The sequence below is a fragment of the Microbacterium paraoxydans genome, from assembly GCF_019056515.1.
In the GTDB taxonomy this organism is placed as follows: Bacteria; Actinomycetota; Actinomycetes; order Actinomycetales; family Microbacteriaceae; genus Microbacterium.
On the sequence record NZ_CP064873.1, the window covers coordinates 565293 to 620192 of the forward strand.

55 protein-coding genes and 5 tRNA genes (2 of these 60 running past the window's edge) are annotated in these 54900 nt (G+C 70.5%); 34 read left to right on the forward strand and 26 right to left on the reverse strand.

Annotated elements, in window-relative coordinates; all coding sequences use genetic code 11:
* Positions 1-176: the start of a sugar transferase gene (locus IZR02_RS02595; RefSeq protein ID WP_025104608.1), read on the reverse strand. Its footprint begins 1351 nt before the window's first position; only the first 176 of its 1527 coding nucleotides appear in the window; it begins with the start codon at positions 174-176; its stop codon lies beyond the left edge, outside the window.
* Positions 177-530: 354 nt separating this feature from the next.
* Here IZR02_RS02595 and IZR02_RS02600 point away from each other — a divergent pair, with 354 nt between their 5' ends.
* Positions 531-1676 carry a low temperature requirement protein A gene (locus IZR02_RS02600; protein ID WP_025104607.1) on the forward strand — a complete coding sequence of 382 codons (1146 nt, stop codon included), beginning with the start codon at positions 531-533 and terminating at the stop codon, positions 1674-1676.
* Between the two features lie 9 nt (positions 1677-1685).
* On the opposite strand, the gene IZR02_RS02605 is transcribed toward IZR02_RS02600, so the two are convergent.
* Positions 1686-2264 carry a TetR/AcrR family transcriptional regulator gene (locus tag IZR02_RS02605; protein ID WP_197426445.1) on the reverse strand — a complete coding sequence of 193 codons (579 nt, stop codon included), beginning with the start codon at positions 2262-2264 and terminating at the stop codon, positions 1686-1688.
* A 403-nt stretch (positions 2265-2667) separates the two neighbouring features.
* On the opposite strand from IZR02_RS02605, the gene IZR02_RS02610 reads away from it, so the two are divergent.
* From IZR02_RS02610 to IZR02_RS02620, 3 genes are all read left to right on the forward strand, one after another.
* Positions 2668-3618, forward strand: a complete 951-nt coding sequence (locus IZR02_RS02610) for an intradiol ring-cleavage dioxygenase (RefSeq protein ID WP_025104605.1) — start codon at positions 2668-2670, stop codon at positions 3616-3618.
* A gap of 194 nt (positions 3619-3812) precedes the next feature.
* Positions 3813-4091 carry a hypothetical protein gene (locus tag IZR02_RS02615; RefSeq protein WP_126893555.1) on the forward strand — a complete coding sequence of 93 codons (279 nt, stop codon included), beginning with the start codon at positions 3813-3815 and terminating at the stop codon, positions 4089-4091.
* 151 nt (positions 4092-4242) lie between these two features.
* Positions 4243-5310 carry a fatty acid desaturase gene (locus IZR02_RS02620; protein WP_025104603.1) on the forward strand — a complete coding sequence of 356 codons (1068 nt, stop codon included), beginning with the start codon at positions 4243-4245 and terminating at the stop codon, positions 5308-5310.
* Between the two features lie 63 nt (positions 5311-5373).
* Here the strand turns inward: IZR02_RS02620 and IZR02_RS02625 are convergent, their stop codons facing one another.
* The 3 genes from IZR02_RS02625 to IZR02_RS02635 all read right to left on the reverse strand — a co-directional run bounded on the left by IZR02_RS02625 (position 5374) and on the right by IZR02_RS02635 (position 7832).
* Positions 5374-6777, reverse strand: a complete 1404-nt coding sequence (locus IZR02_RS02625; RefSeq protein WP_025104602.1) for a hypothetical protein — start codon at positions 6775-6777, stop codon at positions 5374-5376.
* Positions 6778-6978: 201 nt separating this feature from the next.
* Positions 6979-7503 (reverse strand): hypothetical protein, encoded by a 525-nt coding sequence (locus IZR02_RS02630; RefSeq protein WP_025104601.1) that lies wholly within the window; start codon positions 7501-7503, stop codon positions 6979-6981.
* A gap of 23 nt (positions 7504-7526) precedes the next feature.
* Entirely contained in the window at positions 7527-7832 is a 306-nt protein-coding gene (locus tag IZR02_RS02635; protein WP_025104600.1) for a DUF7882 family protein, read from the reverse strand.
* A 178-nt stretch (positions 7833-8010) separates the two neighbouring features.
* Between IZR02_RS02635 and IZR02_RS02640 the strand changes: the two genes are divergently transcribed.
* Both IZR02_RS02640 and IZR02_RS02645 read left to right on the forward strand, forming a co-directional pair.
* Positions 8011-9336, forward strand: a complete 1326-nt coding sequence (locus tag IZR02_RS02640) for a VCBS repeat domain-containing M23 family metallopeptidase (protein WP_025104599.1) — start codon at positions 8011-8013, stop codon at positions 9334-9336.
* A gap of 41 nt (positions 9337-9377) precedes the next feature.
* The gene (locus IZR02_RS02645; RefSeq protein ID WP_025104598.1) at positions 9378-10223 is read left to right on the forward strand and encodes a hypothetical protein; all 846 of its coding nucleotides are present in this window, start codon (positions 9378-9380) and stop codon (positions 10221-10223) included.
* Positions 10224-10230: 7 nt separating this feature from the next.
* On the opposite strand, the gene IZR02_RS02650 is transcribed toward IZR02_RS02645, so the two are convergent.
* The gene (locus IZR02_RS02650) at positions 10231-10668 is read right to left on the reverse strand and encodes a hypothetical protein (RefSeq protein ID WP_025104597.1); all 438 of its coding nucleotides are present in this window, start codon (positions 10666-10668) and stop codon (positions 10231-10233) included.
* 107 nt (positions 10669-10775) lie between these two features.
* On the opposite strand from IZR02_RS02650, the gene IZR02_RS02655 reads away from it, so the two are divergent.
* Positions 10776-11519: a phosphotransferase gene (locus IZR02_RS02655; protein ID WP_025104596.1), complete on the forward strand. Its 744-nt coding sequence runs from the start codon at positions 10776-10778 to the stop codon at positions 11517-11519.
* Between the two features lie 35 nt (positions 11520-11554).
* On the forward strand, positions 11555-12589 hold the full coding sequence (locus tag IZR02_RS02660; RefSeq protein ID WP_157544429.1) for an alpha/beta fold hydrolase: 1035 nt from the start codon (positions 11555-11557) through the stop codon (positions 12587-12589).
* A gap of 44 nt (positions 12590-12633) precedes the next feature.
* Here the strand turns inward: IZR02_RS02660 and IZR02_RS02665 are convergent.
* The 3 genes from IZR02_RS02665 to IZR02_RS02675 form a co-directional block, all read right to left on the reverse strand.
* Positions 12634-12706: transfer RNA gene (locus IZR02_RS02665), tRNA-Phe, on the reverse strand.
* A gap of 68 nt (positions 12707-12774) precedes the next feature.
* Positions 12775-12848: transfer RNA gene (locus tag IZR02_RS02670), tRNA-Asp, on the reverse strand.
* Between the two features lie 31 nt (positions 12849-12879).
* Positions 12880-12952, reverse strand: a tRNA-Glu gene (locus IZR02_RS02675).
* Positions 12953-13163: 211 nt separating this feature from the next.
* Here IZR02_RS02675 and IZR02_RS02680 point away from each other — a divergent pair.
* On the forward strand, positions 13164-14513 hold the full coding sequence (locus tag IZR02_RS02680; protein ID WP_025104594.1) for a M23 family metallopeptidase: 1350 nt from the start codon (positions 13164-13166) through the stop codon (positions 14511-14513).
* Positions 14514-14618: 105 nt separating this feature from the next.
* Here the strand turns inward: IZR02_RS02680 and ppa are convergent, their stop codons facing one another.
* Together ppa and IZR02_RS02690 are read right to left on the reverse strand one after the other, a co-directional pair.
* Positions 14619-15110 carry an inorganic diphosphatase gene (gene ppa / locus IZR02_RS02685; RefSeq protein WP_025104593.1) on the reverse strand — a complete coding sequence of 164 codons (492 nt, stop codon included), beginning with the start codon at positions 15108-15110 and terminating at the stop codon, positions 14619-14621.
* A gap of 44 nt (positions 15111-15154) precedes the next feature.
* Complete coding sequence (locus IZR02_RS02690; protein ID WP_025104592.1) at positions 15155-15811, reverse strand: TMEM175 family protein; 657 nt, start codon at positions 15809-15811, stop codon at positions 15155-15157.
* Between the two features lie 67 nt (positions 15812-15878).
* Between IZR02_RS02690 and tilS the strand changes: the two genes are divergently transcribed.
* Positions 15879-16871 (forward strand): tRNA lysidine(34) synthetase TilS, encoded by a 993-nt coding sequence (tilS, locus tag IZR02_RS02695; protein ID WP_025104591.1) that lies wholly within the window; start codon positions 15879-15881, stop codon positions 16869-16871.
* A gap of 26 nt (positions 16872-16897) precedes the next feature.
* Here the strand turns inward: tilS and IZR02_RS02700 are convergent, their stop codons facing one another.
* On the reverse strand, positions 16898-17488 hold the full coding sequence (locus IZR02_RS02700) for a DUF937 domain-containing protein (RefSeq protein ID WP_025104590.1): 591 nt from the start codon (positions 17486-17488) through the stop codon (positions 16898-16900).
* Positions 17489-17609: 121 nt separating this feature from the next.
* Here IZR02_RS02700 and hpt point away from each other — a divergent pair, with 121 nt between their 5' ends.
* The 10 genes from hpt (at position 17610) to IZR02_RS02750 (ending at position 26458) form a co-directional block, all read left to right on the forward strand.
* Positions 17610-18161 carry a hypoxanthine phosphoribosyltransferase gene (gene hpt, locus IZR02_RS02705; protein ID WP_017204674.1) on the forward strand — a complete coding sequence of 184 codons (552 nt, stop codon included), beginning with the start codon at positions 17610-17612 and terminating at the stop codon, positions 18159-18161.
* Positions 18162-18309: 148 nt separating this feature from the next.
* On the forward strand, positions 18310-20310 hold the full coding sequence (gene ftsH / locus IZR02_RS02710; protein ID WP_025104589.1) for an ATP-dependent zinc metalloprotease FtsH: 2001 nt from the start codon (positions 18310-18312) through the stop codon (positions 20308-20310).
* A 1-nt stretch (position 20311) separates the two neighbouring features.
* The gene (folE, locus tag IZR02_RS02715; RefSeq protein WP_025104588.1) at positions 20312-20923 is read left to right on the forward strand and encodes a GTP cyclohydrolase I; all 612 of its coding nucleotides are present in this window, start codon (positions 20312-20314) and stop codon (positions 20921-20923) included.
* A complete protein-coding gene (gene folP / locus IZR02_RS02720; RefSeq protein ID WP_025104587.1) occupies positions 20920-21729 on the forward strand; it encodes a dihydropteroate synthase in 810 nt (269 codons plus the stop codon). The genes folE and folP overlap by 4 nt, the downstream gene beginning before the upstream one ends.
* Positions 21730-21763: 34 nt before the next feature.
* Positions 21764-22159 carry a dihydroneopterin aldolase gene (folB, locus tag IZR02_RS02725; protein ID WP_025104586.1) on the forward strand — a complete coding sequence of 132 codons (396 nt, stop codon included), beginning with the start codon at positions 21764-21766 and terminating at the stop codon, positions 22157-22159.
* On the forward strand, positions 22156-22695 hold the full coding sequence (gene folK, locus IZR02_RS02730) for a 2-amino-4-hydroxy-6-hydroxymethyldihydropteridine diphosphokinase (RefSeq protein WP_025104585.1): 540 nt from the start codon (positions 22156-22158) through the stop codon (positions 22693-22695). The genes folB and folK overlap by 4 nt, the downstream gene beginning before the upstream one ends.
* Positions 22692-23174, forward strand: a complete 483-nt coding sequence (locus IZR02_RS02735; RefSeq protein ID WP_025104584.1) for a DUF3180 domain-containing protein — start codon at positions 22692-22694, stop codon at positions 23172-23174. Before folK ends, IZR02_RS02735 begins: the two co-directional genes overlap by 4 nt.
* Positions 23125-23706, forward strand: coding sequence for a PH domain-containing protein (locus IZR02_RS02740; protein WP_025104583.1), 582 nt, complete (start codon positions 23125-23127; stop codon positions 23704-23706). The genes IZR02_RS02735 and IZR02_RS02740 overlap by 50 nt, the downstream gene beginning before the upstream one ends.
* Positions 23703-25763 (forward strand): PH domain-containing protein, encoded by a 2061-nt coding sequence (locus IZR02_RS02745; RefSeq protein WP_025104582.1) that lies wholly within the window; start codon positions 23703-23705, stop codon positions 25761-25763. The genes IZR02_RS02740 and IZR02_RS02745 overlap by 4 nt, the downstream gene beginning before the upstream one ends.
* 2 nt (positions 25764-25765) lie before the next feature.
* Positions 25766-26458: a DUF2520 domain-containing protein gene (locus IZR02_RS02750; RefSeq protein WP_025104581.1), complete on the forward strand. Its 693-nt coding sequence runs from the start codon at positions 25766-25768 to the stop codon at positions 26456-26458.
* A gap of 27 nt (positions 26459-26485) precedes the next feature.
* On the opposite strand, the gene IZR02_RS02755 is transcribed toward IZR02_RS02750, so the two are convergent.
* On the reverse strand, positions 26486-28339 hold the full coding sequence (locus tag IZR02_RS02755; RefSeq protein WP_025104580.1) for a DUF2207 domain-containing protein: 1854 nt from the start codon (positions 28337-28339) through the stop codon (positions 26486-26488).
* A gap of 86 nt (positions 28340-28425) precedes the next feature.
* Between IZR02_RS02755 and lysS the strand changes: the two genes are divergently transcribed.
* Entirely contained in the window at positions 28426-29958 is a 1533-nt protein-coding gene (gene lysS / locus IZR02_RS02760; protein ID WP_025104579.1) for a lysine--tRNA ligase, read from the forward strand.
* Between the two features lie 11 nt (positions 29959-29969).
* Here lysS and IZR02_RS02765 read toward each other — a convergent pair whose 3' ends face one another.
* Positions 29970-31079 carry a DUF4192 domain-containing protein gene (locus IZR02_RS02765; RefSeq protein ID WP_025104578.1) on the reverse strand — a complete coding sequence of 370 codons (1110 nt, stop codon included), beginning with the start codon at positions 31077-31079 and terminating at the stop codon, positions 29970-29972.
* A gap of 112 nt (positions 31080-31191) precedes the next feature.
* On the opposite strand from IZR02_RS02765, the gene IZR02_RS02770 reads away from it, so the two are divergent.
* From IZR02_RS02770 to IZR02_RS02780, 3 genes are all read left to right on the forward strand, one after another.
* Positions 31192-31365, forward strand: a complete 174-nt coding sequence (locus IZR02_RS02770) for a hypothetical protein (protein WP_164498164.1) — start codon at positions 31192-31194, stop codon at positions 31363-31365.
* Positions 31366-31451: 86 nt separating this feature from the next.
* Entirely contained in the window at positions 31452-32912 is a 1461-nt protein-coding gene (gene cls, locus IZR02_RS02775) for a cardiolipin synthase (RefSeq protein WP_025104577.1), read from the forward strand.
* 57 nt (positions 32913-32969) lie between these two features.
* Positions 32970-33716 (forward strand): hypothetical protein, encoded by a 747-nt coding sequence (locus IZR02_RS02780; protein WP_025104576.1) that lies wholly within the window; start codon positions 32970-32972, stop codon positions 33714-33716.
* A 14-nt stretch (positions 33717-33730) separates the two neighbouring features.
* Here IZR02_RS02780 and IZR02_RS02785 read toward each other — a convergent pair whose 3' ends face one another.
* On the reverse strand, positions 33731-34729 hold the full coding sequence (locus IZR02_RS02785; RefSeq protein WP_025104575.1) for a diacylglycerol/lipid kinase family protein: 999 nt from the start codon (positions 34727-34729) through the stop codon (positions 33731-33733).
* A gap of 98 nt (positions 34730-34827) precedes the next feature.
* On the opposite strand from IZR02_RS02785, the gene serS reads away from it, so the two are divergent.
* The 4 genes from serS (at position 34828) to IZR02_RS02805 (ending at position 38385) form a co-directional block, all read left to right on the forward strand.
* Complete coding sequence (serS, locus tag IZR02_RS02790) at positions 34828-36132, forward strand: serine--tRNA ligase (protein WP_025104574.1); 1305 nt, start codon at positions 34828-34830, stop codon at positions 36130-36132.
* The gene (locus IZR02_RS02795) at positions 36129-36950 is read left to right on the forward strand and encodes an HAD family hydrolase (protein WP_025104573.1); all 822 of its coding nucleotides are present in this window, start codon (positions 36129-36131) and stop codon (positions 36948-36950) included. Before serS ends, IZR02_RS02795 begins: the two co-directional genes overlap by 4 nt.
* Positions 36951-36992: 42 nt before the next feature.
* Positions 36993-37077 (forward strand) — tRNA-Ser (locus IZR02_RS02800).
* A 48-nt stretch (positions 37078-37125) separates the two neighbouring features.
* The gene (locus tag IZR02_RS02805) at positions 37126-38385 is read left to right on the forward strand and encodes an LCP family protein (protein ID WP_025104572.1); all 1260 of its coding nucleotides are present in this window, start codon (positions 37126-37128) and stop codon (positions 38383-38385) included.
* 7 nt (positions 38386-38392) lie between these two features.
* Here the strand turns inward: IZR02_RS02805 and IZR02_RS02810 are convergent, their stop codons facing one another.
* Genes IZR02_RS02810 through IZR02_RS02850 form a run of 9 tightly spaced genes read right to left on the reverse strand, consistent with a single transcriptional unit; the run spans position 38393 to position 49029 of the window.
* Complete coding sequence (locus IZR02_RS02810) at positions 38393-39835, reverse strand: rhamnulokinase (RefSeq protein WP_025104571.1); 1443 nt, start codon at positions 39833-39835, stop codon at positions 38393-38395.
* A complete protein-coding gene (locus tag IZR02_RS02815; RefSeq protein ID WP_025104570.1) occupies positions 39832-41868 on the reverse strand; it encodes a bifunctional rhamnulose-1-phosphate aldolase/short-chain dehydrogenase in 2037 nt (678 codons plus the stop codon). Before IZR02_RS02815 ends, IZR02_RS02810 begins: the two co-directional genes overlap by 4 nt.
* Positions 41869-41914: 46 nt before the next feature.
* Positions 41915-42763: an alpha/beta hydrolase fold domain-containing protein gene (locus IZR02_RS02820; RefSeq protein WP_025104569.1), complete on the reverse strand. Its 849-nt coding sequence runs from the start codon at positions 42761-42763 to the stop codon at positions 41915-41917.
* Positions 42764-42767: 4 nt separating this feature from the next.
* A complete protein-coding gene (gene rhaI, locus IZR02_RS02825; protein WP_025104568.1) occupies positions 42768-43934 on the reverse strand; it encodes an L-rhamnose isomerase in 1167 nt (388 codons plus the stop codon).
* Entirely contained in the window at positions 43931-44311 is a 381-nt protein-coding gene (locus IZR02_RS02830; RefSeq protein ID WP_025104567.1) for an L-rhamnose mutarotase, read from the reverse strand. The genes rhaI and IZR02_RS02830 overlap by 4 nt, the downstream gene beginning before the upstream one ends.
* A 56-nt stretch (positions 44312-44367) precedes the next feature.
* On the reverse strand, positions 44368-45399 hold the full coding sequence (gene rhaS / locus IZR02_RS02835; protein ID WP_025104566.1) for a rhamnose ABC transporter substrate-binding protein: 1032 nt from the start codon (positions 45397-45399) through the stop codon (positions 44368-44370).
* The gene (locus IZR02_RS02840; protein ID WP_025104565.1) at positions 45396-46499 is read right to left on the reverse strand and encodes an ABC transporter permease; all 1104 of its coding nucleotides are present in this window, start codon (positions 46497-46499) and stop codon (positions 45396-45398) included. Before IZR02_RS02840 ends, rhaS begins: the two co-directional genes overlap by 4 nt.
* Positions 46496-47515, reverse strand: a complete 1020-nt coding sequence (locus IZR02_RS02845; RefSeq protein ID WP_025104564.1) for an ABC transporter permease — start codon at positions 47513-47515, stop codon at positions 46496-46498. The genes IZR02_RS02840 and IZR02_RS02845 overlap by 4 nt, the downstream gene beginning before the upstream one ends.
* Complete coding sequence (locus tag IZR02_RS02850; RefSeq protein WP_025104563.1) at positions 47512-49029, reverse strand: sugar ABC transporter ATP-binding protein; 1518 nt, start codon at positions 49027-49029, stop codon at positions 47512-47514. Before IZR02_RS02850 ends, IZR02_RS02845 begins: the two co-directional genes overlap by 4 nt.
* 148 nt (positions 49030-49177) lie before the next feature.
* Between IZR02_RS02850 and IZR02_RS02855 the strand changes: the two genes are divergently transcribed.
* The gene (locus IZR02_RS02855) at positions 49178-50182 is read left to right on the forward strand and encodes a LacI family DNA-binding transcriptional regulator (protein ID WP_025104562.1); all 1005 of its coding nucleotides are present in this window, start codon (positions 49178-49180) and stop codon (positions 50180-50182) included.
* Positions 50183-50185: 3 nt separating this feature from the next.
* Here IZR02_RS02855 and IZR02_RS02860 read toward each other — a convergent pair whose 3' ends face one another.
* Positions 50186-50776 carry a potassium channel family protein gene (locus tag IZR02_RS02860; protein WP_254385417.1) on the reverse strand — a complete coding sequence of 197 codons (591 nt, stop codon included), beginning with the start codon at positions 50774-50776 and terminating at the stop codon, positions 50186-50188.
* Between the two features lie 279 nt (positions 50777-51055).
* Between IZR02_RS02860 and IZR02_RS02865 the strand changes: the two genes are divergently transcribed.
* Positions 51056-51144 (forward strand) — tRNA-Ser (locus tag IZR02_RS02865).
* 66 nt (positions 51145-51210) lie between these two features.
* Here the strand turns inward: IZR02_RS02865 and IZR02_RS02870 are convergent.
* Positions 51211-51702, reverse strand: a complete 492-nt coding sequence (locus IZR02_RS02870; RefSeq protein ID WP_025104560.1) for a MarR family winged helix-turn-helix transcriptional regulator — start codon at positions 51700-51702, stop codon at positions 51211-51213.
* A gap of 116 nt (positions 51703-51818) precedes the next feature.
* Here IZR02_RS02870 and IZR02_RS02875 point away from each other — a divergent pair, with 116 nt between their 5' ends.
* The 4 genes from IZR02_RS02875 to IZR02_RS02890 all read left to right on the forward strand — a co-directional run.
* On the forward strand, positions 51819-52610 hold the full coding sequence (locus IZR02_RS02875; RefSeq protein WP_025104559.1) for an SDR family NAD(P)-dependent oxidoreductase: 792 nt from the start codon (positions 51819-51821) through the stop codon (positions 52608-52610).
* A gap of 51 nt (positions 52611-52661) precedes the next feature.
* Positions 52662-54281: a sodium-dependent transporter gene (locus tag IZR02_RS02880; RefSeq protein WP_025104558.1), complete on the forward strand. Its 1620-nt coding sequence runs from the start codon at positions 52662-52664 to the stop codon at positions 54279-54281.
* A complete protein-coding gene (locus IZR02_RS02885; RefSeq protein WP_081811605.1) occupies positions 54278-54412 on the forward strand; it encodes a methionine/alanine import family NSS transporter small subunit in 135 nt (44 codons plus the stop codon). The genes IZR02_RS02880 and IZR02_RS02885 overlap by 4 nt, the downstream gene beginning before the upstream one ends.
* An 84-nt stretch (positions 54413-54496) precedes the next feature.
* Positions 54497-54900, forward strand: the beginning of a protein-coding gene (locus IZR02_RS02890; RefSeq protein ID WP_025104557.1) for an AraC family transcriptional regulator. 460 nt of this gene lie beyond the right edge of the window; only the first 404 of its 864 coding nucleotides appear in the window; the start codon lies at positions 54497-54499; its stop codon lies beyond the right edge, outside the window.

The following is a 54900-nucleotide window of genomic DNA, read 5'->3' on the forward strand; positions in this document are numbered from 1 at the left end:
GCATCCGTGATCCGCAGCCGCATCCGATAGCGACGCTCCCACTGGCGGCGTCGTTCGAGCGTCGCCGACACGCGCGGCGTGCTCGCCGCAGGCGTCACCGACGCGGTCGCTCGCGGTGCCGTGATCGGCGTGAAACCCGTACGAGCGATGCTCAGAGCATCCTCGACGGAAGTCATGCCGAGGCCCCTTGAGCCGTGAATGTACGCAGATAACCCCAGTGCGCCATCGTTTCCCCAGTTTTCCCCAGACCGTGAACCCCACGTTCACGGACACGTCTGCGTCCCGACCCCTCGGGTCCTGCTGATGCTTCGCGATCCCACATCGTGAAGGTCCTCGTCGTCCCAACCGACGAGGCGTGCAGCAGGCACTGCAGACGTCCAACACTGTAGCGGATCCGCTCGTCGGAGGGAAGCCGTTCCGCCGACTCGGTGAAATCCGTTCCGGAATACCGCACAGCGCCGGGCGGGCGGGGCTACTCTTTCGCGGTGACCACGCACCAGACACCGAGCACGCGCTTCCACCTGCGTCCCATGGCACCGCGGGACCCGGGGCAGCCCCACCGCACGGCGAGCCCGTTGGAGCTCTTCTTCGACCTCGTCTTCGTCGTGGCCGTGAGCATCGCCTCGGCCCAGCTGCACCACGCGCTGAGCCACGGGGACTTCCTCCACGGCATCACCTCCTACGCCATGCTCTTCTTCGCGATCTGGTGGGCATGGATGAACTTCACGTGGTTCGCGACGTCGTTCGACACCGACGACTGGCCGTACCGGATCGCCACGTTCGTCCAGATGGCGGGCGTCCTCATCCTCGCCGCCGGAGTCCCGCATGCGTTCGACGAGGGGAACTTCACGCTCCCCGTCGTCGGCTACGTGGTGATGCGCGTCGCGATGGTGGCCCAATGGCTGCGCGCCTCGCGGACCGAGGAACCGCTCCGGGGCGTCGCGCTCCGCTACGCGCTCGGGATCGCGGTCGTGCAGGTGCTGTGGATCCTGTTCCTGCTCATCCCGTCCGGTCCGGTCCAGCTCGTCGCGTTCGTCGTGTTCGCGCTCATCGAGGTCAGCGTCCCGGTGTTCGCGGAGCGCCGAGGACAGACGCCGTGGCACCCGCACCACATCACCGAGCGCTACGGTCTCTTCACCCTCATCGTGCTGGGCGAGAGCCTCCTCGCCTCCGCGAATGCGATCATCGACGCGCTCGACGAGGTGGAGGCGCTCGGTCCGCTCCTCGCCATCTCGGCGCTGGCCTTCATCGTCACGGCCGCGCTGTGGTGGATCTACTTCTGGCCGCCCCACCACCGGGCCATCACGACCCTGGGGCGTTCCCTGCGCTACGGCTACACGCACTACTTCGTGTTCGCCGCGGCGGCGGCGTTCTCGGCCGGTGTCGAGGTCGAGCTGGATGTGATGACGGGGGAGAGCCACCTCGCCCCGGTGATCGCCACGTTCACCGTCTCGGTGCCGATCGCCGTCTTCCTCCTGGGGATCTGGTGGATCGCGATCCGCGACAACGCCGACCGCGTCGTCAACGCGGTCATCCCCGTCGGCGCGCTGCTCGTCCTGCTCGATCCGTTCGTGCCGATGCCCGTGGCGCTGACGGCGACGGTCATGGTGGCGATCGTGATCGTGCTGGTGATCCGTCCGCCCGTTGCTCGGGGAACCGTCGTCACGGACGAGTGATCCGCGGCGTCACACGCTGGCGGCGAAGAGCTCCCGGCACTCGCGGCGCAGGCGCGCGATCGCCTCGCCGTCGCCGCGCAGGTGGCGGATGAGGGCGTGCTGGAGCATGCCGTCCGTGAGCGCGTACGCGAAGAGCGGCGTGAAGCGGCACGGGCGTCCGCAGAGCTCGGAGTAGCGCTCGACCACGCGCCAGATGGCATCCTGCAGGTCGGCCTCGACTTCGGCGATCGTGTCGCCGAAGCCCGACTCGAACAGGGACTGGTTGCGGAGGTCGTACCAGAGCCGGTGCAGGCGGGCGTCGTCGTGCACGCTCCTGGCGAGCTCCTCGGCGGCCCCGGCCGCCAGCTCCTCCGCGGTCTCGGCCCTCTCCAGCACGGCGAGGTAGCGGTCGCCGAGCCCGCCCTTGGATATCCGCACGGCTTCCGCGATGAGGTCGTTCTTGTCGGTGAAGTAGTAGTGCAGCGACCCGTGGGAGAGCTCCGAGTGCTGCGCGATCTCGCGGAGTCCCGTCCGCGCGAACCCCCGCTCGGCGATCGCCTCCAAGGCCGCTTCGGCCAGCGCCCGCCGGCGCAGTGCGAACTTGTCCACCCCAGCGCGTTCCGCGCGCTTGTCCGCTGTCGTCATGCTGTCCCCCGGTCTCGTCCCCTTCGGGATCGGTGCGGGCAATGCTATGGCATCTCGCCCGATCTGGACAGGTGTCCGGGAAAAACTTGACAGGTGCCAAGTGTCATGTTCCACTGGATGCGCCACGGCCGCGCATGTCCCCTGCATGACGGCCGTCTTCGTGGCCGCGCGCGCGATTCCCCCATCGCCCCGGCCCTGCGTTGTCCGCCGAGTTCTTCGAGCGCCAGCGCTGCAGAGCGGAGCGATGTCCCCGCATCCTCCGCTCTGCACCTGACTCCACAGGAGCCCCAGGGATCACGCATAGCTTCTTGATTGTTCACCCGTCGAGCATGGGGGCAACGCCGCCGACGCTCGAGAGGAGCACATCATGAGCCGCATCCCCGAACCGACCCCCACGCCGCAGGGACCCATGTACGAAGGACGACTGCTGGACCGCGCGGACGAAGAGGTCGTCGACCAGGGCGTCGCCTTCGACCTCCGGACGCTGATGAGCCGTCGCGGGCTGCTGATCGGCGGCGGCCTCGGCCTCGGTGCCGTCGTCCTCGCCGCCTGCGCTCCCGGCGCCACCGGATCGTCGTCGACGACCGCCACCCCCACGCCCAGCGCCACCGGCACGGCGTCGGACACGGTCACGGAGATCCCCGACGAGACCGCCGGCCCCTATCCGGGCGACGGCTCGAACGGTCCGGACGTCCTCGACGAGGCCGGGATCATCCGCCAGGACATCCGCTCGTCCATCGACGGCGGGGCCACGGCCGACGGCGTCCCGCTCTCCTTCGAGCTCCAGATCCTCGACCTCGCGAACGGCGGGGTGCCCTTCGCCGGCGTCGCGGTCTACGCATGGCACTGCAACGCGCAGGGGGAGTACTCGCTGTACTCGTCCGGGCTCGAGGACGTCTCCTATCTGCGCGGGGTGCAGGTCGCCGACGACAACGGCAAGGTGTCCTTCACCTGCGTCTTCCCCGGGTGCTACTCCGGGCGCTGGCCGCACATCCACTTCGAGGTCTATCCGGATGCGACCGCGATCACCGACGCATCGAACGCGATCGCCACGTCCCAGCTCGCGTTGCCCGAGGACGCCTGCAGTGCGGTCTATGCGGAGACGGCGTACTCCGGATCGGCGGACAATCTCGCCCGGATCTCCCTGACCTCCGACAACGTCTTCGGCGACGACGGCGGGGTGTCGCAGCTCGCCACGACGACGGGGAGCGTCACCGGCGGATACACCGCGACCCTCGTGGTCGGCGTCGACACGACGACCACGCCGAGCGCCGGCGCCGCGCCGACGGGTGGCGGTGGTCGTCCCCCCGGAAGCTGAGGTTCTCGGCGCGTGGTTCGTGGATCTGCTAAGCTGATCGTGCAACGTGTGCGTTTCGCCCCCTCTCGGCCGCCTCGTCGCCACTGATCAGGGCCATCCACGGACCACGCACATCGACGCGCGCGGAATCCGCCCTCGGTCTCTTCACGCGCGGAGCGCCACAGCGCGCCCGCCCCACAGCAATGAGCATGAGCATGAGTACCACCACCGTCCCTTCCTCCATCCCTCTCACCTGGAAACAGGCCGACGTCGACGTGCACGTCGCCACCCGCAACGGTGAGTTCGCCGGATTCGTCGAGTTCGACGGATCCGCGCACCGGCTGCGCGACGAGCGCGGCACCGACCTCGGGTCGTTCCCGTCGCTCGACGACGCCTTCCGTGCGCTCGCCGCCGCGCAGCAGCCCGCGCGACCGGCGGCATCGCCGGCCCTCCCTCGGACGCGCGGTCGGCGGCCGCGTCGAGCACGGGCCTGAGTCGTATGCCGCCTCGCGTATGCGAGCGCGGTTAGTGTGGCCACAGCGATCGGCAACCGCCCTTGGCTTCTTCAGCTCAAGGGCTCCCGATCGACAGGAGAGCATCATCTCCCGCACATCCTCCCCGTCCGTCACCGCCACCCTCGGCCCGGTGCGTCAGACCTACGCCGGGAACGCCGAGTTCCCGCCTCTCACCCGGGCGTACCGGGACGTGCAGCAGGTCGTGAAGGAAACCGGGCTCCTGCAGCGCACGCCCGTGTTCTACACGCTGGTCGGCGCGGCGCTGGTCGTCGCGTTCGCCGGCTGCGTCGCGGGCTTCCTCCTCCTCGGGGACAGCTGGTTCCAGCTCCTCATCGCCGCCGCCCTCGGGATCGTCTTCACGCAGGTCGCCTTCCTCGCCCATGAGGCGGCGCACCGTCAGATCCTCTCCACGGGACCGGCGAACTTCCGCCTGGCCCGCGTGCTCGCCGGCATCATCGGCATGAGCTACCACTGGTGGGACTCCAAGCACACCCGGCACCACGGCAACCCGAACCAGGTCGGCAAGGACCCCGACATCCAGGTCGACACCATCTCCTTCCTGGAGGAGGATGCGGCGCAGTCGCGTGGCATCGTCCGGCTCATCACGCGCAAGCAGGGGTGGCTCTTCTTCCCCCTCCTGACGCTCGAGGGGCTCAACCTGCACTACCTCGGCCTGAAGCACCTGATGACGCGGAAGAACGTGAAGGGACGCTGGACCGAACTCGGTCTCATCGTCCTCCGGTTCGCCGTCCTCCTCGTGCCGCTGTTCCTCCTGCTCCCCGTCGGCATGGCGTTCGCGTTCCTGGGCGTGCAGCTCGCGGTCTTCGGCGTCTACATGGGCGCGTCCTTCGCCCCCAACCACAAGGGCATGCCGGTCATCGCCCCCGACGCCAAGCTCGACTTCTTCTCGAAGCAGGTGCGCACGTCGCGCAACATCCGCGGCGGATGGTGGGTGACGGGGCTGATGGGCGGCCTCAACCACCAGGTCGAGCACCACCTGTTCCCGAACATGTCGCGGCTGCACCTGTCGAAGGCACGCGGCATCGTGCGCGACTACTGCGCCGCCAACGGCATCCCGTACACGGAGACGAGCCTCGGGCAGTCTTACGCGATCGTCATCGCCTACCTCAACCGCGTGGGCCTGGCGGCGCGCGACCCGTTCGACTGCCCGGCGGCGGCACAGCTCCGCCGCGCCTGAGCACACGGATACGACGAAGGGGCGAGCAGACGCCTGCTCGCCCCTTCGTGTCTCTGCGCGGGATCAGCGCTTCGAGTCGTCCGTCTCGATCACGTCGATCGTGATCTTCTCCAGGGGGCGGTCGTCGTCGAACTCGTCGTCGAGCACCTCATCGCCGCGGAAGGTCTCGACCGACGCCTCGACGACGTCGTCCTCGATGTCGTCGTCGTCCTCGTCGATCGTGGCCTCGGTCACCGCGATCTCGGTGGGAAGGCTGTCGTCGCTGAAGATTCCGTCCGGGCGGATGAGCTCGCGCACCTCGGCCATGAAGCTCGTGAGCTGCTGCTGCTGCCACCGCAGCTGACGGGCGCGGTCCTCGGCGTCGCGGAGGACGGTGGAGGTGTGTCCGGTGACCGCGTCGACGATCTTCTGCGACTTCACGCGGGCACGCTCGAGGATCTCCCTGGCGCGCACCTGGGCGTCGGCCTCGATCGCCTGAGCCTGCGAGCGCATGAGCTTCTCGTAGCCGTCCGCCTTCGCGGAGATGCGCTGCGCGTGCTCCAGCGAGGCCGTGACCTGCTCGTTCGCATCGGTCGTGATGCGCTCGGCGTGGGCGACGGCCTGGTTGTGCAGCACGAGGAACTCCTGCTGCGCGTCGTCCTGACGACGGGTGAGGGTCTCCTCGAACTCCAGCACGCGGGCGTTCATCTCACGGACCTCGCGCTCGGCGTCCGCACGCAGCTGCGTGGTCTCGCGCGTGACCAGCGAGCGGAGCGCGGCGGCGCCCTTCTCGGCCTCGGTGCGGATGGCGGTGGCCTCCTGGGAGGCCTGGCTGACCTTCTCCGCGGCGTGCGCCGCCTCGCGCTCGATGCGCGCCTCGTGGGCCGTGTACTCGGTCTCCATCTTCAGCCGCACCTGATCGGCGTCGCGCTGCGCCTGCGAGATGATGCGCTCGGCGTCGGCCTCCGCTTCGGCACGCTGCGCGGCCACTTCCTCGCGGGCAGAGGTCATCAGGCGGTCGGCCTGCACGGCGGCGTTCTGGATGAGCACGTTCGCCTGCTCCTCGGCCACGCGCAGGATCGCCTCGAACTGCTGACGCGACGGTGCCTCCTCGCCATCGGCCTGCGGCATGTCGACGAGCTCGGAGGTCAGGGTCGCCACCTGCTGCTCGGCGTCGGAGGCCTTGGCGTTCGCGGCCGCGAGCTCCGCCTCCAGGGCTTCGCGGGCTTCGCGCTCTTCGGCCTTGATGGCCTCGACGGACTCGGCCTCGCGCGCCTTCGCCTCGGCCAGCTCGTCGGCCGCCTGCTGGAGCTGCGTGCGCATCGACGCCAGCGCGGCGTCGACCTCGTTCTTGTCGTAGCCCCGGAAGCCGATCGTGAACGCCGAGGTGGACGAGGAGGACGACTCGCGAGGAGTGGTCTCGATCAGCTGATCGAAGAAGTCCGGCGACCGGTCGTCGTCGCGGGGGGTGCCCGAGGAATCGCTCATGGGTTCAAGCCTTTCTGGCGTGTCCGCGACACGAAGCGGTCTTCGTTTCCGTGGACGGGTTCGCAAGCACGGGGAAGGAGGCCCCGGCGTGCACCGCGTCCGGGTCCTCATCGGAGTCCCTGCGGGGCGCGGCGCGCGTCTAGCCTAATTGCGGCGCCTGTGAATCGTGACCCCCATTTGCACGGGCAGGCAGCGGCACGATCAGGCGCGGCGGAACCAGCGGGCGTTGCGGTCGTCGAGCAGGTCTCCGCGCTCGAACACGGAGACGGGTCCGTCGCTCACCTCGATCCGGCGCGCTGCCGCCTCTGCGGTCACCCTTTCCCGCAGCTCCCGCCACAGCGGCGCGGTCTGCGGGAAGCCGAGGTAGTCGCGGAACGTCTCCACGCGCAGGAGAGTCCCCTCGGCGTCGGGACCGAGCCGCACGACGGTGTCGTCCGGTTCGACGAAGCGGATGCCGACGGTGCCGTCGTCGAGGACGGCGTAGGCCCTCTCATGCCCGGCGACCGCCGCGTGCAGGAGCGCGGCCGCGACCTCCGGCGGCGCCTGGATCCGGAGCGTCGTGCCGAGCTCGGTGAGGAGCTCCGTCATCCGCTCGGCGGTGAATCGCGCGCCCGCGCGGGCGCCGGCCGCGGTAGAGCTGCGTCGCACCCATCGAGGGAGGAAGGCCGCGCCGACGAGGAGAGCGATGATGACGACGACGAGAACGACGGTGAGGACGGAGTCCATGGAGGCGACCTCCCGGCCGCGCGTCAGCGCGGGCCGGACAGGTGATCGAGGACCAGCTCGCCGGAGGCGTTGAGGGCCTGCATGATCTCCTGGATGCGGTGCGGGTCCACCGTCGGCGGCTCGGCGTCGTCGAACCCGAACTGCAGCGGGATGGCGGGATGGATCCACACGCTCGCGCGCCGGTCGACGCCCCCCTCGACGGGCCGCCAGGTCATCATGAAGCTCTCCTGCCGGCGGAGCTTCGTGCCGATGACGATCTTCAGATGCGCGAGCGTCTCGTCCTCGATGAGGATCGGATCCGAGTGCCCGTCGTACCGGAGTCTTCCCATGATGCTGACGGTACACCCGAGCGCGGGGGCGTACGGATCCTGTGCGCCCGCGCCGGTCGCGGAGGGCATCCCGGCCGACCGGGGGAGTGGCGTTCGCGTCGCGGAGGGCCCGCTCTTGGTACGGTGACCGCGGGAGACAACCTGTCCTGGGGCCCGCAGACCAAGAGAGAGCTTCGAGATGACGCGCACGTCCCGCTGGCGCCGGGGCCGGATCGGGATCGTCGCCGTGCTCGCGATCGTGCTCGGCGCGCTCGTCCCCGCCGTCTCCACGGCTGGCACCGCGACCGCCGCGTCCGACGGCTACATGGTCTACCCGGCGTCCGGGAACATCCAGTCGAAGGTCGGCGACGGCTGCCGGAACAACTACCGCGCGCACGACGGCATCGACATCTCCCGCAACGGCGGCACGCCCATCCTCGCCGCGTACGACGGGGTGATCAAGAGTCGTACGTCGAACGGCGGCTACGGCAACTACGTGGACGTGCAGCACGCGGGCGGATACGTGACCCGCTATGCGCACATGGCGGCTCCGGGGTGGTTCGCACCGGGAACCAAGGTCCTCCGCGGGCAGCAGATCGGCGTCGTCGGCAATACGGGCAACTCGGCCGCGTACCACCTGCACTTCGAGGTGTGGCTGAACGGCAAGGTCTACTCGCAGATCAACCAGGGCTTCACGTGTCTCTCCGACGTCACACGAGGGGGGACCATCCCGCTGTTCTTCCCCGGTCTCGGTGCCGGATCGCCCGCCGGCGTCAGCGCCGGAGACTTCACCGGCGATGACAAGGTCGACCTCCTCGTGGTCGCGGGGAACGGCGACCTGCGGCTGCGCGCCGGCAACGGGCGCGCCGGCCTCGCCGGCCCGACCACGGTGTTCGGGAGCGGGTGGGCGAACTCGCGGCGACACATCACGCACACCGATCTCAACGGCGACGGCAATGCCGACCTCCTCGTGGCACGCTCCGACGGGGTCCTGGAGTTCTACGCCGGCAACGGACGCGGGGGCTTCCGCGGGGCGGTCGGGCTGGGCTCGGGGTGGTACAGCATGCGGCACATCGCCTCGGGTGCGGATTTCACGGGTGACGGACGTCAGGACATCCTCGGGGTCTCCGGGTCCGGCAACCTGAGGGTCTACCACGGCAACGGCAGCGGCGGCCTGACCTCCTCGCAGACGATGATCGGCGGCGGCTGGGAGAGCGTCCACTACCTCATCGCGGGAGACTTCGACGGGGACGGACGCGGCGACATCGTCGCAGTCGCGGCCGACGGTCAGCTCCTCCTATACACCGGGGCGTCGGGCCTGCGCACGGTGCGACAGGTGGGCGTGGGCTGGCAGGAGTTCACCGAGGTCACCGGAGGCGTGGACTACAACGGCGACGGGCGCGCCGACCTGCTCGCGCGCACCCCGGCCGGACAGCTCTACCTCTATCCGGGGAACGGGAACGGCGCCTTCGGCGCGCGAGTGCTCGTCGCCTCCGACGCCGCGGACTACCTCGCGATCGAGTGACCGGCCGGAGTCGAGCACTCCGGGGCGCGTATCGTGGGCGCATGGCCGCAGGGACGTTCGACGACATCGCGGCAGCGCTGTACGCGGGGCCGCCGGAAGCGTTCACCGCCAGCCGGAACGCCGCGGCGAAGGATATCGAGGACGCTGCGCTCGCCGCGGAGGTGAAGGCGTTGCGGAAGCCGTCGGTCGCGGCCTGGGTGGTCAACGTGTTCGCGCAGGAGCGGGCCGCCCAGCTCGGGGAGGCCCTGGCGCTGGCCGCGGAGCTGCGCGAGGCGCAGGAAGACCTGGATGCCGCCGCGCTGTCCACGCTCAGCAGGCAGCGCCGTGCCCTGACCCGGCGGCTCGCCGAGAGTGCGGCGGACCTCGCGGGGTCCCGGGGCGAACGCGTCACGGCAGCCACGCGGGACGCCGTCGAGCAGACGATCTCCGCGGCGTTCTTCGATCAGGATGCCGCCGCGGCCGTCGCGTCCGGACGACTCGTGAGGGCTCTGGAGCCGTCGGGGACCGCGGACGACGTCCGCGACGCCGTGGCCGGCACCCTCCCCACCCTGCAGCCGCAACCCCCGCGCCCGCGGGACGAACTGCAGGAGCGGCGGAAGCGGCGGGACGCGGAGCGGCAGGTGGCCGCGGCGGAGAAGGCCCTGGCCACGGCGGAGCGGGCTCTCACGAAGGAGGACGAGGCGGTGCGGGCACTGAGTGACCGCGCCGAGGAGCTCGCGGACGGCATCGCCGAGGTGGAGGCGCAGCTGGAGAAGCTGCGTCAGGAGGCCGATCGCGTCGAGCGCGACCGTCCCGCCGCGGAGCAGAGGCGCACGGCGGCCGCGGAGAAGAAGGACGCCGCTGCCGAGGCCGTGGAGTCGGCGCGCGAGGCCCTCGACGACCTCTGAGCGGACCTCAGCTCCGGGCGGAGGCCTTCTCCTCGTCGGAGTTCGGCGTCCATCCGAACCAGCCGTCGTCGGACGGGATGACGCTCCAGTCGCCGCAGACGAAGACGGTCTTCGCCTCGTACGCGGACGGGCCGTCGTCCAGAGTCCACGTCGGGGCGGAGGTCCGCTCCGTCTCCACACAGTCGTCCGGCAGCGCCGTCGTGCTCGTCAGCAGGAGCACAGCGTCGTCGGCGTCCTCGATGGTCGACGTCCGGAGCGTGAGAGCGGTCGCGTCGTCCGGAACCCAGTCCGCGTCGACCGGCGTGTCCGCCCGGAAGGCGTCGGCGTCGTCGAAGGTCGTGGTCGACTGCTTGTGCACGAGACCCTCCACGGCAGCGCATCCGCCGAGCAGCAGGGTGCCGCCGAGGAGCAGGGCGGCAGCGGGGAGGAGGTGTCGTCGTGTCATACCTCCACTCTGCGGGCGCGGCTCGCGGGCGGCGTCCGTCGCGGGAGGTATCCCTCGTCACCCGGAGGAGTGATCTCTGCCGGAGGCGTCTCCGATAGCCTCGGGGGATGCGGGAGGAAGTCCTCGAGGGTGGCAACGCGAGCGGACCCGTCGTGCGGGTCAGGGACACAGTCCGCAAGGCGTGGACACCCGCGACCCCGCACGTCATCGCCTATGTGCGGGCGCTGCGTGACGGCGGCGTTGACGCGCCCGAGCCGCTCGGTAGAGACGCGCAGGGGCGGCAGATCATCGAGTTCCTCCCCGGCACGCTCGCCATGGACGCCGCACCGCTCTCCGCCGCCGAGCTCGGTCGCGTGGGCGGGATGGTCCGTCGGATCCATGACGTCTCGGCGCGGTACGTCCCTGCAGCCGGGGCGATCTGGGAACCACCTCTCTCGGCGCCCGCGCAGGAGCTCATCTGCCACAACGACCTGGCGCCGTGGAATCTGATGCTCGGCGACCGCTGGGTCTTCATCGACTGGGACGGCGCCTCCCCGAGCACCCGCTCGTGGGACCTCGCCTTCTCCGCGCAGACGTTCGCGCTTTCGGATCCGACCCGAGACCCGGAGCGCTCCGCCGAAGACCTCGCGGCCTTCGTCGACGGATACGGTGCCGACGAGGAGCTGCGCGCGGTGCTCCCGGACATGATGCGCCGACGCACGCAGGCGATGCTCGACCTGCTGCGCTCGTCCGCGGCGGTGGGGCGCGAGCCGTGGGGGACCATGTACCGCACGGGTCACGGGGCGCACTGGGCGGCGGTGCTCGACTACGTCACCGCGCATCGGGGTGTGTGGCAGCGCGCGCTGGGGTGAGGTTCCGCCGGTCCGCTTCTCCTAGGGTGATCGACATGAGTGACGACGTCGGCCGCGCAGTGATCGCGGATCTGTGCCGGATCCCGAACCCGGAGTCGATCGACAGGACGGCGTACGTAGACCTCGGCGGTGTCTCCCAGTTCGTCTCCATCCGCGGTCGCAGCACACGGAACCCCGTGCTCGTCGTCTGTCACGGCGGTCCTGCCCTCCCGTCGCTGCCCTCGTCGTGGGTCTGGCAACGCGGCGTGGAGGAATACTTCACGGTCGTCAACTACGACCAGCGTGCAAGCGGCAAGTCCGCGGGTTCCGTGTCCGAGGGCATGGACCTCAGCGTCGACCGGTACGTCGACGATCTCGTGGACCTGATCGCGTGGCTCCAGGGCGAGCTGGGCGTGCAGAAGGTCGGGGTGCTCGGGCACAGCTGGGGGACGGTCCTCGGGCTCACCCTCGCGCGGCGGCGTCCCGACCTGCTGTGGGCGTACGTCGGCGTCGGCCAGGTCATCTCCGGTCCCGAGAACGAGGAGGAGAGCTTCCGCCACGCGATGCGGAGTGCCGTCGCGGACCGGAACGAGCAGGCGATCTCCGAGTTGCAGGCGCTCGGGGAGTACCCCGGTGAAGAGCCGTTGACCGTCGAACGCATCGTGACCTGCCGGAGATGGGCGCAGTACTACGGTGGGCTCTCGGCGTATCGCTCCGACTTCGCGTACTTCACCGAGTCGCAGGAGCTGTCCCCGTATTACACGGATGCCGACGTGGGCCTCATCGGTGTCGGGCAGCGGGCGACCATGCCCGCGGTGCTGCCCGCCCTGCTCGGCTTTGACGCCCGCGATCAGACGGCGTTCGAGGTGCCGATGCTCCAGTTCCTCGGACGGCACGACTGGACGACCCCCACCGGGCCGGTCGCCCGCTGGCTGGAGACCGTGACGGCGCCGTCGACGCACGTCGTGTGGTTCGAGAACTCCGCGCACCTCTGCATGTTCGAGGAACCGGGGAAGTTCCTGGTGAGCCTCGTGACCCACGCGCTGCCGCATGCGGTCGCCGCAGGGCAAAGCAAAACCCCCGCCATGTAGAAGCTAGGCGAGGGTTTCTGGGCTGATTGTAATGATCAGCCTTGTGGCTCCGACCGGCATCGATCCGGTGACCTTTCGATTTTCAGTCGAACGCTCTACCAACTGAGCTACAGAGCCGCGCGGCGATGATGCTGCCGCGTCCTAGACGAAGAGCCCTCTCCGAAGAAAGAGCTCGTCGCACGGAGCGACCCTGACGGGACTTGAACCCGCGACCTCCGCCGTGACAGGGCGGCACGCTAACCAACTGCGCTACAGGGCCATACTGGTGTTTTCAATTGTATCGGATGGAGTGACCCCAACGGGATTCGAACCCGTGCTACCGCCGTGAAAGGGCGGCGTCCTAGGCCGCTAAACGATGGGGCCGAGTCAGTCCCGGGGGACTTCCTTGCCGACGCTCAAGCATAAGGGATCATCCGGGCAAATCGCGAATCGAGGCCGGAACCCGCTTCCCCCGGGCGTGTTCGAGCGGGACCATGGAGGGGCCGGGGATGCCGTTCACGCCGCTCCAGGAGTCTGGTGCTGGTGTGAAGGTTGTTGTTACTGTGGCATCTGTGAAACCGGCGGAAGGGGCCGTGTGAACGACAAGACCACGCAGGATGCGGCACTCGCGGCATCCGCGGACTGCGGGTGTGCGCCCACCCCGACGGAGCGACGTACCCTCTTCGGCGACGGCATCAGCCGCCGCGGCGCTCTCGGACTCGGCGCGCTCAGCGTCGTCGCCCTCAGCGCGTTCGGCATCACGTCCGGCGTCACGGCCGCCCACGCCGCGTCGTACCCGAGCTGGGACGACGTGCAGAAGGCCAAGCAGAACGAGGCCTCCAAGGCCGCCGAAGTGAAGCGCATCGAGGGGCTGATCCAGTCGCTCACGCAGAAGGTCTCCGAGACGCAGGCCGCCGCCGAGGTCGCCTCGACCGAGTTCTACAACGCGCAGCAGGCCTACTTCGCCGCGATCGCGGAGGCCGACTCGCTGCAGGAGAAGGCGGACGCGCAGGCCGCCGTCGCCGACGAGTCCGCCCGCAAGGCCGGCCAGGTCGCCGCGCAGCTCTACCGCAACGGCGGTGACGACACCTCGCTGGAGCTGTTCTTCGCGGGCTCCGCAGGCAACGCCGACGAGCTCCTCGCCCGCCTCGGCTCGATGGACAAGCTCCTCGAGTACAACCAGACCGTCTACAACGACGCGGTCGCCGCGCGGAACTCCGCGCAGTCCCTCAGCGACCAGGCGGTCGTCGCCCGGGACGAGCGCGACCGGCTTCAGAAGATCGCCGAAGAGAAGATGGTCGCAGCGCAGCAGGCCGCCGACGCCGCCCAGGCCGCTCTCGACGAGCAGTCGGCGAACCTCGCCACGATGCAGGCGCAGCTCGCCGCGCTGAAGGACACCACCGCGACCACCGTCGCCGGGTACCAGAAGGGCGTCGAGGAGCGCGAGAAGGAGCGCAAGCGCCGCGAGGCCGCCGAGGCCGCCGCGAACGCCGGGGGGAACAGCGGCGGAGGCGGCACCCCGGGAAGCGGTGGCTGGGTGCGTCCGCACGGTGGCTACCGCAGCTCCGGCTACGGCCCCCGCTCGCAGCAGTGCAACGCCAACGGTTGCTCTTCGAGCTGGCACTACGGCGTCGACCTCGCCAACGGCTGCGGCGCGGCGATCTACGCGGCCCATTCCGGCACGGTCGACGCGGCCTTCTACAACGGCGGCTACGGCAACTACGTCCGCATCCAGCACGGCGGCGGCATCGCCACCGGCTACGCGCACATCAAGCCCGGCGGGTTCGCCGTGCGCAGCGGCCAGTGGGTCGAGGCCGGACAGGTCATCGCCTACGCGGGCAACACCGGCGGCTCCTTCGGCTGCCACCTGCACTTCGAGGTCTACATCAACGGCCGCTACACGAACCCCATCGACTTCATGGCGGGCAAGGGCATCTCCGTCTGACGGACGGCTGGACAGCAGAAGACCCCCGGACGCCTGGCGTCCGGGGGTCTTCGCTTCGACAGGCTCAGCGACCCAGATAAGGTCAGCGACCCAGAGAGGGTCGGGTCAGTGGCCCTGCTCGCCGAAGCGGACGATGGCCTCGTCGAGGATGCGCTGCGCCTCGGCGGCGTTGCCCCACTCGTCGACCTTGACCCACTTGTTGGGCTCGAGGTCCTTGTAGTGCTCGAAGAAGTGCGCGATCTCCTTTTTCGTGTACTCCGGCACGTCGTCGATGTCCTGGATGTGCGCCCAGCGCGGGTCCTTGGAGAGCACGGCGACGAGCTTGTCGTCTCCGCCGGCCTCGTCGCTCATCTTCAGCACGGCGACGGGGCGGACCTCGACGACGACGCCGGGGTAGATCTGGTGGTCGAGGAGCACCAGCACGTCGAGCGGGTCGCCGTCCTCGCCGAGCGTGTTGTCGAAGTAGCCGTAGTCGGCGGGGTAGCCGAAGGTCGTGTAGAGCACGCGGTCGAGGTGCACTCGCCCGGTCTCGTGGTCGACCTCGTACTTCACGCGGCTGCCGCGCGGGATCTCGATGACGGCGTCGTGTGCGCCCATGCGTGTGCTCCTCAGGAAGATCGGTTGGGATGCCGCGGACCAGCCTACTCGGGGGTCGCGGGATGGCTGTCCCGGTGCCGCCGCTGGACGATCCGGTTCAGGAGGCGTGAGAGAGGACTGCTCAACAGGAGGACCAGCAACCCCAGGTATCCGTTCGGCGACGCGGCGACGGCGATGACCAGGGCGATCGCGAAAAGGACGATCGCCGCGAGATCACCGGCGATTCCGCCGCGGATCACCGCCGGGGGTGCCGTGATGAGCTCCCCGTGCCGCTGCAGATAGAGCCAGCCGGCGAGCGTCGTGACCTGCGTCAGAAGGAGCGTGCCGATGTAGAGGACCGCCTGCAGAGGGTCGGGCTCCATCTGACCGATCATCGCCGTCGGCACCGGCAGCCACACGATGGTCGCCATCCACGCCACGTTGATCCACAGCAGCGCCGGCGTGACCGCCTGGACGTCCCGGTACTGACTGTGGTGCCCCATCCAGAACACCGCGATGAGGAGGAAGCTCAATCCGAAGCTCAGAAGCTGGCCCGCGTGTGCGGCGAGGAACTCTGCCGTATCCAGGTGATCGGCGGCCGCCTCGGCGACCGAGTCCGTGAGCGGCAGGATCAGCAACGTCATCGCGATCGCCACGACCGCATCGACGAACGCCTTGAAGCGCTCAGGGCGGAACGACGGAGCAGGGGAGCGACCGGTCACGGCGCCAGGATAGCCCTGCGCGGTTTCGGGCGACACGGCAGCCGAGACGGTGCCCTAGCGTGGAGGGATGCCATCCCTCGACCCCGCCGTCGCCGAGATCCGCCTCGCCGTGCGCACCGCGCTCGCCGACCTGCCCGAGGGCTCGACCGTCGTCGTCGCGGTGTCCGGCGGTGCCGACTCGCTCGCACTGGCGGCGGCCACCGCGTTCGAGGCCGCGAAACGCGGGGTGCGTGCGACCGAGGTGACGGTCGACCACGGTCTGCAGGACGGGTCCGCCGACGTCGCGGCGGAGACGGCGCGCATCGCCGGACGGCTCGGGCTCGAGGCGCTCGTCGTCCGCGTCGAGGTCGACGGCGAGGGCGGTCCGGAGGCGGCCGCGCGGGACGCGCGCTACCGCGTGCTCCGGGACGCGGCGGGCGACATCGGCGCGCGGGCGGTCCTGCTCGGACACACCCTCGACGACCAGGCCGAGACCGTCCTGCTCGGGCTCGCGCGCGGCTCCGGGGCGACGAGCCTGCAGGGCATGGCGCCGGATCGGGAGGACGAGGACGGCCTCCGGTGGCTGCGCCCGCTGCTCGGCGTGCGCCGCGAGACCACCCGTGCGTTCTGCGCCGCGGCGGAGCTGCAGCCCTGGGACGACCCGCACAACACCGACGACCGCTACACGCGGGTGCGGGTGCGTCGCCACGTGCTCCCGGTGCTGGAGACGCAGCTCGGCCCGGGCATCGCCGAGGCGCTGGCCCGCACCGCCGAGCAGCTCCGGGAGGACGCGGAGGCGTTCGACGAGATGATCCACGAGACGATCGAGGACATCGTCGAGCACGCCGAGGCCGGGATCTCGGTGAGCGTCGCCGCGCTCGCCGCCAACCCGGCCGCGCTGCGCAACCGCATCATCCGTCTCGTGGTCGACAGCGAGTTCGGGGCGAGCCTGAGCCGCGCGCAGACGATCGAGGTCGCCCGCCTCGTGACGGACTGGTCGGGTCAGGGCCCGATCGACCTGCCGGGGTGCGCCGCCGTGCGCCAGGGCGGCCGGATCGTGTTCACCGCCGCGACCCGCTGAATCGCGGGCCGCGGCGGCGTCGCGTCCTACTTCTTGCCGCCGAAGAGGCCGCCGAGGATGCCGCCGAGGTCGATGCCGCCGCCGGAGCCGCTCTTGCCGCCGCCGAGGAGGCCACCCAGCACGTCACCCAACCCGCCGCCGGAGCCGGAGTCGCCGCCGCCGATGACGTCGCCGATGACGTCGCCGATCCCGCCGGAGCCCCCCGTGCCCGCGTCCGCCTTCGCCGTCTTGTCCTTGGTCGCGTTGGCGATCAGACCCATCACGATCGGCGCGAGGATGGGGAGGAGCTTTCCGAAGTCGATGCCCGGGGTCGCCTTCGACTCCGTCAGCTCCTTCGTGACCTCCTTCTCCTTCCCGCCGAGGATGTGGGAGACGATCTTCTCGCCGTCCTCCTGATCGATGTCGTCGATCGTCGCCGGGCTCGACGCACCGCGGTGCTTGCCCAGGGCCTTCTCGATGGCCGCCGACCCCTCGGAGCTCTCCGCGTTCTTGGCCAGCCCGCCGAGGAGCACGGCGCCGCCCTGCTCGACCGCGACCTTGGCCTCGTCGCGCGACACTCCGAGCTTCTGCGCGATGTCGTCGAGGGGGACCTGGCTGAGGATGTCTTGGGTCGCCATGGGGATCTCCTTCCGTCGGGGCGTGCGCCCGCGTCACCGTCAGAGTAGTGCGGTGTCGACCTGCGGGGGAGGGTACGCGCCCACGACCGGAGCACACCGCCGCGTCGCCTAAAATCGATCCATGCGCGCCGCGGAGATCCAGGACGACCTTGCACAGATCCTCGTCACCGAGGAGGAGATCCACGCCAAGCTCGACGAGCTCGCGGCGCAGGTCGCGAAGGACTACGAGGGCAAGGACCTCATCCTCGTGGGCGTGCTGAAGGGCGCGGTCATGGTCATGGCCGACTTCGCACGCGCGCTGCCCTTCCACGCGCCGATGGACTGGATGGCGGTGTCGAGCTACGGCGCCAGCACGAAGTCGAGCGGTGTCGTGCAGATCCGCAAGGACCTCGACACCGACCTGCACGGCAAGCACGTGCTCATCGTCGAGGACATCATCGACTCCGGCCTCACCCTGAGCTGGCTCCTGGAGAACTTCGAGTCCCGCGGTGCGGAGTCGATCGAGGTCCTCGCGCTGCTGCGCAAGCCGGAGGCCGCGAAGGTCGAGATCGACTGCAAGTACGTCGGCTTCGACATCCCCGTGGAATTCGTCGTCGGTTACGGACTCGACTACGCGGAGCGCTACCGCAACCTCCGCGACGTCGCCGTGCTGGCACCGCACGTCTACAGCTGACGCTTCGACAGGCTCAGCGACCCAGGCGGGCTCAGCGACCCAGGCGGGCTCAGAACCCGGGCGGGCTCAGCGACCCAGCGCAGGGGCGTTGCGCCGTGGGTGAACGCACAGCGGCCCCCTAGCACGGAGGCGATACGCTGATCCGACCATGGATGTGAAGAAGCTCACCCGCAATCCGCTGATCTACGTCGCTCTGATCGGCGTGCTGCTCTTCGGCGGATTCCTGCTGATCTCGAACCTCGGTGCGCCGAAGCAGATCACGACGCAGGAGGGGCTCGAGCTGCTCTCCGGCAAGACCGTGACCGAGGTCGTCACCACCGACGGCGATCAGCGCGTGGACATGACGCTGTCCAAGCCGTTCGAGGGCTCCGAGAACGTCCAGTTCTACTACGTCGAGGCCCGCGCCGACGAGGTGGTCTCCGCGATCGATGCGGCCGCTCCGAAGGACGGCTTCAACGACGCCGTGCCGCGCGCGACCTGGTTCGACGGCTTCCTCTCCCTGCTGCTTCCCCTCGTGCTGCTCGGCCTCCTGTTCTGGTGGCTCCTGTCGTCCATGCAGGGCGGCGGCGGCAAGGTCATGCAGTTCGGCAAGTCCAAGGCCAAGCTCGTCAACAAGGAGACCCCGACGGTCACCTTCGCCGACGTCGCCGGTGCCGACGAGGCCATCGAGGAGCTCCACGAGATCAAGGAGTTCCTGCAGGACCCGGCGAAGTTCCAGGCCATCGGCGCCCGCATCCCGAAGGGCGTGCTGCTGTACGGCCCTCCCGGGACCGGAAAGACCCTCCTCGCCCGCGCCGTCGCCGGCGAGGCCGGAGCCCCGTTCTACTCGATCTCCGGTTCCGACTTCGTCGAGATGTTCGTCGGCGTCGGTGCCTCCCGCGTGCGCGACCTGTTCAGCCAGGCCAAGGAGAACGCTCCCGCCATCATCTTCATCGATGAGATCGACGCCGTCGGCCGTCACCGCGGCGCCGGCATGGGCGGCGGCAACGACGAGCGCGAGCAGACGCTGAACCAGATGCTCGTCGAGATGGACGGCTTCGACCCGAACGCGAACGTCATCGTGATCGCGGCCACCAACCGTCCCGACATCCTCGACCCCGCGCTGCTGCGCCCCGGCCGCTTCGACCGTCAGATCGGTGTCGACGCCCCCGACCTCAAGGGCCGCCAGAAGATCCTCGAGGTGCACAGCAAGGGCAAGCCGCTGTCGAAGAACGTCGACCTCGAGGTCGTCGCTCGCAAGACGCCCGGCTTCACCGGTGCCGACCTGGCGAACGTGCTCAACGAGGCCGCGCTGCTCACGGCCCGCTCGAACGCGCAGCTCATCGACAACCGCGCCCTCGACGAGGCGATCGACCGCGTGATCGCCGGTCCGCAGCGTCGCACCCGCGTGATGAAGGACAAGGAGAAGCTCATCACGGCGTACCACGAGGGCGGACACGCGCTCGCGGCGGCGGCGATGAACTACACCGACCCCGTGACGAAGATCACGATCCTGCCCCGCGGCAAGGCGCTGGGCTACACGATGGTGCTGCCGCTCGACGACAAGTACTCCGTGACCCGCAACGAGCTGCAGGATCAGCTCACCTACGCCATGGGCGGTCGCGTCGCCGAGGAGCTCGTCTTCCACGACCCCACCACCGGCGCCTCCAACGACATCGAGAAGGCGACCTCGATCGCCCGCAAGATGGTCATCGAGTACGGCATGACGACGCAGGTCGGTCCGGTCAAGCTCGGCACCGAGGGCGGCGACATGTTCGTCGCGCGCGACATGGGCCGTGGCCGCGAGTACTCCGAGAAGGTCGCGGAGCGCGTCGATGCCGAGGTGCGGGCGCTCATCGAGCAGGCGCACAACGAGGCGTACGCGGTGCTCAGCGAGAACCGGGACATCCTCGACCGTCTCGCCCTCGCGCTCCTCGAGGAGGAGACCCTCGACCACAACCGCATCGCCGAGATCTTCACCGAGGTGAAGAAGCTACCCGAGCGTCCGCTGTGGCTGTCCAGCGAAGACCGCCCGGTCTCGGAGCGGCCGCCGATCGAGGTCCCGAAGAAGGACGTCTCGCTCGCCGCCTCCGTCGAGGCGCCGACGGCCCCGCCGCGTCCGCAGCAGGGCTCCGCCGGAGCGGGCAACCCTCGTCCCGCGACGGCGTGACGTGACCGTCGACAAGGGACGCGTCGAGCGGCTCACCAGGGAACTCCTGGAGGCGATCGGCGAGGACCCCGATCGTCCGGGGATCAAGCAGACGCCCTCGAGGATGGCCGAGCTCTACGCGGAGTTCTTCGCCGGTGTGGGCGAGGATCCCGCCGAGCCACTCGCCCACACGATCAGCGTGACCCGCGGGCCGGCGCCGGACACCCTGCCGTCCGGCGCGGTGCTGCTGCGCGACATCCGCTTCCGCTCGGTGTGCGAGCACCACCTCCTACCTTTCGCAGGGCACGCGCACATCGCCTACCTTCCAGGCGAGCAGGTCGTCGGCCTCGGTGCGCTCGTGCGCGTCGTGGAGATCCTCGCCGCGCGGCCGCAGGTGCAGGAGCGGCTGGGGGAGCAGATCGCCGACACGATCGCCGAGAACCTCGACGCGCGCGGCGTGCTCGTCGTTCTCGATGCCAGCCACGGCTGCGTGACGATGCGGGGCGGGCGGCAGACCGAGGCCTCGACGCTGACCATCGCGGCGCGCGGGGTCTACACGGATCCCGTGGCACGCGCGGAGCTGGTGACCCTGATCGGCATGACCGTGCCGGGGGCCGGGACGTCGCGCGCATGACCGGCATCTGGGGCATCGTCAACGTCACCCCCGACTCGTTCAGCGACGGCGGGCGGTATCTCGACGCAGACCGCGCGGTCGCCCACGGCCTTCGCCTGCGCGCGGAAGGGGCGTCCGTCCTCGACGTCGGGGGCGAGTCGACCCGACCGGGCGCGGAACGCGTCGGGGTGGACGAGGAGCAGCGCCGCGTCCTTCCGGTCGTCGAACAGCTCACGGCGGCCGGCGCCGTCGTCAGCATCGACACCCTCAACGCGTCGACCGCCGCGGCCGCCGTGCGCGCGGGAGCGCGCATCGTCAACGACGTCTCCGGCGGACTGGCCGACCCCGACATGCGCGCCGCGGTGGCGGAGTCGGGTGCCGACTTCGCGATCGGGCACTGGCGGGGCTTCTCCGCCGACATGTACGCGAACGCCGATTACCGCCGCGTCGCCCGAGAGGTGGCCGGCGAACTGCGCGAGCGCATCGGGGAGGCGGCCGCCGCCGGGATCGCGCCCTCCCGCCTGATCGTCGACCCCGGTATCGGGTTCGCCAAGGCCGGTGCTCAGAACTGGGACGTGCTGCGGGGCCTCGACGAGATCGTGGGTCTCGGCTTCCGCGTGCTGGTCGGGACGTCGCGCAAGCGCTTCCTCGCCGACGTGCTGCAGGAGGCTGCCCCGGGCGGTGACGGCGTGTCCGAGGAGCGCCGGGACCTGGCCACCGCGGTGACGAGTGCGCTCGCGATGCGCGCCGGCGCCTGGGCGGTGCGCGTGCACGACGTCGCGGCCACCCGCGACGCCCTCGCGATCACCCGCGCCTGGGAAGGCTGAGTGCGAGGTCGGAGCGTCGCCGTACCCTAGAGGCATGGACTTCCTCGACGAGATCGTGCTGACAGGGCTGACCGTGTTCGGCCACCACGGCGTCTACCCGCACGAGCGGGAGAACGGACAGGAGTTCACGGTCGACCTCCGGCTGCGGCTCTCCCTCGAACAGGCCGCCGCGTCCGACGATGTGGCCGACACCGTGCACTACGGCGAGCTCGCGGAGCGGGTGGCCGCCGTCGTCGCGGGGGAGCCGGTGAACCTCATCGAGACCCTGGCCGAGCGGATCGCGGACGTCGCCCTCGGTGACCGCCGCGTGCAGCAGGTGACCGTCACAGTGCACAAGCCGCAGGCGCCGATCGCCCTCACCTTCAGCGACGTGGCTGTGACGGTCCATCGGACGCGGGCTCCGGAGTCGCTGGAGGACATCACCACATGAGCCGCAACCTCACCCGCCCGCCGGAGGTGCCGGGCCCCCGAGCTCCGCGCCCCGAGACGGTGGCGGTCGTCGCGCTCGGCGCCAATCTCGGAGACCGCGAGGAGACGATCCGCGCCGCGGCCGCGCGCATCGCTCGGCTGCCGCTCGTCTCGGACGTGGGCCTGTCGCGCCTGTTCGAGACGGTGGCGCTGCGCGTGGACGGCCCCGACCCGGACGCCCCCGGGTACGTGAACGCGGTGGCTCTGGTGACCACACGGCTCGCTCCCGAGATCCTCCTCGGCATGCTGCACGCCATCGAGGACGAGAACGGCCGCGTGCGCGGCGAGCGGTGGGGCGACCGCACCCTCGACCTCGACCTCATCGCCTATGGCGACGTCGTCTCGGACGACCCCCGCATCCAGCTGCCCCATCCGCGGGCGGCGGAGCGGCTGTTCGTCCTGGAGCCGTGGCTCGACGTCGACCCCGACGCCGAGCTCGTGGGGCGCGGCCGGGTCGCCGATCTGGCGGCGGACCTTCGCGCGCGAGGCGAGGGATGAAGCGCACCTCCGCCGGACTTCTCGCCGTCCTCGCGCTCGTCGGCGCCGGGGCCGGCTTCATCCTCGACCAGATGCTCACGGCGACGGGGCGGGCCACGTTCACGCCGTCCCTCTTCCTCCCGGTGCTGCTCGTCCTCATCGCGGGCGCATCGCTCGGGGTGGCCTGGCCGGTGCGGCGCAGCGTCCGCTCCGGGGTGCGCATCGACCCGTTCCGTGCCCTCCGGGCCGCGACCCTCGCGCGGGCGTCGAGTCTGCTGGGGGCGATCCTGGCGGGCTTCGGGGCGGGCCTGCTGGCCTTCCTCCTCACGCGCCCCATCGATCCCCCGATAGGGTCGACTGTGGCCATGGTGGCGCTGATCGCGAGTGCGGTCGTGCTCGTCATCGCCGCTCTCGTCGCCGAACAGTTCTGCACCCTGCCGAAGGATCCTGATGACTCAGAACCCAGAGACCGCGCCCCTGAACCCGGCGGAGGGCACTGACCTCGGCGCCCTCGACCAGGGCACCTACACGGGCCTGCGCACGGTGCGCAACGAGGCCCGCCTCGAGCTCGACGGCACCTGGCACCAGATCTCGCCGCGCTACGTGGTGTCGCAGATCGTGCAGAACGTCATCTTCCTGGCGATCGTCGTGGCGGCGGCCGTCGTGCTGAACATCGTGCTCGAACAGGACTGGGTGTGGATTCCGGCCGGGGTCATCATCCTCATCACCCTCGTGACGCTGGTCATCCTCCCGCGTCAGGCGCGGGCGATCGGCTACATGCTGCGGGCGGACGACATCGTGTTCCGCAAGGGCATCCTCTGGCAGCGCATGATCGCCGTGCCGTACGGTCGCATGCAGCTCGTCGACATCACCCAGGGGCCTCTCGACCGGGCGTTCGGCATCTCCCAGCTCAAGATGGTCACCGCGGCGGCGACCACCGGCGTGCAGATCCCCGGCCTCACCCAGGCGGCGGCCGAGGCGCTGCGCGACACGCTCATCCAGGTCGCCGAGACCCGCCGGACCGGACTGTGAGCGAGTCGCAGCTCCCCACCGCCGCGCCGGGGCAGACCTCCGCGGGCGCACCGTCGACGCACCTCGCGGACGGCGAATGGCATCGGATGCATCCGCTGACGCCGCTCTTCAAGGGCGGCCTGGCGCTCATCATCGTCGGCGGCATCGTGATCGCGAACATGCGCGACCGCGTCATCGCCTGGCTCGTCGGGCAGTTCGCGCCGGAGGAGGCGCACTACGACGACTACACCGGCGGCGATCCGGTCGACTGGGTGCTCGCCAACAACTTCGCCCTGATCGCGCTGCTGGGTGTCCTGGCGCTCGTCGTGGTGCTCGTGGCCATCTTCTGGTTCGTCTGGCGCTTCCAGCAGTTCCGGATCACCGGGGAGCACGTCGAGGTGCGCAAGGGCATCATCTTCCGGTCGCACCGTCGCGCCCCGCTCGACCGTGTGCAGGGCGTGAACCTCACGCGGCCGTTCCCCGCACGCATCATCGGCCTCGCGAAGCTCGAGGTCGTCGGCGCGGGCACCGACGCGAACGTCGCGCTGGAATACCTGGCGACGCCGCGCGCCGAAGGCGTGCGCGCCGAGATCCTGCGCCTGGCCTCCGGTGCGCGAGCCGCTCGGCACGCGGCGTTGGATCCGCAGAACGGCGCGACGTCCGGCGGCACCGCTCCGGTTACCGCGCGTGCACAGCTCGTCGGCTCGATGAACGAGGGCGTCAACGGCCTGCTCGCCGGCGTGGACCTGCAGGACGTCGTCCCCGAGAGCGTCGTCAAGATCCCGGCCGGCCGGCTGATCGGCTCGCAGCTCATCTCCGGGTTGCTGTGGCTGGTCTTCTTCGGCGTGATCTTCGCGATCGCGATCGGCAGCACCCTCATCGGCATCCTCGTCGACGGCGATCCCGACGGCGGGGTGGTGCTGCTGGGCATCGGGCTCGGCATGGGCGTCCCCATGGTCATCGCCGTGGTCGGTATCACGTGGGCGCAGATCTCCAAGTCGCTGCGCTACTCCATCGCGCCCACCCCCGACGGCGTGCGCATCACCTACGGCCTGCTCACCACGGTCACCGAGACCCTTCCGCCGGGCCGCATCTTCGCGGTCGAGGTGTCGCAGTCCCTGCTGTGGCGGCCGTTCGGCTGGTGGACCATCAAGATCAACCGCATGAGTGGCAAGAGCGCCGCGCAGCAGTCGTCGAGCAGCGGTCAGCAGTTCAACGTCGTGCTCCCGGTCGGCAAGCGCGCGGACGTGGAGCGGGTGTTGTCGCTCGTGCTGCCCGACGTGCCGGCCGAGAGCATCCCCGCGCTGTGGGACCAGGGTGTCGTCGGTCCGACCGACGCCGACCCCTATCGGACGATGCCGCGCCGGGCCTGGTGGCGGCGACCGTTCTCCTGGAAGCGTCACGGATACACGGTGACCTCGGACGGCCTGCTCCTGCGCCGCGGAATCGTGTGGCGCAAGCTCGCGGTCTTCCCGCTCGCGCGTCTCCAGGGCGTGTCGCTGAGCCAGGGGCCCATCGACCGGGCCCAGGGGGTCTCCGGCGCGCAGGTGCACACCGTGCCCGGCCCGATCACCGGCCTCCTCTCCGGGCTCGAGCGCGCGGACGCCCTCGCACTGCTCAACGAGGTCAGCGTCGCCGCGGCCGAGGCGGCGTCCCGAGACCACACGCACCGCTGGAGCGAGCACGCTGCGGCGGGAACTCCGGTCGCACCGCCCGCTCCGCCGGTGTTCGGTGGTCCTGCGACGCCGGCGTCTCCCGCGTTCGGAGGGGCGGCATCCGCTCCGCCTGCTCCGCCCGCTCCGCCGGCCCCGTTCGCGACGCCGGCTCCGTTCGCGCCGCCTGCTCCGCCGACCGGTGTTCCGGGGTCGGCGACTCCGCTGGTCCCGCCCGTCCGGACTCCTCCGGTGACGCCGCCGCCTGCTCCGCCGGTCACGGCGCCTCCGGTCGCGCCGCCGCCTGCTCCGCCGGTCGCGCCGCCACCGCCGCAGACGGCTGCCCCCTCGACCTCTCCCTCGCCGACCGGCCCGACCCCGCCACCCACCCCGCCGGCGCGACCGGACACGTCGCGCGAGGAGTGAGCGTGGTGCGCGACGGGCGCCTGGGCGTCGGCATCGTCGGGGCCGGGCGCGTCGGTCCGGTGATCGGCGCGGCACTGGCCGGAGCCGGGCACGCGATCATCGGGATCACGAGCGGATCGGACGACGAGCGTGCGTCCGCGGTGCTCCCTGGCGTCCCGGTGCTGGACACGCAGGAGGTCGTGCGGCGCGCCGAACTGGTGATCCTCGCGGTCCCCTCCGCCGAGCTTCCGTCCCTCGTCTCGGGCATCGCGGAGGTCGGCGGGTGGCAGATCGGCCAGCTCGTCCTGCACACCGATCCGGCGCAGGGCATCGAGGTCCTGCGCCCGGCGGCGGAGCGCGGTGCCATCCCGTTGGCGGTGCACCCGGCGATCACGTTCACGGGGACCTCGATCGACCTCCGACAGCTGCAGGCGGGCTTCGCGGCGGTCACCGCTCCCGCCGCCGTGCTCCCGATCGCCCAGGCGCTGGCCGTGGAGATGGGGTGCGAACCGGTGGTCATCGCGGAAGCCGACCGTGCCGTCTACGCCGACGCGATCGCCACGGCCACGGAGTTCTCCCGCTCGATCATCGGACAGTCGACCTCGCGGCTCCGTGACATCGGGGTCGAGAACCCGGGTGGCTTCCTGTCGGCTCTGGTGCAGTCGACGGTCGAGCGGGCGCTGCGCGACGCCTCGGACCCGCCCCCGCTGGTCTGATCGCCGTCCCGGCGCGGCGTCTCGGGCTCAGCGTCCGCCGGAGAAGCCGCCTCCGCCTCCGCCCCCGGAGAACCCGCCGCCGAACGAGCCGCCGGTAGCGGACGAGGTGCCGGTGGACGGGGCCGAGTAGGTCGCGGCCGCGGTCGAGGAGCTCATGAACGCCACGAGCGACGTGCGGAGAGCGAAGGACGTGGGGTCGCCGATCCAGGTCGGGCCGTGCGCCTCCCGGCTGTACGCACTCTCCAGCACCCGGCCCCACTCGTCCTCCATGCCGAACAGCATCGCGTAGGGGAGGAGGCGCTCGTAGACATGGATGACGTCCGCCCCCTCCTCGGTGCGCCGTTCCGCGCCGGTGTAGGACTGCAGCATCCGCAACCGATCCTCCTCCGCGACCCGGATGAACTCGCGCACCCCCTGCAGATGCTCGTACGCCTGCGCACCTTCCGGCGTCAGCACCGTGTGCCGCGAGAAGGTGAAGAAACTCGAGGCCGCGACGAGCAGCGTCCCGACGGAGATGGCGAGAAGCGCGGGGCCGGCGGACAGGCGTCCGGATGCCACGGCCACGATGGCGACGACGAGACCGGCCACGGCGAGGGCGATGGCCACGGACTGCAGGATGACGGCAGCGCGGCTGCGCGCCGTGGTCGTCAGACCGCGGCGGGAGGCCTCCTCCTGGCCCTTCGTCGTCAGCGCGGTCATCCGCGTCGCGAAGGCCTCGCTCTCGGTCGGCAGGTCCACGACGCCGTCCGCATCCGCGTGGAGGAAGAGCGCGTCGAGCGCAGCCTGATCGAGGGGGCTCGGCGCCCTGCCGTGGGGCTGTCGTCGCAGCCGGGGCGCTTCGGCTGACGTGCCTTCCTCGATGCGCAGGGCGCCGCGGACGGCGAGGTGCACGATCTCGACGGGCACCACGTTCTCGGCACCAGGGAGGAGCGCGGCCGCGAGGAGGGGAGGCTGGTCGTCGGGGACCTCGTACTGCGCCACGATGATCCCGCTGGCGCGGCGCCGACGTCGTCCCGAGCCCACCGTGGCCGCCCACCCGGCCGCGGACAGGCCGACGGCGCCGACCGCAGCGAGCACGGGCCCGAGGTCGGCGACGGGATCGGGCTGGCGGGCGGCCGGCTGGGTCACGGTCCCCGGTGCGAAGCCGACGGCCACCGTCACCCCGTCCCCGGCGGGAAGCGACCGGGTCTCGACATGGAACGTCGCGCCCTCCCCGCCCGCGATCGGCCCCGCGAGCTCGCAGGGAGCCGTGGATCCGGCAGGGCCGATGTAGCATCTCGTCGCGCCGGTGAGGTGGGTGGCCAGTGCCGCGTCGAAGCGGATGTCGGCCCGGAACGCCTCGATCGGCTGCGTGCTGTCGAGGGGGAGGAGATCCCAGTAGAACTCGTCCGCGGTGCGGGAACCCGACGCGTCCGGAGCGCTGCCGACGATGATGTCGCGCATCTCGTATTCGATGACATAGGTGGTCAGGCCGTGGACGAAGTCGTCGTCGCCGGTGAGGACGAAGAGCGTCCCGTCGTCCTCGTCGGTCTCGTACGGGACCGCGGCTCCGTCCTCGTCGGTGACCGCGAGCACCCGGGTGTCGAGGGCGGCGTCCTTGTACGTCGTCGCCAGCCCCCGCACGATGCCGCGGTTCTGGTCGGCGTCGGGGAATCGCGCGACGACGGTCTCCGTCACCTGCATGCGCGCCCGCCCGTCCTCGTCGAGCCCGACGTCGTACACCGCGTCCCAGGAGGCGTAGGAGAAGTCGTCCACGTCGGCGGCGGAGACGACGGTGGTGGCGGTCGCCGGGGCCGCCGCGACGGCGATCTCCGGCGCGAGGAGGGGGACGGTGGCGAGAGCGACGACGGCGCTCGCGCGGAGGATCCGAGTGGGGGCCATGCCTCGAGGCTACCCAGCACGCCGCGCGGCGAGGACGTCCCGCGCCATCTCGGTAAACTGGGGAGGACTTTCAAGGAGCCCCGCACATGACTGACGCGCCCGCCGCGCCCGAAACGGCCTCGGCCGCCCCTTCCGCCGAAGAGGACATCCACGAGCAGAAGGCCGTCCGCCTCGCCAAGCGCGAGCGTCTGATCGAGAAGCGCACGGACGCCGGCGGCGGTGCGTTCCCGGTCGCGGTGCCCGTGACGCACAGCATTCCCGCGCTGCGCGCGGAGTACGGAGGCCTCGAGCCCGGCGCCGAGACCGGCGTCGTCGTCGGTGTCGCCGGCCGCGTGGTGTTCAGCCGCAACACCGGCAAGCTCTGCTTCGCGACGCTCCAGGCCGGCGACGGCTCCCGGATCCAGGCGATGGTCTCCCTCGCCAACGTCGGCGAGGAGTCGCTCGCGGACTGGAAGGAGTACGTCGACCTCGGCGACCATGTCTTCGTGCACGGTGAGGTCATCTCCAGCCGTCGAGGCGAGCTGTCGATCATGGCGGACGACTGGGCCATCGCGTCGAAGGCGATCCTCCCGCTGCCCAACGCCTACGCCGAGCTGAGCGAAGAAGGACGCGTCCGCAGTCGCTACCTCGACCTCATCGTCCGGGAGCAGGCGCGGACGACCGTGCGTGCGCGTGCGGCGGTGAACGCGAGCCTGCGGGCGACGTTCGCCTCCCACGACTACCTCGAGGTGGAGACGCCCATGCTGCAGGTGCAGCACGGCGGCGCGTCCGCTCGCCCGTTCGTCACCCACTCCAATGCGTTCGACACGGAGCTCTACCTCCGCATCGCCCCGGAGCTGTACCTCAAGCGCGCGGTCGTCGGCGGCATCGAGCGGGTCTTCGAGATCAACCGGAACTTCCGCAACGAGGGCGCCGACTCCACGCACAGCCCGGAGTTCGCGATGCTCGAGGCCTACCAGGCCTACGGCGACTACAACCAGATGGCGGCACTGACGCAGGAACTCGTGCAGCAGGCGGCGATCGCGGTGGCCGGGTCGACCACGGTGACGTGGGCGGACGGCACCGAATACGACCTGGGTGGCGAGTGGGACCGCATCTCGATGTACGAGTCGCTGTCGGCCGCGTCCGGGCGGACCGTCACGCCGACGGACGCCGTCGCGGACCTGATCGCCTTCGCCGAGGCGAACGGCGTCGACGTGCCGCCTCAGGCCACGCACGGCAAGCTCGTCGAGGAGCTCTGGGAGCACTTCGTGAAGGGCGACCTCGTCCGGCCGACGTTCGTCATGGACTTCCCCGTCGACACCTCCCCGCTCGTGCGGGAGCACCGCTCCGTCGAGGGCGTCGTGGAGAAGTGGGACCTCTACATCCGTGGATTCGAGCTGGCGACCGGGTACTCCGAGCTCGTGGACCCGGTCATCCAGCGTGAGCGGTTCGAGGAGCAGGCGAAGCTCGCCGCCCGCGGCGACGTCGAGGCCATGCCGATCGACCAGGAGTTCCTCCGGGCTCTGGAGCACGGCATGCCGCCGTCCGGAGGGATGGGCATGGGCATCGACCGTCTCCTGATGGCGATCACCGGCCTGGGGATCCGCGAGACCATCCTCTTCCCGCTCGTCAAGTAGCAGCGGGGCGCTCATTCTCCTCGCCGCCCACGGAAGGCCCACTCCGGCAGGACCGCACCGCCGATCATGGCGTCGAGCAGTAGCGCGAGACTGTACGTCGGGTCGATCTCCCGCGCCATCTCGAGGTAGCGGCCCGCGTGCGTGGCGCGTCCGAGCGCCCAGGACAACCAGGCCGCGACGGTGAGCGGGCCGGGGCGTGCCTCCCGCGGGGCTCGTGCCGTGGCCTCGCGTACGGCACGAAGCGCGGTGCGGAGTCGCTCGCCGTCCGGCGCCGTGCCGCGGCCGAGGAACACACGCCCGATGTCGTCGGGCACGGGTGCCCCGGCGGCGGTGAAGGCGAGCTGCGCCTCCATGGTGCGGATGCCCTGACGGTGATCGGTCGCCCACTGCGCGATCGCCGTGTCGCGGATCGGTGGTCGCCCCAGGCACCACACGAGCGCGGCGGCGGTGAGGGGCGGGAGCGGATCCGAGGCCTCGAGAACCGATTCGAGGAACGCGGGGATGTCGTCGAGCAGAGCGGCGGCGGCGATCACCTGCGGCTCGCCGGCGCGCGTCGTGCGCTCCGGACCGAGCGCACGGTCGAGGCCGTGCAGGATGCGGGCGACCTGGCGGGCCTCCGCCGCAGGGGCGGATGGCAACGCCGCTCCGGAGAACTGGTCTCCCGAGACATCGCCGAGCGCGGCGGCCCCGGGCGGCGGAACGATGTCGGTCAGCGGATGCAGCACCGGATCGGTGTCCTCGTACCGGCTCCAGCCCTCCGGCGTCACGCACAGGGCCTCGACCACTCGGAGCCCCGCGCCCTCGGCGCAACCCAGAAGCGTGTCGACCGCCACCGCGTGCGGAAGCACGAGGCCGTCCGGCGTCTGCTCCGCCGGGGTGTCGGTGTAGACGACGACGGCCAGGGCGTCGGTCCCCGGCACCCGGACGACCAGGTCGACCGCCGCCGTGGCGTAGTGGAGGACGGGGATGACGTGATCGGGGAGGTCGAGGCGCATCGCCCCGTCGCTGCGGGAGCCCCGGAACGGGAGGAGGACGATGCTCTCGCGTGGCGTGAAGCCGGCGAGGGCGGGCACGATGGCCAGGAACTGGGCGGAGTCGGAGGCGCGGAGCACGGTTGTCATGAGGAGAGGGTGACGTTTCTGCGCACGTGACGGGGCACCGGAGGGGCGCTGTGGATGAGAATCCTGGGAAGCGCCACCTGTGCACGAGTAGTCGCTCGCGTACGATGGACGCATGGACAACTTCTGGCTCGCCGCGGCATGGTCGCTCCTGCCGACGGTCGGCGTCAGCATCGTCTTCTTCGTCGTGCTTCGCGGCATCCTCCGGTTCGATCGCACGGAGCGCAAGGTGCACGCGCAGATCGAGGCCGAGGAACGCGCCGCGCGCGGGCTGCCGCCGCGCCCCTGAGTCCGACCCATCCGCTACTGTGAAGCGAGCGCGCCCGGTCCGGCGCGCCCCGGGGTGACCATCCTCGGTGTGGGTGAGGGGGCGAGATGACCGCGGAGTCCTGGGGATGGTGGGTCGCCGCCTTCGTCCTGGTGCTCGACATCATCATCCGCGTCACCGCGATCATCGTCATCCCGCGCAACCGCCGTCCCACCGCGGCGATGGCCTGGCTCCTCGCCGTGTTCTTCATCCCGGTGGTCGGCGTCTTCCTGTTCCTGCTGATCGGGAACCCCCGCCTGCCGCGCGCACGCCGGCGCAAGCAGGAGCAGATCAACCAGTACATCGCGGAGACCAGCGAGCACCTCCACTTCGGGACGCTCCGGCCGAACGCCCCCGCCTGGTTCGGGCCGATCGTGCAGATGAACCAGCGTCTCGGCGCCCTGCCGCTCTCCGGCGACAACGGCGCCCACCTCATCTCCGACTACCAGGAGTCGCTCGACGAGATGGCGGAGGCCATCCGCACGGCGCAGGAGTACGTGCACGTCGAGTTCTACATCCTGCAGTCCGACGACTCGACGGACAACTTCTTCCGCGCCCTCGAAGAGGTGGCTGCGCGGGGTGTGGCCGTGCGCGTGCTCCTCGACCACTGGGCGAACCGGGGCAAGCCGCGCTACCGCCAGACCATCGCCCGCCTGAACGACATGGGTGCGGAGTGGCACCTGATGCTTCCCGTGCAGCCGCTCAAGGGCAAGATGCAGCGCCCGGATCTTCGCAATCACCGCAAGCTCCTCGTCGTGGACGGCAACATCGCCTTCCTGGGGTCGCAGAACATCACGGACTCCACCTACAACCTGCCGAAGAACATCCGGCGGGGCCTGCACTGGGTCGACCTGATGGTCCGCCTGGATGGGCCGGTGGTGCTGAGCGTCAACGCGATCTTCCTCAGCGACTGGTACAGCGAGACGGACGTCGTGCTCGAGGAGATCGACATCTCGCACGCCAACATCGGCTCCGGCGACCTGGACTGTCAGGTGGTGCCGTCCGGCCCGGGCTTCGAGGTGGAGAACAACCTGCGGCTCTTCCTCGCCCTCCTGTACGCGGCGAAGAAGCAGATCATGATCGTCAGTCCCTACTTCGTCCCGGACGAGGCCCTGCTGCTCGCGGTCACCGCGGCCGTCGACCGCGGTGTCGAGGTGCAGCTGTTCGTCTCGGAGGAGGGCGACCAGGCGATGGTCTACCACGCCCAGCGCAGCTACTACGAGGCGCTGCTCCGGGCGGGCGTGCGGATCTGGATGTACCGGAAGCCCTACATCCTCCACACCAAGAGCCTGACGATCGACGACGAGGTGGCCGTCATCGGCTCCAGCAACATGGACATGCGCTCCTTCGGTCTGAACCTCGAGGTCTCGATGCTCGTGCGCGGCGAGGAGTTCGTCGCCGAGATGCGCGAGGTCGAGGACAAGTACCGGTCGCTGAGCCGGGAGCTGACGCTCGAGGAGTGGCTGCAGCAGCCGCTGCGCTCCACCGTGCTCGACAATCTCGCGCGGCTCACCTCCGCTCTGCAGTGATCGCGCGATCCGTCAACCCCGGTTTCGAGGAGCGGAACCCGCCGCTACCCTGAGGGCATGACTCCCCGCAGGCTCGTGCTCGCCGTGTCCTCCGCGCTCGCCGCGGCCCTCGTCCTCGCCGGCTGCACGGTCGGTCCCGGCGGAGCCGCACCGCATTCGACGTCCGACCCCTCCAGCGGCCCGGGAAGCGCCGGGAGCGCGGACGACCAGGACGACATGGACGGAGCGCTCCTCGACGACGGGCGGATGTTCGCTGTCGTCAGCTGGGGGTCGTCGACCTGCCTCCCCCAGGTGGACGAGGTCTCTGCCGAGGGGCAGCGGGTCTCCGTCACGCTCGTCGAGCCGGAAGGTGACGGCGCCACGGAGCAGGCCTGCACGGCGGACCTCGCGCCCCGGGCCAGCCTCGGAGCGCTGCCGGACGGCGTCGACCCGACCAAGGACGTGACGCTGGTGGTGACGTACGGCGACCTGATCGACGAGATCGACGTCGACGGCGACCCCGCCGCCACGGCCACTCCCGGTTCGTCGACCGAGTACCAGCCGTCCGCGGCCTGGTTCGACGACGGCGGTCTGGTGCTGCTGACCTGGGGCTCCTCCAGCTGTGCTCCGGTCGTCGACTCCGTCGAAGCGGACGGCTCGACGGGAACCGTGACCTTCGTCACGGACGAGGATCAGGTGTGCACCATGGACATGGCGCCGCGGGCCACGGTGGTCGAGTTCGCCGAGGACGAGGTCGACGACGACGCCCCGTTTAAACTGACGCTCGTCGGCGGCGGTCTCGACGGCACGGTCGAGGTCCGCTGAGTCGGACGCCCTCGTCAGAGGATGTGCACCGGGTGACCGGTGGGCAGCGCGAGCAGAAGCGCGCCGGGGTCGGCTCGACACGTGAGGTGCACGGCCTCGCCGAACTCGTCGCCGTCGAGCTCGACGGGTGTGGGGGCGGAGGCGGCGGCCTCGGCGCGGGCACCGCGGAAGTAGTGCACCGAGGCATCCGTGCCGCGGCGCTCGAGCACGAACCGACCGGCACGTGAGCGGCGCAGCACGGAGTTGTCCCACCAGATCTTGCGCCAGACCCCGAGCCAGCCGAGCACGCCGGTCGGCTGGATGACCGCCACGTCGAGGGTCGCATCGGTGATGGAGGCGTCCGGGATGAGGGAGATGCCGGCCGGAAGCGTGCCGCAGTTCGCGAACAGGATGCTGTGCACCTTGGTGGAATGCAGGCGCCCCGTGCCGATCTGGTACACCGCCCGGAAGGGCTTGGCGCGGGGGAGGGATCGGGCGGCGCCGTCGACGTAGGCGATCCAGCCGACGGACTTCTTCAGGTCGGCACGGGTGTTCGCGATCATGTCGGCGTCGAGGCCGATGCCGGCGAGCACGACGAAGGCGTGCTCCTCCTCGGAGCCGTCCTCCCTGGTCATCCGCGCCCAGCCGATGTCGATCGGATGACGGAAGTCGCCGAGGGCGGCGCGGATCATCTCCGCCGGGTCGGCCAGCGGCAGCCCGAGATTCCGGGCGAGGAGGTTCCCGGTGCCGCTCGGCAGGATGGCGAGGGGGACCCCCGTGCCGGCGATGGCCTCCGCGACGGCGCGCACCGTCCCGTCTCCGCCGGCCACGAGCACCACATCCACGCCGCGCGCCAGTGCCTCGGCCGTCGCCCCCTGGCCCGCATCCTCCACGGTCGTCGGATAGAAGGCGGGGTGATCCCATCCCGCCTCTCGGGACAGATCGCGGACCTGCGCGCGCAGGCGCTTCCCGTCGACCTTCACGGGGTTGTACACGAGCGCCGCCTGCTTCAGAACGCGGGGACTCGTGGTCATGGCGCTACTCTAGACCGGCATCCGCCGAGGGGCGGGACGCCGGTGGAGGGAAAACCAGGACGCCCGGTCCCGCGCCGCGCACCTCGTAGACTTGCGGAATGATCGACCTCGCACTCCTCCGCGAAAATCCGGAGATCGTCCGCCGTTCGCAGGCTGCCCGTGGCAACGACCAGAGCACCGTCGACGTCGCACTCGAGGCCGACCGATCGCGCCGCGCGGCACTGGCCGCGTTCGAGGAGCTCCGCGCGGAGCAGAACGCCTTCGGCAAGCAGGTCGCGAAGGCGCCCAAGGAGGAGAAGGCCGCCCTGGTCGCGCAGGCGAAGGACCTCGCCGACCGGGTCAAGCAGGCCCAGCACGCGGCCAACGAGGCCGCCGACGCCGCGGCTGCAGCCCTCGCCCGGATCGAGAACGTCGTCATCGACGGTGTTCCCGCCGGCGGTGAGGAGGACTTCGTCGAGCTGCGGCGCGTCGGGGAGGTGCCGGCGTTCGACTTCGAGCCGCGGGATCACCTCGAGCTCGGGGAGATGCTCGGCGCGATCGACATGGAGCGCGGTGCCAAGGTCTCCGGCGCGCGGTTCTACTTCCTCCGCGGAATCGGCGCCCGCCTCGAGATCGCACTCATGAACCTCGCCCTCGACAAGGCGCTGCAGAACGGCTTCGTCCCGCTGATCACGCCCACGCTCGTGCGTCCGGAGATCATGCAGGGCACCGGCTTCCTCGGCGAGCACGCCGATGAGGTCTACCACCTCGACAAGGACGACGACCTCTACCTCGTCGGCACCAGCGAGGTCGCGCTCGCCGGGTACCACAAGGACGAGATCGTCGACCTCGCGCGCGGGGCCCTCCGGTACGCCGGATGGTCGACCTGCTACCGCCGGGAGGCCGGCTCGCACGGCAAGGACACCCGCGGAATCATCCGCGTGCACCAGTTCAACAAGCTGGAGATGTTCGTCTACACGACCGCCGAGGACGCCGAGGCGGAGCACCTGCGGCTCGTCGCGCTGCAGGAGGAGATGCTGACCTCGCTCGGCCTCGCCTACCGGGTGATCGACGTCGCCGCAGGAGACCTCGGGTCGAGCGCGGCGCGGAAGTACGACATCGAGGCCTGGGTGCCCACTCAGGGCGCCTTCCGCGAGCTGACCTCCACGTCGAACTGCACGACCTTCCAGGCGCGGCGTCTCGACGTCCGGTACCGCCCGGCCGCGGAGGACGGCGGGACGGCGCCGAAGACCCAGCACGTCGCGACGCTCAACGGCACGCTTGCGACCACGCGCTGGATCGTCGCCCTGCTCGAGACGCACCAGCAGGCGGACGGCTCGGTGCGGGTCCCCGAGGTCCTGCGCCCCTACCTCGGCGGACTCGAGGTGATCCGCCCGCTCGCCGACGAGCAGGCCGCCCGATGACAGCGCCCTGGCTGGTCGGCCTCGACGTCGACGGGACCATCCTCCTGCAGGACGAGACGATGAGCCCCGGCGTGCCCGAGGCCGTCGCCCGGGTGCGGGACGCGGGTCATGTGGTGACCATCGCGACGGGACGAAGCTGGATGGCGACCCGCCGCTACGTGGAGGAGCTCGGGCTGACCGCGGACTACGTGGTGTGCTCCAACGGTGCGGTGACCATGCGCCGTGACGGCGACGAGTGGGAGCGCTGGCACGTCGAGACCTTCGACCCGACGCCGGTGCTCGCCCTGCTCCAGGAGCGCCTTCCGGACGCGCGCTACATGGTCGAGCTCGGGTCGGGGCAGCGGCTGTTCACGGAGCAGCTCGACGACTGGACGCTCGACGGCGGCCGCCAGGTCGACTTCGAGGAGCTCGGGGCCCTCCCCGTCTCCCGCATCGTCGTCGTCTCGCCCGGACACGATGAGGACGACTTCCACCGACTCGTCGCCGACGCCGGACTCAACGAGGTCTCGTATGCGATCGGCTGGACGGCGTGGCTGGACATCGCCCCCCAGGGCGTCGACAAGGGGACGGCGCTGGAGCGCGTGCGCGACGAGCTCGGCCTCGACGCGGCCCGGGTCCTCGTCGCCGGGGACGGACGCAACGACATCGGCATGTTCGGCTGGGCGCGCACCGGCGGCGGCCGCGCCGTGGCCATGGGACAGGCGCCCGCCGAGGTGAAGGACGCCGCGGGTGAGGTGACCGCCGACGTCGAGCAGGGAGGGCTTGCGGCGGCGCTGAACACGCTTCCAGCACCCGCCCAGGTCGACGCAGGAGAATAGAACTCGGCTAGACTCGCGCCTGGTCGGCAGATGTTTCTGTCGGGAGGGTTGTCCGAGCGGCCGATGGAGCTGGTCTTGAAAACCAGTGGGCAGAGATGTCTCGTGGGTTCGAATCCCACACCCTCCGCTTCCTGAGCGCGGTACCCCCGCCGTCGCTGAATTCGAAAGGGCCCGAGTGAGCGAGAACACCCGCCGCCGCCGCACCGTCGCGCGACATGGTCAGCTGCGCTCGCCCGGCGCCGCCAGTCAGCTGCTCAAGCTCCTCGCGATCAGCATGGCGGTGGTGCTCGTCAGCGGCATCGGGGTCGCGGCCTACATCTGGTTCGACTTCTCGAGCACGGTCTCGGCGAACGCCGTCGACCTCGACGGCCAGGAAGACCTCCCGCCGGACATCAGCGCGTACAAGGGCGGGTTCAACCTCGTCCTCACCGGCGTCGACACGTGCGAGGACGACTACAAGCAGTACTTCGGCGACCGGTGCACGGGCGGCGACGCCGAGGGCACCCTCAACGACGTGAACCTGCTCGTGCACGTCTCGGAGGAGCCGCGGCGGATCACGGTCGTCAGCTTCCCGCGCGACCTGATGATCCCGATCCCGTCCTGTGAGGACGAGGACGGCAACGCCACCGCCGCGATGAGCAAGCAGCCCCTGAACGTCGCGTACACCGACGGCGGGCTGAACTGCGTCGTCCGCACGATCTCCGCCCTCACGGACCAGGAGGTGCAGTTCGCCGCCTCCGTGACGTTCGGCGGCGTCATCGAGATCACCAACGCGATCGGCGGCGTCGACGTCTGCCTCGCCAACCCGATCCGCGACCGCTACACCGGTCTCGACATGGCCGCCGGCACCCACACCGTCCAGGGCCTCGAAGCCCTGCAGTTCCTCCGCACCCGGCACGGTGTCGGCGACGGCAGCGACCTCGGCCGCATCGGCAACCAGCAGCAGTACATGTCCAGCCTCGCGCGCAAGCTCATCAGCGGTGAGGTGCTGGGCAACGTGCCGGTCATGCTGAAGCTCGCCAACACCGGCATCCAGAACCTGGAGACGAGCACGTCGCTCGCCGATCCCATGATGATCGTGCAGATAGCGCTCGCCGTGAAGTCGGTGCCGTTCGAGGACATCGTGTTCGTGCAGTACCCGACGCTGACCGACTGGAACGACCCGAACAAGGTCGTGCCGAACGAGGAGGCCGCCGTCGCGCTCTGGGACGCGATCGAGGCCAACGCCCAGCTACAGATCACCCACGAGAACACCAGCAACGACGGCGTCGTCGTGCAGGACCCGACGACTCCGACCGAGCCGACCGAGCCCGTCGAACCGACGCAGGAGGCGACGCCGACCCCGACGACCGCTCCGGACGTCGTGGCGCTGCCGGATTCGATCAAGGGCAACTCCGCCGCCCAGCAGACCTGCTCGAACGGCAACGTGCGCTGATCGGCCCTCAGGCGCCCCGCGGGCGGTAGACCGTCGGCGGGTGCGTCGTCGCCACGAGAGCGCGGAGCTCCGAGAGCGCGGCCGGCGCCGCTCCCCGGGCCCGCGCCTGGACGAGGACGTTGCCGAGAGCGGTCGCCTCGACAGGACCGGCGAGGACGGGAAGCCCGGTGCGGTCCGCGGTCGCCTGACACAGCAGCCGGTTGAGAGACCCGCCGCCGACGAGGTGGACGACGTCGAGGGGCTGCCCGGAGAGCCGGCCCGCCGTCCCGACGGCGTCGGCGAACGCGGCCGCGATGCTCTCCACGACGAGCCGGACGAAGGCCGGGCGCGAGGTGGGGGCGGCGACGCCGCTCGCCCGCAGGCGATCGGCGATACGCGCCGGCATGTCGCCGGGGGCCGAGAGCGCGGGGTCGTTCGCATCGAACACCGCCGACGGCGGCTCCGCGGCGGCGGCCTCGGCGAGCAGTCCCGACAGATCGATGGGTTCTCCGTCTTCGGCCTCCCAGGCCCGCACGGTCTCGCTGAGGAGCCACAGTCCGGTCACGTTGTGGAGGACGCGGAAGCGGTCGTCCACGCCGCGTTCGTTGGTGAAGTTGGCGTCCCGCGCCGCCGCCGTGAGGATCGGCTCGACCCGCTCGACCCCGACCAGTCCCCAGGTGCCGCAGGAGATGTACGCGGCACGGGGCGACGTCATCGGGACGGCGACCACCGCCGAGGCGGTGTCGTGCGAGCCCACGGCGATCACCGGCAGATCCGCGCCGATGCGCTCCGCGACCTCGGGGCGCAGCCGACCGATGACCGTGCCGGGATCGACGAGGTCCGGCAGGAGAGAGGCATCGATGCCGAGGCGGGTCGCGAGCGCCTGATCCCAGGTGCCGGCCCTCACATCCAGCAGCCCCGTCGTCGAGGCGTTGGTCCGTTCGGCGACGCGGGCGCCGGTGAGGAGGAAGGCGAGGAGGTCCGGGATGAGGAGCGCGGTATCGGCGTCGTGCCGGAGCTCGTCCGCCCGGAGCTGGTAGAGCGTGTTGAACGGGAGGAACTGCAGGCCGTTGCGTGCGTGGAGGTCGTCGAACGGGACGAGGGAGTGCACCTCGTCCACCCCGCGGGCGGTGCGGTCGTCGCGGTAGTGGAACGGCTCCGCGAGCAGCTCGCCGGCGCGGAGGAGGCCGTAGTCGACCGCCCACGAGTCGATCCCGATCGACTCGATGCCCGGTTCCCGGCGGACCGCTTCGGCCAGGCCGTCGAGGACATGGTCGACGAGCGCGTCGAAGTCCCAGTGCAGACCGTCGGCGCGGGCGACCGGGCCGTTCGGGAAGCGGGAGACGGGCTCGAGCTCCAGGACGTCCGGCCCCACGCGGCCGATCATCACACGACCGCTCGTGGCGCCGAGATCCACCGCCGCGACCGCACGGACGTGCCGTGCGGTCGCGGGCGAGCGGTCGTCGGTCATCGCAGGAACGCCGCGGCGACGCCGGAATCGACGGGGATGTGCAGCCCGGTGGTCCGGCTCAGCTCCGGACCGGTCAGCACGAAGACGGCGTCCGCGACGTTCTCCGGCACGACCTCGCGCTTGAGGATGGTGCGGTTGGCGTAGAACTGGCCGAGGTCTTCTTCCTTGACGCCGTACGTGGCCGCCCGGTTCGCTCCCCACCCGGAGGCGAAGATGCCGGAACCGCGGACCACACCGTCGGGGTTGATGCCGTTGACCCGGATGCCGTGCTCGCCGAGTTCCACCGCGAGCAGCCGCACCTGGTGCGCCTGGTCGGCCTTCGTCGCCGAGTACGCGATGTTGTTCGGGCCCGCGAAGACGGAGTTCTTGGAGGAGATGTAGACGATGTCGCCGCCGAGCCCCTGATCGATGAGCACCCGGGCTGCCGCCTTCGAGACGAGGAACGAGCCCTTCGCCATCACGTCGTGCTGGAGATCCCAGTCCTTCTCGGTCGTCTCCAGCAGCGGCTTCGACAGCGAGAGGCCGGCGTTGTTCACGACGAGGTCGAGGCCGCCGAACGCGAGCACCGCCTCGTCGATCGCGGCCTGCACCGCATCGGCGTCGGCGACATCGGCGGCCACGCCGATCGCGACGTCCTCGTTCCCGAGCTCGGCGGCCGCGGCCCTGGCCTTGTCCAGGTCGAGGTCGGCGACGACGACGCAGGCGCCCTCCGCGGCCAGGCGGGTGGCGATCGCCTTGCCGATGCCGCTCGCGGCGCCGGTGACGAGCGCGATGCGGCCCTGGTGGGACTTCGGCTTCGGCATCCGCTGCAGCTTCGCCTCCTCCAGCGCCCAGTACTCGATGCGGAACTTCTCGGCGTCGGAGATGGGGGAGTAGCTCGACAGCGCCTCGGCGCCGCGCATCACGTTGATCGCGTTCACGTAGAACTCGCCGGCGACCCGCGCGGTCTGCGTGTTCGCCCCGTACGAGAACATCCCGACGCCGGGCACGAGGACGATGAGCGGATCCGCCCCTCGGATCGCGGGCGATTCGGCGGTCGCGTGCGCGTCGTAGTAGGCCTGGTAGTCGGCGCGGTAGGCGGCGTGGAGCTCCCGCAGGCGTTCCGTCTGCTCCTCCACGGTCGCCGTCGCGGGCAGGTCGAGGAGGAGCGGCTTGACCTTGGTGCGCAGGAAGTGGTCGGGGCAGCTCGTGCCGAGGGCGGCGAGGGCCGGAGCCTTCTCGGAGGCCAGGAAGTCGAGGACCACGGCGCTGTCGGTGAAGTGGCCGACCATCGGCTTGTCCGTCGACGCGAGACCGCGGATGGTGCCGGCGAGGGCGGCCGCCCGTGCGCGGCGCTCCGGCTCCGGCAGGGCCTCGAAGCCCGATCGCGTGCCGCCGAACGGCGCGGGGGAGCCGTGCTCCGCGATGTAGGCGGCGGCGGTGTCGATCATCCACAGGGAGTTCGTTTCCGCCTCCTCCGAGGTGTCTCCCCACGCGGTGATGCCGTGGCCGCCGAGGATCGTGCCGATGGCCTGCGGGTTCTCCGCCTTGATCTGCGCGATGTCCAGTCCGAGCTGGAAGCCGGGGCGGCGCCACGGCACCCAGACCACGCGGTCGCCGAAGATGGTCGTCGTGAGTTCCTCGCCATCGGCCGCGGTGGCGATCGCGATGCCCGAGTCGGGGTGGAGGTGATCCACGTGCGGGGCGTCGACCAGGCCGTGCATCGCGGTGTCGATCGAGGGGGCGGCGCCGCCCTTGCCGTGCAGGCAGTAGTCGAACGCGGCGACCATCTCGTCCTCCCGCTCGACCCCGGGATAGACATCGACGAGCGCGCGCACGCGGTCGAGGCGGAGGACCGCGAGGCCGGCCTCGGTCAGGGTGCCGAGGTCACCGCCGGAGCCCTTCACCCAGAGGAGCTCGACCGGCTGCCCCGTCACCGGGTCGATCTCGGTGCCCTTGGCGGAGGTGTTGCCGCCCGCGTAGTTCGTGTTCTTCGGGTCGGCGCCCAGGCGGTTGCTCCGCGCGATCAGTTCGGCGGCGGTGGGGTTCGTCATGTGAGTCCTCGGTTCGTGAGTGAAGATGCCGGTCGACGCCGGAGAGTCAGGGGAGTCGCAGGATCCGAGTCGCGAACCGATCGATCGTCGCGGCGAAGGCGGATTCCTCGGGGCGGTTGAGGTGCCCGTGGGTGGTGCCCGGCTCGACGACGACGTCGACCTTGACGCCGGCGGCGGCGAGGGAGCGGGCGAACGCCTCGCCGGACACACGGAGTTCGTCGGTCTCGTCGTTGACCATGATGGTGGGCGGGAAAGAGGCGAGCGCCGTCGGCTCTGCGGTGCCGGGGACGGCATAGACGTCCGCCGTGTCGGGGTCGCTCCCGAGATAGTTCTCGTACATGCCCCGCACGAAGTCCGGGCTGAACACGTCAGCGGAGGGATCTCCGTCGAGCAGGGCACGCAGCTCCGGGTCGGGAGCGGCCTGCACCGCCTGCAGGGTCGGGTAGGCGAGGACCGCGAGTGCGGGCACCACGCCGCCCTCGTGCGCGAGGCGGAGCGCCGCGCCGGTGGCGAGGTTGCCGCCTGCGCTGGCTCCGCCGATCGCCCAACCTCGCGAAGCGACGTCCGACATGGCGGCCCAGCGGAACGCGGAGACCATCTCGTCGTGCGGGACGGGGTAGTGCACACCGCCGCGCTCCTCCGCGCCGAGGCGTGCGCTCCACTCGGCTGTCATCGGGGCGAGGGCGTAGTCCACGCTCATGACCGCGATCCCGCGATCTGCGAACGCCCGTGCGACGGCGTCGGCCTCCGGCATGTCGATGTCCCCGCCCGCGAATCCGCCGCCGTGCGCCCACACCAAGCCGTGGCCGCTCGGCGACTTCGGGGAGTAGACGCGCACACGCAGCGGCCCGTGCGGCCCGTCCAAGACGTGATCGTGGATGTCGCGCGCGCTCATACGCTCAGGCTCCCCAGCCCGCCTGCACGCCGCCCACGCGCTCCTCCGCGATCCGCTGCCCGTACCCGGAGGCCGCGTACGCCGCCATCGGGTCGGCGGGCAGCCCGCGCTCCTCTCGCCACGCGGCCAGGGCCGGGCGGACGTCGGTGGAGAAGGCGTCCATGAAGACGGCGTTCGCCGTCAGCACGTCGCCGCTTCGCTGGGCGGTCGTCAGGGCCTCCCGGTCGACGAGCAGCGCCCGCGCGGTCATCTCCTGCACGTTCAGGACGGAGCGGATCTGTCCGGGGATCTTGTCCTCGATGTTGTGGCACTGGTCCAGCATGAAGGCCACGTCGGGGTTGTTCAGCCCGCCGCCCCGGATCACCTCGAACAGGATCCGGAACAGCTGGAACGGGTCGGCGGCACCCACGATGAGGTCGTCGTCCGCATAGAAGCGGGAGTTGAAGTCGAACGAGCCGAGCTTGCCGAGGCGCAGCAGCTGCATCACGATGAACTCGATGTTGGTGCCCGGCGCGTGGTGACCGGTGTCGAGGCAGACCATCGCCTTGTCCCCGAGGGCGGTCACCTGCACGTAGGACGTCCCCCAGTCCGGGACGTCGGTGTGGTAGAACGCCGGCTCGAAGAACTTGTACTCGAGCACGAGGCGCTGGTGGTCGCCGAGGCGCGCGTAGATCTGCTGCAACGAGTCGTGCAGGCGATCCTGCCGTCCGCGCAGGTCGGCCTGACCGGGGTAGTTCGACCCCTCCGCCAGCCAGATCTTCAGGTCGCGGCTGCCGGTGGCGTCCATGACGTCGATGCAGGCCAGGTGGTGGTCGATGGCCTTGCGGCGCACGGCCGCATCCTCGTGGGTGAGGGCGCCGAACTTGTAGTCGTCGTCCTGGAAGGTGTTGGAGTTCACGGTGCCGAGGGCGACGCCGTGGTCCTCGGCGTGACGGCGCAGGTCGTCGAAGGAGTCGACCAGATCCCACGGGATGTGCAGCGCCACGGTCGGGGCGAGCCCCGTGTGGGCGTGGACCTGTGCGGCGTCCGCGATCTTCTCGTACGGGTCGCGGGGCGTGCCGGGAGTGCTGAACACCTTGAACCGGGTCCCGGAGTTGCCGAACGCCCAGCTGGGCAGCTCGATGCTCTGCTTCTCGAGCGCGGCGAGGATGTCGGGGGTGAGGATGCTCACGATGCACGGCCTTCGTTGTCGGTGGCGGGTGTGGCGCTCTCGCCGGCGGCGGCGAGCTGGTCTTCGAGGTGGAACACCTCGGTGAGAGGGGTGGCGGCCTGATCGGGACGGCCGTCGAGGTCGAGGAAGAAGGGGGCCATCTCGGCCTCCCAGCGTGCGGCGACGGGGGAGGCGGCGAGGTACGCCTGCGCGGCCGCGTCGTCATCGGTCTCGTAGTAACCGAAGAGCACGCCGCCGCTTCCGAGGAAGAGGCTGTAGTCGCGCCGTCCGGCGGCCGCGATCGCGCGGAGCATCTCCGGGCGCACCGGCGTGTGACGGGCGAGGTACTCGGGCAGCAGCTCGGGCTTCACCTGGAGCTGGAAGGCGACGCGGGTCATGCGATTCCTCTCGGGGTCCGGCCGGCGCCCGCGGGGAGCGCCGGCCGGAGGGCGACTCAGAAGTCGAAGTCGCCGATGTTGTCGGCGTCGAACACGAACGGGTCGCCCAGCAGGACGACGCCGTCGGCGCCGACGGTGTACTCGCCGAGGTCGCCGGCCTCGAAGGTGTCGCCCTCTTCGCCGGTGATGTCGCCGGCGATCAGGGCCTGGGCGGCGTAGGCGGCCAGGTAGCCGAGGTCGGCCGGGTTCCACAGCGCGAAGGCGGTGACGGTGCCGTCCTCCACGTACTCGCGCATCTGGTTGGGCGTGCCGAGTCCGGTCAGCGCGACCTGGCCCTTGAAGTCGGACGTCGACAGGTAGCGCGCCGCGGCGGCGATGCCGACCGTGGTGGGCGAGACGATGCCCTTGAGGTCCGGGTGGGTCTGCAGCAGCGCGGCCGTCTTGTCGAACGACGTCTGGTCGTCGTCGTCGCCGTAGACCGTCTCGACGATCGTGATGTCGGGGTACTCGCTGGCGACGTACTCCTCCATCAGCTCGATCCAGGCGTTCTGGTTCGTGGCGTTGGCCGATGCGGAGAGGATGGCGATCTCCCCGGCGCCGCCGATCTGCTCGGCGATGAGGTCGATCTGCACCTTCGCGATGCCCTCGGAGTCGGCCTGGTTGATGAACAGGTCGCGGCAGTCCGTGTTGGTGTCGGAGTCGAAGGTGACGACCTTGACCCCGGCATCCCTGGCCTCGTTCAACGCGTCGCAGATGGCCTGCGGGTCGTTGGCCGAGACGACGAGGGCGCCGACACCCTGCTGCGTGGCCGTGTTGATGTAGCTGACCTGGGCGTCGGGCGTGGCCTCGGCAGGGCCGACCTCGGAGAACGTGCCGCCGAACTCCTCGACGGCCTTCTTGCCGCCCTCGCTTGATGTGTCGAAGTACGGGTTGCCGAGGTTCTTGGGCAGGAAGGTGATCGAGGCGTCCGCCCCGTCGCCGCCGCCGTCTCCTCCGCCGTCGGTGGAGCCGGCGCAGCCGGTCAGTGCGACCGCCGCCGCCACCGCGAGGGCGGCGAAAGCGGTGACACGCTTGCGTGCAAACGTCATTGTTCGTTCCTTTCGTCGGGAGATGCCGCGGATGCGGCGTCCATCGGTGCCTTCGTCGCTGTGGCGGCACCGGCGGGGGGTCTGCCCGGTCGGCGGCGTGCCTTCTGCAGCCAGGCCAGGAAGCTTGCGGCCACCACCGAGATCACGAGAAGCGTGCCGGTGATGATGTTGATGACGTCGGAGGTGACGTTCACCAGGCGGAGCGCACTCGCGAGCGCGCCGATGAGGAAGGCGGCGGCGATGACGCCGTAGATCTTGCCGCGACCGCCGAACACCGACACCCCGCCGAGCACGACGGCCGCGATGACCTGGAGCTCGAGGCCGGTGGCGTTGTCGCCGCGGGCGCTGCCGTAGCGGAGCGTGTAGAAGATGCCGGCGAACGCGGCGACCGCTCCGGACAGCACGAACAGGATGAGCTTCGTGCGCTCGACGTGCACACCGGAGAAGTGCGCCGCGTCCTTCGACAGCCCGATCGCGTACACCCCGCGGCCGAAGGGTGTGAAGTGCAGCAGGACCGCGAAGACCGCGACGAGCAGGAGGAACGGGATCGTGATGACGGGGATCGGGGTGCCCGCGATCTTCGCCTTGGCGAGAGCCGTCCAGAACTCCGGGAAGTCGGTGACCGCGGCCGTGCCGAGCAGCCCGACGGCGAGGCCGCGGAAGAGGGCGAGCGTGCCGATCGTGACGGCGAGCGAGGGCAAGCCGACGACCGTCACGAGGAAGCCGTTGAACGCGCCGCCGACCACGCCCACGACGAGGGCGGCGAGGGCCGCGAGCTCGAACGGGAGCCCCGCCTGCACCAGCGCGCCGGTGACGACGCTGGACAGCCCGACCATGCTGCCCACCGAGAGGTCGATCTCGCCGGTGATCATGATGAGGGTCATCGGCAGGGCGATCAGGAGGATCGGTGCGATGTCGAGCAGCAGGTAGGTCAGCGTGATGGGCTGTCCGAACCCGCGGATGCTGGAGGCCGAGACGATCGCGACGAGCAGGAGCAGGCCGACGATCGCGGCCTCGCGCGTGAGCAGGAGCCGGCGCCACAGGGGCTTGTCGTAGTCGCGGATGACGCGGGTGGTCGCGGTGGCGGTCGCGGTGGTCATGATTCGTCCCTCGCCTCGATGAGCCGCCGTCTCTGCCGCACCGCGAGCACGCGGTCGAGCACGATGGCGCCGATGATGAGCAGGCCGACGACGGCACGCTGCCAGAAGTCGGGGATGCCGAGGATCGGCAGAGCGCGGTTGATGGTCAGCAGCAGAACGGCGCCGATCGCGGCGCCCCACACCGAGCCGATGCCGCCGGTGATCGCGACGCCGCCGATGACGGCCGCGCCCACCGCGTCCAGCTCCCATCCCGCTCCCGCCTGGGAGTTGATGGTGCCGTACCGGGCCGCGTAGAAGACGCCGGCGAGTCCGGCGAGAGCTCCCGACAGGACGAACGCGGTGAGCACGCGGCGGGTGACGCGCAGGCCGTAGAGCTCGGCCGCCGCGGGGTCGGAGCCGATCGCGTAGAACTCCCGGCCGCCGCGGGTGTTCTTCATGTACCAGGCGGCGACGGCGAGCACGACGACCGCGACGATCGCGAGGATCGGGATGCCGAGGACCTGCCCCGTGCCGAGGGCGAGGAAGTCGCGCGGCATGTCGGAGGCGTTCACGCGGTCGCTGCCGGTCCACAGCACGTTGATGCCGCGGTAGGCGTAGAGGGTGCCGAGGGTGATCACCATCGCCGGCACCTTGGCGTATGCGACGAGCGCGCCGTTGATGAGGCCGAGCAGAGCGCCGAGCACCACGGCGGCGACCACGACCAGGACGATCGGGATGCCGGGGATGTCGATGAAGAGCCGACCGGTCAGGTACGCGGTCAGACCCATCACGGAACCCACGGACAGGTCGACGTTGCGCGTGATGAGGACGATGGCCTGTCCCACGGCGACGAGCACGAGGATCGACGGCGTCAGCAGCAGGTCGCGCCAGCCGTCGGCGCTGAACAGGAACTTCGGATTGTTGAGGGTCGCGGCGGTCACCACGAGCACGAGGGCCAGGAGGATGCCGAACTCGCGGGCCCTGCCGAGACCGGAGATGCGCTTGGTGAGCGCGGAGACGGGGATGGCGGTGGTCACGAGCTGAGCTCCGATGCGTGCGTCGCGGCGAACATGACGTTCTCGGAGGTGGCCTCCGAGCGGGGGATCTCGGCCGTGATGCGACCCTCGCGCATCACGAGCACCCGGTCGGCCATGCCGAGCACCTCGGGCAGCTCGGACGAGATCATGAGGATGCCCATTCCCTGACCGGCGAGCTGGGACAGCAGGCGGTGCACCTCGGACTTGGTGCCGACGTCGATGCCGCGGGTGGGCTCGTCGATGAGCAGCACCTGCGGCTGCGTGGCGAGCCACTTGGCGAGGACGACCTTCTGCTGGTTGCCGCCGGAGAGCGTCGCGGCGACGGTGTCCAGGGCGTGGGTCTTCACCTCGAGCCGCGACGCCCACTCCCGGGCGGTGCGGTTCTCCATCGCTGTGGTGAGCAGGCCGAGGCGGGCGAGACGCCGACGGATCGCGAGGGTGATGTTCCCGCCGACGCCGGCTTCGATGACGAGGCCCTGCTTCCGGCGGTCCTCGGGGACGAGGGCGAGACCGGCGCGCATGGCGTCGACCGGACGGCGCGCGCGGATCCGGCGGCCCTTCATGCGCACGCTGCCCTCGCGGTACCCGTCCACGCCGAAGACCGCGCGCGCGACCTCGCTGCGCCCGGCGCCGACGAGGCCGGCGAGCCCGACGATCTCGCCCGCACGGACGGAGAACGAGATGTCGTGGAAGAGGCCGGGGCTCGTGAGCCCCTCGACCTCGAGCAGCGGCTCGCCGATCGTCGCCTCCTGCTTCGGGAACAGCTCGGACACCTCGCGGCCGACCATCTGGTGCACGAGTTCGTCGACCGTGGTGTCGGCGATGGCGGAGGTCGCGATGTACGCGCCGTCTCGCATGACCGTGACGGTGTCGCAGAGCGCGAACACCTCGTCGAACCGGTGCGAGATGAAGATGAGGCCGCGGCCCTCGTCGCGCAGGCTCCGGGCGATCGCGAACAGGCGCTCCACCTCCACGCCGGAGAGCGCCGCGGTGGGCTCGTCCATGATGAGCAGCGTGGCGTCGAGGGAGACCGCCTTGGCGATCTCGATGACCTGCTGGTCGGCGATCGACAGGCCTTCGGCGGGGCGGTCGGGGTCGATGGTGACGCCGAGGCGGGTGAAGAGCCGCTCGACCTCGTGGCGCATGGCCTTGCGGTCGATCCGCCCGAACCGCCCGGTCGGCTGGCGCCCCATGAAGATGTTCTCGGTGACGGAGAGATCGGGGAAGAGCGTCGGCTCCTGGTAGATGACCGCGACGCCGGCCGCCTTCGACTGGGCGGTCGAGGTGAAGTCCACGTCTTCGCCGCGAAGCCGGAAGACCCCGCCGTCGCGCTGGTAGAGACCGGCGACGATCTTCACGAGCGTGGACTTGCCGGCCCCGTTCTCGCCGACGAGCGCGTGGATGGAGCCGGGGCGGACGGCGATGGTGCCGGAGCGCAGGGCGATCACCGACCCGAACGCCTTCTGGACGTCGGCGAGCTCGAGCACGGGCGCCGTCGTGGGTGAGGACATCATTTCTCTCTCCATTGAGGGAATGAATCGTTTCAAACCCTGATGGAGATGAGACTAGGGGCTGTGTTGACGCGTGTCAATACGGCATGAGAGTCTGAGGCGATCCCCGCGGATGAGTCGTTTCAGCGGCGGGAACCGGAGGGAGGGCGCGATGGCCGTCAGTGTGCGGGAGGTCGCCGAGGACGCGGGTGTCTCCGTCGGGACCGTCTCGAACGTGCTCAACCGGCCGGAGAAGGTGGCCGCGGAGACCGTCGCGCGTGTGCAGGCGTCGATCGACCGCCTCGGGTTCGTGCGCAACGACGCGGCACGGCAGCTCCGTGCGGGGCGCAGTCGGACGATCGGCCTCGTCGTGCTCGACATCCGCAACCCCTTCTTCGCCGAGGTGATCCGCGGAGCCGAGGAGCGCGCCGACCAGCACGGACTCTCCGTCCTCGTCGCCAACAGCGACGAGAAGCAGGAGCGGGAGGCGATGCATCTCGATCTCTTCGAGGAGCAGCGGGTGACCGGCGTGCTCGTCACTCCCGTGGCGGAATCCCTGCCGCGGCTGGTGCGGATGCATGAGCGCGGGACGCACGCCGTGCTCGTCGACCGGGAATCGCAGGACGAGCGGTTCGCCTCCGTCGCCGTCGACGATGTCGAGGGCGGACGCATCGCGACCGAGCACCTGCTGGCGGTCGGTCGTCGCCGGATCGCCTTCGTCGGCGGCCCGGTCGCGCTGCGCCAGGTCTCCGACCGCCTGAGCGGCGCGCAGGCCGCGGCGGCCGCGGCGGGGATCGGGCTGGAGTTCATCCCGACCTCCGCGCTCACCGTCGAGGAGGGACGCCGGGCCGGTGCGCAGATCCTCGACCGCGCCCCCGGGGACCGGCCGGACGCGGTCTTCGCGGCGAACGACCTCCTGGCACTGGGCCTCCTGCAGAGCCTGGTGATGACCGGCGATGCCCGGGTCCCCGAGGACATCGCGCTCGTGGGCTACGACGACATCGACTTCGCGGCGGCCGCCGTGATCCCGCTCAGCTCGGTGCGGCAGCCGGCCGCTCTCATCGGCTCGACCGCCGTCGACCTGCTGCTGCGAGGCCAGGACGAGGTGGCGCCGGCGCCGGAGCACGTGCTGTTCCGGCCGGAGCTCGTCGCCCGCCGCTCGACGACCGGGGAGTGACCGTCAGGCCGGCGTCGATGTGGTGCGTTGGGCGCTCGCACCCCGCATGATGCGGGCGACGGCGGTGATGAGGAAGAGCTGCCCGGTGATCCCCTCGGCGACGGCCACCGCCTGCACGCCCGGTCCGACGGGGACGAGGTTCCCGTAGCCCGTCGTGGTCAGTGCCGTGAACGAGAAGAAGAGCTGATTGCCGAGCGAGTCGTTCGCCGCATCTCCGAACAGCGGCGTCGGCAGCAGCAGCGACAGCAGGTTGTAGACGAAGGCGAAGAACATGCCGACGAGGATGTACGCGGTCACCGCGGCCAGGAGCGCCTCGACGTCGAGGCCTCGGCGGGTGACCTGGTGCGCGATGATGGCCCACGGCGCCACGAGCAGCGCGAGCATGGAGGCGGCGGACAGGGCGACCGCGAGGGCGGGACTGTCCGTGGCGAAGAATGCCGCGAGGAGGGCAGCCAGCCCCGCGGCCGAGAGCACGACCCACGACACCCGCTGCACGAGGGCGTGCGCCCTGGTCACGCGGAACACGATCGCGACCGTGACCAGCATCGCGAGGAACGCCCAGGGCTGGGGACCGTGCCGGGCTGGGCCGCGCACAGTCCGTACGACACGACGAGGAGGGCGAGCACCGCGGCATAGCCCAGGGCGCCGCGCCTCGGGTCGGCCGGGGCAGCGAACCCCGCGCGGACGTACGCTCCCGATGGCTCGGACATGGCGTCTCCTCTCGCGTCCGCGGGCGCCGGACCCTCGCAACGTGCGGCCAGTATCGCAGGGCATGCGGCCGGCTCCCGGGAGCATCCGAGACCGGCGGTTCGTGACCACGCGCCGGACCCGTTATGATGGTGGGGTGCATCCGTGCTCTCGAGCCGGATGTCTGGAGACGTCGCATAGTCCGGCCTAGTGCACCACCCTGCTAAGGTGGAGTCCCCTTACGGGGACCAGGGGTTCAAATCCCCTCGTCTCCGCACAGAGAAGCCCCGACGAGTCCGCTCGCCGGGGCTTTCGTGTTCTCGCGTGCGGGCGGGCCCTCCTCACGCCGGCGTCCCCGGCATCCAGGTCGGGTCGGGGGAGAGTGCGGCGGAGATCTTCCGGCTCGCCGCGCCGAGCTGCCGGGCCTGCGCCGGGGTCAGGGTGTCGAAGACGACGCGGCGGACGAGGGCCTGGTGTGCGGGGGTCGACTCCTCGACCTTCCGGTGGCCGGCGTCGGTGAGGATGCCGAGGGTGAAGCGCCCGTCCTCCGCATCGACCTCGCGCCGGATCCAGCCTTTCGCCTCCAGGCGGGTGACCGCACGGGAGAGTCGGGACAGCGTGCTGTTCGCGTAGCCGGCGAGGACACTGAGGCGGAGCGTGCGCTCCGGTGCCGCATCGAGGGCGTAGAGGATGCCGTGCTCGAAGTGGGTCAGTCCGCTGTCGCGCTGCAGCTGCGCGTCGAGGGCCGCGGGGAGCCGTTCGAGGAGCGTCGCGAGTGCCGACCAGACGTCCATCTCTTCGGTGCTCAAGGGGGCGGGGGAGGATGACGACATTCCTCCACCGTAGCGGTCGAGCCGTGCTCTTCGCTTGCTCAGGAAAGTGACTGGAGGCTAGTATGACTTGCTCAGGCAAGTGATGCGGGGCGTCCGCGGAAGTGAGAGGGAGACGGATGGAACTGGGGCTGCGCGGCAAGAGGGCGTTCATCAGCGGATCGAGCCAGGGGATCGGATACGCGGTCGCGTCCGCTCTCGCCGCCGAGGGTGTCGATGTCGTGATCAACGGTCGCGACGAGGGACGGGTCGACGCGGCGGTCGGCGTGCTGGCCCTCGCGCACCCGGAGGTGGCCGTGTCCGGGATCGCCGCGGACTTCACCGACCCGTCGCAGGTGGCGCGGCTGACGGAGCGGCTCGGTGACGTCGACATCCTCGTCAACAACGTCGGTCTGTTCGGTCTCGCCGACTTCGCGGACGTCGCCGACGAGGACTGGGCGCGCTACTTCGAGGTGAACGTGATGAGCGGCGTGCGCCTCTCCCGCTCCCTCCTGCCGGGGATGCGGGAACGGGGCTGGGGGCGCATCGTCTTCGTCAGTAGCGAGTCCGGCGTCAACGTCCCGGCCGACATGGTGCACTACGGCGTGACGAAGGCGGCGATGATCGCGCTCGGGAACGGTCTGGCCAAGCTCACCCGCGGCACCGGCGTGACGGTGAACACCGTCCTGGGCGGCCCGACCTACTCGGAGGGGGTCGCGGCGAGCGTCACCGCGGTCGTCGAGGCCCGGTCCGTCTCCGTGGAGGTGATGAAGGAGGCGATCATCGGACAGAACACGACCAGCCTGCTGGGCCGCTTCCTCGATCCGGCCGAGGTCGCCGACCTCGTCGTCTACCTCTCCAGCGTCCGCGCATCGGCGACGAACGGCGCCGCGCTGCGGGCGGACGGCGGGGTGCTGACCGCGATGCTGTGAGCGCGGCCGGGCGAGTCGCCGGGGCGCACACGTTCGGGTATCCTCGCGGGCATGCCTGAACCGACCCAGACCCCGCAGCGCGAGGCCTTCGGCTCGCGGAACGTGTTCATCCTCTCGGCGATCGGCTCCGCCGTGGGTCTCGGGAACATCTGGCGCTTCCCCTACGTCGCCTACGAAGGCGGCGGCGGTGCGTTCCTCATTCCGTACCTGTGCGCGCTGCTGACCGCCGGCATCCCGCTGCTCTTCCTCGATTACGCGATCGGCCACCGGTTCCGGGGCTCCGCGCCCCTCGCATTCCGACGCCTGCACCGGGCCGCCGAACCGCTGGGCTGGTGGCAGGTGCTGATCTGCGTCGTCATCGCGGTGTACTACGCCGTGATCGTCGCGTGGGCGGGCATGTACACCTGGTTCTCCGCGCAGCTCACCTGGGGTGCGGGCAACGAGAACGACTTCTTCTTCGTCGACTTCCTGAAGTCCGCCGACGTCGCGGTGGTCGGCCTGTCCGGCGAGTTCGTGCCGCAGGTGGGCCTGCCGCTGATCGCGGTGTGGCTGATCGTCATCATCATCATGGCGCTCGGCGTCAAGCGCGGCATCGGTCGCGCCAACATGATCCTGATGCCGCTGCTCACCCTCATGTTCGCGGTGCTCGTCGTGCAGGCCCTCTTCCTCCCCGGCGCGTTGGACGGTCTGAACGCGTTCTTCACGCCGAACTGGGAGGCGCTCGCCGACCCGGCCGTGTGGGCCTCCGCCTATGGGCACATCTTCTTCTCGCTGTCCGTCGCGTTCGGGATCATGGTGACGTACGCGTCCTACCTCAAGCGCAAGACCGACCTCACCGGCTCCGGTCTCGTGGTCGCGTTCGCCAACTCCGGTTTCGAGATCCTCGCCGGCATCGGCGTGTTCGCCGCCCTCGGGTTCATGGCCCAGGCGCAGGGCACGGATGTCTCCGGCGTCGCGACCTCGGGCATCGGTCTCGCGTTCGTCGCCTTCCCCACGATCGTGTCGCAGGCGACCGGTGGCTCGATCATCGGCGTGCTGTTCTTCGGGGCCCTCGTCTTCGCGGGGGTGACCTCGCTCATCTCGATCCTCGAGGTGATCGTGGCCGCCCTGCAGGACAAGCTCGGGTGGGGACGGGTGCGCACCACCCTCATCGTCTCCATCCCGCTCGCCGTCATCTCGATGGCCCTGTTCTCCACCACCACCGCGCTGTCGGTGCTCGACACCACCGACGCCTTCGTCAACGCCTTCGGCATCATGGCGGTCGCCCTCGTCGCGGTGATCGTGGTGGCGTGGGTGCTGCACAGGCTGCCGCAGCTGCAGGAGCACCTCAACCGGCGATCCAGCTTCCGGGTCGGGCTGATCTGGCGCCTGCTCGTGGGTGTGCTGGCCCCGCTCGTGCTCGGTTACCTGCTGATCACGGAACTCCTGACGAAGATCGCCGAGCCGTACAGCGGCTACCCTGGCTGGTTCCTCGGGGTGTTCGGCTGGGGCATGGTCATCGCGCTGGTGATCGGGGGAGTGCTGCTGTCGCTGGTGCCGTGGAGCAGGCGCTCCCGCGCCAAGGACGACGTCGGGTACGACGACTTCCTGGACCAGGAGGAGTACGCCGCCGACCCCGAGACGACGAGCATCGCCGTCCCGGCGGCGCAGACGAAGGGAGCGGGCGCATGACCACCACCGCGATCGTCATGATGATCATCGCCATGGTCACGGTGTGGGGCGGCCTCCTTGCGGCCGTGGTGAACCTCGCCCGTCACCCGGAGGTGGAGGACACGGAGCCGTCGGTCCCGGTCGAGCTCTGATCACCGACCCGATCGCATCGGGTCGGAATGGTCGGGTGCGCGGATGGGCGGCGGCGAGACGATGAGGGGGAAAGGAGGACCCCCGTGATCGGCACGCTCAACGCTCTGGTCGACCTCGTCGACGCAGACCGCGGTCAGGAGATCGACGTCGCCGCGTTCGCCCGTGCGCACGGCACCACCGAGTACCACCTGCGACGGATGTTCTCGGCGCTCGCCGGGATGCCGTTGACCGAGTATGTGCGGCGTCGTCGGATGACGCTCGCCGGCGCGGAGCTCGCCGCCGGCGCGCCGAGTCTGCTCGATGTCGCCGTTCGGCACGGTTACGGCTCGACCGAGGCGTTCGCCCGGGCGTTCCGCGCCGTGCACGGCATCGGGCCGGCGGACGCGCGTCGGCACGGGGGTCCTCTCCACACACAACCCACGCTCCGGTTCCGCCTGAGCGTCGAAGGGAGTACCCCGATGGATGTCACCATCACCCACCGTCCCGC

Coding starts and splice junctions, on each gene's coding strand:
- IZR02_RS02810 (WP_025104571.1), bottom strand. CDS start 39,835: ATGACCGACGACCGCTCGCCCGCGACCGCACGGCACGTCCGTGCGGTC.
- tilS (WP_025104591.1), top strand. CDS start 15,879: ATGCCATCCCTCGACCCCGCCGTCGCCGAGATCCGCCTCGCCGTGCGC.
- IZR02_RS02655 (WP_025104596.1), top strand. CDS start 10,776: ATGCGGGAGGAAGTCCTCGAGGGTGGCAACGCGAGCGGACCCGTCGTG.
- folB (WP_025104586.1), top strand. CDS start 21,764: ATGGACTTCCTCGACGAGATCGTGCTGACAGGGCTGACCGTGTTCGGC.
- ppa (WP_025104593.1), bottom strand. CDS start 15,110: ATGGGCGCACACGACGCCGTCATCGAGATCCCGCGCGGCAGCCGCGTG.
- IZR02_RS02885 (WP_081811605.1), top strand. CDS start 54,278: ATGACCACCACCGCGATCGTCATGATGATCATCGCCATGGTCACGGTG.
- IZR02_RS02700 (WP_025104590.1), bottom strand. CDS start 17,488: ATGGCGACCCAAGACATCCTCAGCCAGGTCCCCCTCGACGACATCGCG.
- folP (WP_025104587.1), top strand. CDS start 20,920: ATGACCGGCATCTGGGGCATCGTCAACGTCACCCCCGACTCGTTCAGC.
- IZR02_RS02650 (WP_025104597.1), bottom strand. CDS start 10,668: ATGACACGACGACACCTCCTCCCCGCTGCCGCCCTGCTCCTCGGCGGC.
- IZR02_RS02830 (WP_025104567.1), bottom strand. CDS start 44,311: ATGACCCGCGTCGCCTTCCAGCTCCAGGTGAAGCCCGAGCTGCTGCCC.
- IZR02_RS02850 (WP_025104563.1), bottom strand. CDS start 49,029: ATGATGTCCTCACCCACGACGGCGCCCGTGCTCGAGCTCGCCGACGTC.
- IZR02_RS02780 (WP_025104576.1), top strand. CDS start 32,970: ATGACTCCCCGCAGGCTCGTGCTCGCCGTGTCCTCCGCGCTCGCCGCG.
- cls (WP_025104577.1), top strand. CDS start 31,452: ATGACCGCGGAGTCCTGGGGATGGTGGGTCGCCGCCTTCGTCCTGGTG.
- rhaS (WP_025104566.1), bottom strand. CDS start 45,399: ATGACGTTTGCACGCAAGCGTGTCACCGCTTTCGCCGCCCTCGCGGTG.
- IZR02_RS02880 (WP_025104558.1), top strand. CDS start 52,662: ATGCCTGAACCGACCCAGACCCCGCAGCGCGAGGCCTTCGGCTCGCGG.
- IZR02_RS02870 (WP_025104560.1), bottom strand. CDS start 51,702: ATGTCGTCATCCTCCCCCGCCCCCTTGAGCACCGAAGAGATGGACGTC.
- serS (WP_025104574.1), top strand. CDS start 34,828: ATGATCGACCTCGCACTCCTCCGCGAAAATCCGGAGATCGTCCGCCGT.
- IZR02_RS02840 (WP_025104565.1), bottom strand. CDS start 46,499: ATGACCACCGCGACCGCCACCGCGACCACCCGCGTCATCCGCGACTAC.
- IZR02_RS02785 (WP_025104575.1), bottom strand. CDS start 34,729: ATGACCACGAGTCCCCGCGTTCTGAAGCAGGCGGCGCTCGTGTACAAC.
- IZR02_RS02855 (WP_025104562.1), top strand. CDS start 49,178: ATGGCCGTCAGTGTGCGGGAGGTCGCCGAGGACGCGGGTGTCTCCGTC.
- IZR02_RS02740 (WP_025104583.1), top strand. CDS start 23,125: ATGACTCAGAACCCAGAGACCGCGCCCCTGAACCCGGCGGAGGGCACT.
- IZR02_RS02625 (WP_025104602.1), bottom strand. CDS start 6,777: ATGAGCGATTCCTCGGGCACCCCCCGCGACGACGACCGGTCGCCGGAC.
- IZR02_RS02735 (WP_025104584.1), top strand. CDS start 22,692: ATGAAGCGCACCTCCGCCGGACTTCTCGCCGTCCTCGCGCTCGTCGGC.
- IZR02_RS02600 (WP_025104607.1), top strand. CDS start 531: ATGGCACCGCGGGACCCGGGGCAGCCCCACCGCACGGCGAGCCCGTTG.
- IZR02_RS02755 (WP_025104580.1), bottom strand. CDS start 28,339: ATGGCCCCCACTCGGATCCTCCGCGCGAGCGCCGTCGTCGCTCTCGCC.
- IZR02_RS02815 (WP_025104570.1), bottom strand. CDS start 41,868: ATGACGAACCCCACCGCCGCCGAACTGATCGCGCGGAGCAACCGCCTG.
- hpt (WP_017204674.1), top strand. CDS start 17,610: ATGCGCGCCGCGGAGATCCAGGACGACCTTGCACAGATCCTCGTCACC.
- IZR02_RS02630 (WP_025104601.1), bottom strand. CDS start 7,503: ATGGACTCCGTCCTCACCGTCGTTCTCGTCGTCGTCATCATCGCTCTC.
- IZR02_RS02765 (WP_025104578.1), bottom strand. CDS start 31,079: ATGACAACCGTGCTCCGCGCCTCCGACTCCGCCCAGTTCCTGGCCATC.
- IZR02_RS02615 (WP_126893555.1), top strand. CDS start 3,813: ATGAGTACCACCACCGTCCCTTCCTCCATCCCTCTCACCTGGAAACAG.
- IZR02_RS02610 (WP_025104605.1), top strand. CDS start 2,668: ATGAGCCGCATCCCCGAACCGACCCCCACGCCGCAGGGACCCATGTAC.
- IZR02_RS02645 (WP_025104598.1), top strand. CDS start 9,378: ATGGCCGCAGGGACGTTCGACGACATCGCGGCAGCGCTGTACGCGGGG.
- IZR02_RS02770 (WP_164498164.1), top strand. CDS start 31,192: ATGGACAACTTCTGGCTCGCCGCGGCATGGTCGCTCCTGCCGACGGTC.
- IZR02_RS02635 (WP_025104600.1), bottom strand. CDS start 7,832: ATGGGAAGACTCCGGTACGACGGGCACTCGGATCCGATCCTCATCGAG.
- IZR02_RS02795 (WP_025104573.1), top strand. CDS start 36,129: ATGACAGCGCCCTGGCTGGTCGGCCTCGACGTCGACGGGACCATCCTC.
- ftsH (WP_025104589.1), top strand. CDS start 18,310: ATGGATGTGAAGAAGCTCACCCGCAATCCGCTGATCTACGTCGCTCTG.
- IZR02_RS02640 (WP_025104599.1), top strand. CDS start 8,011: ATGACGCGCACGTCCCGCTGGCGCCGGGGCCGGATCGGGATCGTCGCC.
- lysS (WP_025104579.1), top strand. CDS start 28,426: ATGACTGACGCGCCCGCCGCGCCCGAAACGGCCTCGGCCGCCCCTTCC.
- IZR02_RS02660 (WP_157544429.1), top strand. CDS start 11,555: ATGAGTGACGACGTCGGCCGCGCAGTGATCGCGGATCTGTGCCGGATC.
- IZR02_RS02820 (WP_025104569.1), bottom strand. CDS start 42,763: ATGAGCGCGCGCGACATCCACGATCACGTCTTGGACGGGCCGCACGGG.
- IZR02_RS02875 (WP_025104559.1), top strand. CDS start 51,819: ATGGAACTGGGGCTGCGCGGCAAGAGGGCGTTCATCAGCGGATCGAGC.
- folK (WP_025104585.1), top strand. CDS start 22,156: ATGAGCCGCAACCTCACCCGCCCGCCGGAGGTGCCGGGCCCCCGAGCT.